Source organism: Nonomuraea sp. NPDC059007 (genome assembly GCF_042740555.1).
Taxonomy (GTDB): domain Bacteria; phylum Actinomycetota; class Actinomycetes; order Streptosporangiales; family Streptosporangiaceae; genus Nonomuraea.
The window spans coordinates 1-55,019 of the sequence record NZ_JBHYJD010000043.1; the positions used below are offsets into that span (position 1 = coordinate 1).

Annotated in this window: 55 protein-coding genes (1 of these 55 running past the window's edge); 28 read left to right on the forward strand and 27 right to left on the reverse strand. The window is 70.5% G+C overall.

The genetic code is table 11. The features are described 5' to 3' along the window. Positions 1–238: hypothetical protein (locus tag ACFWY5_RS44395; RefSeq protein WP_379638447.1), on the forward strand; the 238-nt coding region annotated here is incomplete at its 5' end. A gap of 1,460 nt (positions 239–1,698) precedes the next feature. Here the strand turns inward: ACFWY5_RS44395 and ACFWY5_RS44400 are convergent. Then, positions 1,699–2,667, reverse strand: a complete 969-nt coding sequence (locus tag ACFWY5_RS44400; protein ID WP_379638448.1) for a hypothetical protein — start codon at positions 2,665–2,667, stop codon at positions 1,699–1,701. 51 nt (positions 2,668–2,718) lie between these two features. Next, the gene (locus tag ACFWY5_RS44405; protein ID WP_379620030.1) at positions 2,719–3,507 is read right to left on the reverse strand and encodes a hypothetical protein; all 789 of its coding nucleotides are present in this window, start codon (positions 3,505–3,507) and stop codon (positions 2,719–2,721) included. Positions 3,508–4,641: 1,134 nt separating this feature from the next. Here ACFWY5_RS44405 and ACFWY5_RS44410 point away from each other — a divergent pair. From ACFWY5_RS44410 to ACFWY5_RS44425, 4 genes are all read left to right on the forward strand, one after another. Continuing rightward, on the forward strand, positions 4,642–5,418 hold the full coding sequence (locus ACFWY5_RS44410; RefSeq protein ID WP_379638504.1) for a transposase family protein: 777 nt from the start codon (positions 4,642–4,644) through the stop codon (positions 5,416–5,418). Positions 5,419–5,801: 383 nt separating this feature from the next. Next, positions 5,802–6,197: a hypothetical protein gene (locus ACFWY5_RS44415; RefSeq protein ID WP_379620032.1), complete on the forward strand. Its 396-nt coding sequence runs from the start codon at positions 5,802–5,804 to the stop codon at positions 6,195–6,197. A 442-nt stretch (positions 6,198–6,639) separates the two neighbouring features. Next, positions 6,640–8,064: an aldehyde dehydrogenase gene (locus tag ACFWY5_RS44420; protein WP_379638449.1), complete on the forward strand. Its 1,425-nt coding sequence runs from the start codon at positions 6,640–6,642 to the stop codon at positions 8,062–8,064. Positions 8,065–8,112: 48 nt separating this feature from the next. Continuing rightward, positions 8,113–10,416, forward strand: a complete 2,304-nt coding sequence (locus ACFWY5_RS44425) for a sensor histidine kinase (protein ID WP_379638450.1) — start codon at positions 8,113–8,115, stop codon at positions 10,414–10,416. On the opposite strand, the gene ACFWY5_RS44430 is transcribed toward ACFWY5_RS44425, so the two are convergent. The 5 genes from ACFWY5_RS44430 to ACFWY5_RS44450 form a co-directional block, all read right to left on the reverse strand. Beyond that, positions 10,365–11,402 carry a hypothetical protein gene (locus tag ACFWY5_RS44430; protein ID WP_379638451.1) on the reverse strand — a complete coding sequence of 346 codons (1,038 nt, stop codon included), beginning with the start codon at positions 11,400–11,402 and terminating at the stop codon, positions 10,365–10,367. The two genes, ACFWY5_RS44425 and ACFWY5_RS44430, sit on opposite strands and share 52 nt — an antisense overlap. 13 nt (positions 11,403–11,415) lie before the next feature. Continuing rightward, positions 11,416–11,829, reverse strand: coding sequence for a hypothetical protein (locus tag ACFWY5_RS44435; RefSeq protein ID WP_379638452.1), 414 nt, complete (start codon positions 11,827–11,829; stop codon positions 11,416–11,418). Then, positions 11,732–12,724, reverse strand: a complete 993-nt coding sequence (locus tag ACFWY5_RS44440; RefSeq protein ID WP_379638453.1) for a class I SAM-dependent methyltransferase — start codon at positions 12,722–12,724, stop codon at positions 11,732–11,734. Before ACFWY5_RS44440 ends, ACFWY5_RS44435 begins: the two co-directional genes overlap by 98 nt. 199 nt (positions 12,725–12,923) lie before the next feature. Further along, positions 12,924–13,634, reverse strand: a complete 711-nt coding sequence (locus ACFWY5_RS44445) for an RDD family protein (protein ID WP_379638454.1) — start codon at positions 13,632–13,634, stop codon at positions 12,924–12,926. Continuing rightward, positions 13,631–14,017 carry a PadR family transcriptional regulator gene (locus ACFWY5_RS44450; protein WP_379620046.1) on the reverse strand — a complete coding sequence of 129 codons (387 nt, stop codon included), beginning with the start codon at positions 14,015–14,017 and terminating at the stop codon, positions 13,631–13,633. The genes ACFWY5_RS44445 and ACFWY5_RS44450 overlap by 4 nt, the downstream gene beginning before the upstream one ends. A gap of 112 nt (positions 14,018–14,129) precedes the next feature. Here ACFWY5_RS44450 and ACFWY5_RS44455 point away from each other — a divergent pair, with 112 nt between their 5' ends. The 3 genes from ACFWY5_RS44455 to ACFWY5_RS44465 all read left to right on the forward strand — a co-directional run bounded on the left by ACFWY5_RS44455 (position 14,130) and on the right by ACFWY5_RS44465 (position 16,540). Beyond that, complete coding sequence (locus ACFWY5_RS44455; RefSeq protein ID WP_379638455.1) at positions 14,130–15,356, forward strand: serine hydrolase domain-containing protein; 1,227 nt, start codon at positions 14,130–14,132, stop codon at positions 15,354–15,356. A 125-nt stretch (positions 15,357–15,481) separates the two neighbouring features. Further along, positions 15,482–15,895 carry a hypothetical protein gene (locus ACFWY5_RS44460; RefSeq protein ID WP_379620050.1) on the forward strand — a complete coding sequence of 138 codons (414 nt, stop codon included), beginning with the start codon at positions 15,482–15,484 and terminating at the stop codon, positions 15,893–15,895. Between the two features lie 153 nt (positions 15,896–16,048). After that, positions 16,049–16,540 (forward strand): GNAT family N-acetyltransferase, encoded by a 492-nt coding sequence (locus ACFWY5_RS44465; RefSeq protein ID WP_379620052.1) that lies wholly within the window; start codon positions 16,049–16,051, stop codon positions 16,538–16,540. On the opposite strand, the gene ACFWY5_RS44470 is transcribed toward ACFWY5_RS44465, so the two are convergent. The 3 genes from ACFWY5_RS44470 to ACFWY5_RS44480 are packed head-to-tail and all read right to left on the reverse strand — an operon-like array spanning position 16,534 to position 21,063. After that, the gene (locus tag ACFWY5_RS44470; protein WP_379638456.1) at positions 16,534–17,724 is read right to left on the reverse strand and encodes a winged helix DNA-binding domain-containing protein; all 1,191 of its coding nucleotides are present in this window, start codon (positions 17,722–17,724) and stop codon (positions 16,534–16,536) included. The two genes, ACFWY5_RS44465 and ACFWY5_RS44470, sit on opposite strands and share 7 nt — an antisense overlap. A 22-nt stretch (positions 17,725–17,746) precedes the next feature. Then, positions 17,747–18,871, reverse strand: a complete 1,125-nt coding sequence (locus tag ACFWY5_RS44475; RefSeq protein ID WP_379638457.1) for a serine hydrolase domain-containing protein — start codon at positions 18,869–18,871, stop codon at positions 17,747–17,749. Continuing rightward, the gene (locus ACFWY5_RS44480) at positions 18,868–21,063 is read right to left on the reverse strand and encodes an MMPL family transporter (protein ID WP_379638458.1); all 2,196 of its coding nucleotides are present in this window, start codon (positions 21,061–21,063) and stop codon (positions 18,868–18,870) included. The genes ACFWY5_RS44475 and ACFWY5_RS44480 overlap by 4 nt, the downstream gene beginning before the upstream one ends. 208 nt (positions 21,064–21,271) lie before the next feature. Between ACFWY5_RS44480 and ACFWY5_RS44485 the strand changes: the two genes are divergently transcribed. From ACFWY5_RS44485 to ACFWY5_RS44495, 3 genes are all read left to right on the forward strand, one after another. Next, positions 21,272–22,456, forward strand: a complete 1,185-nt coding sequence (locus ACFWY5_RS44485; RefSeq protein ID WP_379638459.1) for a sensor histidine kinase — start codon at positions 21,272–21,274, stop codon at positions 22,454–22,456. 8 nt (positions 22,457–22,464) lie between these two features. Continuing rightward, positions 22,465–23,121 (forward strand): response regulator, encoded by a 657-nt coding sequence (locus ACFWY5_RS44490; protein ID WP_379638460.1) that lies wholly within the window; start codon positions 22,465–22,467, stop codon positions 23,119–23,121. A gap of 111 nt (positions 23,122–23,232) precedes the next feature. Beyond that, positions 23,233–24,195 (forward strand): cupin-like domain-containing protein, encoded by a 963-nt coding sequence (locus ACFWY5_RS44495; RefSeq protein ID WP_379620064.1) that lies wholly within the window; start codon positions 23,233–23,235, stop codon positions 24,193–24,195. A gap of 7 nt (positions 24,196–24,202) precedes the next feature. Here ACFWY5_RS44495 and ACFWY5_RS44500 read toward each other — a convergent pair whose 3' ends face one another. After that, positions 24,203–24,886 (reverse strand): helix-turn-helix domain-containing protein, encoded by a 684-nt coding sequence (locus tag ACFWY5_RS44500; RefSeq protein ID WP_379620066.1) that lies wholly within the window; start codon positions 24,884–24,886, stop codon positions 24,203–24,205. 198 nt (positions 24,887–25,084) lie between these two features. On the opposite strand from ACFWY5_RS44500, the gene ACFWY5_RS44505 reads away from it, so the two are divergent. The 3 genes from ACFWY5_RS44505 to ACFWY5_RS44515 all read left to right on the forward strand — a co-directional run bounded on the left by ACFWY5_RS44505 (position 25,085) and on the right by ACFWY5_RS44515 (position 27,948). Beyond that, positions 25,085–26,290, forward strand: coding sequence for a cytochrome P450 (locus tag ACFWY5_RS44505; RefSeq protein ID WP_379638461.1), 1,206 nt, complete (start codon positions 25,085–25,087; stop codon positions 26,288–26,290). Positions 26,291–26,371: 81 nt separating this feature from the next. Next, the gene (locus tag ACFWY5_RS44510) at positions 26,372–26,956 is read left to right on the forward strand and encodes an RNA polymerase sigma factor (protein ID WP_379638462.1); all 585 of its coding nucleotides are present in this window, start codon (positions 26,372–26,374) and stop codon (positions 26,954–26,956) included. Continuing rightward, positions 26,953–27,948, forward strand: coding sequence for a CU044_5270 family protein (locus ACFWY5_RS44515; RefSeq protein ID WP_379620072.1), 996 nt, complete (start codon positions 26,953–26,955; stop codon positions 27,946–27,948). The genes ACFWY5_RS44510 and ACFWY5_RS44515 overlap by 4 nt, the downstream gene beginning before the upstream one ends. A 9-nt stretch (positions 27,949–27,957) precedes the next feature. On the opposite strand, the gene ACFWY5_RS44520 is transcribed toward ACFWY5_RS44515, so the two are convergent. Further along, entirely contained in the window at positions 27,958–28,878 is a 921-nt protein-coding gene (locus ACFWY5_RS44520; protein WP_379620074.1) for a LysR family transcriptional regulator, read from the reverse strand. Between the two features lie 74 nt (positions 28,879–28,952). Between ACFWY5_RS44520 and ACFWY5_RS44525 the strand changes: the two genes are divergently transcribed. The 3 genes from ACFWY5_RS44525 to ACFWY5_RS44535 are packed head-to-tail and all read left to right on the forward strand — an operon-like array spanning position 28,953 to position 32,278. Next, the gene (locus ACFWY5_RS44525; RefSeq protein ID WP_379638463.1) at positions 28,953–30,518 is read left to right on the forward strand and encodes an APC family permease; all 1,566 of its coding nucleotides are present in this window, start codon (positions 28,953–28,955) and stop codon (positions 30,516–30,518) included. Beyond that, complete coding sequence (locus tag ACFWY5_RS44530) at positions 30,515–31,642, forward strand: MalY/PatB family protein (RefSeq protein ID WP_379638464.1); 1,128 nt, start codon at positions 30,515–30,517, stop codon at positions 31,640–31,642. Before ACFWY5_RS44525 ends, ACFWY5_RS44530 begins: the two co-directional genes overlap by 4 nt. Positions 31,643–31,690: 48 nt before the next feature. Next, positions 31,691–32,278 (forward strand): histidine phosphatase family protein, encoded by a 588-nt coding sequence (locus ACFWY5_RS44535; protein WP_379620080.1) that lies wholly within the window; start codon positions 31,691–31,693, stop codon positions 32,276–32,278. A 3-nt stretch (positions 32,279–32,281) separates the two neighbouring features. Here ACFWY5_RS44535 and ACFWY5_RS44540 read toward each other — a convergent pair whose 3' ends face one another. Genes ACFWY5_RS44540 through ACFWY5_RS44550 form a run of 3 tightly spaced genes read right to left on the reverse strand, consistent with a single transcriptional unit; the run spans position 32,282 to position 35,444 of the window. Continuing rightward, on the reverse strand, positions 32,282–33,775 hold the full coding sequence (locus tag ACFWY5_RS44540; protein ID WP_379638465.1) for a pyruvate, phosphate dikinase: 1,494 nt from the start codon (positions 33,773–33,775) through the stop codon (positions 32,282–32,284). Further along, complete coding sequence (locus ACFWY5_RS44545; RefSeq protein ID WP_379638466.1) at positions 33,772–34,371, reverse strand: transcriptional regulator; 600 nt, start codon at positions 34,369–34,371, stop codon at positions 33,772–33,774. Before ACFWY5_RS44545 ends, ACFWY5_RS44540 begins: the two co-directional genes overlap by 4 nt. Next, the gene (locus ACFWY5_RS44550; protein ID WP_379638467.1) at positions 34,368–35,444 is read right to left on the reverse strand and encodes a TetR/AcrR family transcriptional regulator; all 1,077 of its coding nucleotides are present in this window, start codon (positions 35,442–35,444) and stop codon (positions 34,368–34,370) included. Before ACFWY5_RS44550 ends, ACFWY5_RS44545 begins: the two co-directional genes overlap by 4 nt. Before the next feature lie 89 nt (positions 35,445–35,533). On the opposite strand from ACFWY5_RS44550, the gene ACFWY5_RS44555 reads away from it, so the two are divergent. Beyond that, entirely contained in the window at positions 35,534–36,079 is a 546-nt protein-coding gene (locus tag ACFWY5_RS44555) for a YciI family protein (RefSeq protein ID WP_379620088.1), read from the forward strand. Positions 36,080–36,082: 3 nt separating this feature from the next. On the opposite strand, the gene ACFWY5_RS44560 is transcribed toward ACFWY5_RS44555, so the two are convergent. Next, positions 36,083–37,405: an FAD-binding oxidoreductase gene (locus ACFWY5_RS44560; protein WP_379638468.1), complete on the reverse strand. Its 1,323-nt coding sequence runs from the start codon at positions 37,403–37,405 to the stop codon at positions 36,083–36,085. Positions 37,406–37,507: 102 nt separating this feature from the next. Continuing rightward, positions 37,508–38,386 (reverse strand): RNA polymerase sigma-70 factor, encoded by an 879-nt coding sequence (locus tag ACFWY5_RS44565; RefSeq protein ID WP_379638469.1) that lies wholly within the window; start codon positions 38,384–38,386, stop codon positions 37,508–37,510. A 157-nt stretch (positions 38,387–38,543) separates the two neighbouring features. Between ACFWY5_RS44565 and ACFWY5_RS44570 the strand changes: the two genes are divergently transcribed. Continuing rightward, the gene (locus ACFWY5_RS44570) at positions 38,544–39,029 is read left to right on the forward strand and encodes a carboxymuconolactone decarboxylase family protein (protein ID WP_379620094.1); all 486 of its coding nucleotides are present in this window, start codon (positions 38,544–38,546) and stop codon (positions 39,027–39,029) included. A 10-nt stretch (positions 39,030–39,039) separates the two neighbouring features. Next, positions 39,040–39,789, forward strand: a complete 750-nt coding sequence (locus ACFWY5_RS44575) for a glycosyltransferase family 2 protein (protein ID WP_379620096.1) — start codon at positions 39,040–39,042, stop codon at positions 39,787–39,789. A gap of 178 nt (positions 39,790–39,967) precedes the next feature. Here the strand turns inward: ACFWY5_RS44575 and ACFWY5_RS44580 are convergent, their stop codons facing one another. The 8 genes from ACFWY5_RS44580 to ACFWY5_RS44615 all read right to left on the reverse strand — a co-directional run bounded on the left by ACFWY5_RS44580 (position 39,968) and on the right by ACFWY5_RS44615 (position 44,675). Next, positions 39,968–40,450 carry a MerR family transcriptional regulator gene (locus ACFWY5_RS44580; protein WP_379638470.1) on the reverse strand — a complete coding sequence of 161 codons (483 nt, stop codon included), beginning with the start codon at positions 40,448–40,450 and terminating at the stop codon, positions 39,968–39,970. 10 nt (positions 40,451–40,460) lie between these two features. Further along, complete coding sequence (locus ACFWY5_RS44585; RefSeq protein WP_379620100.1) at positions 40,461–41,321, reverse strand: SDR family NAD(P)-dependent oxidoreductase; 861 nt, start codon at positions 41,319–41,321, stop codon at positions 40,461–40,463. A gap of 53 nt (positions 41,322–41,374) precedes the next feature. Then, a complete protein-coding gene (locus ACFWY5_RS44590) occupies positions 41,375–41,704 on the reverse strand; it encodes a DMT family transporter (RefSeq protein WP_379620102.1) in 330 nt (109 codons plus the stop codon). Continuing rightward, positions 41,701–42,066, reverse strand: coding sequence for a DMT family transporter (locus ACFWY5_RS44595; protein ID WP_379620104.1), 366 nt, complete (start codon positions 42,064–42,066; stop codon positions 41,701–41,703). The genes ACFWY5_RS44590 and ACFWY5_RS44595 overlap by 4 nt, the downstream gene beginning before the upstream one ends. After that, entirely contained in the window at positions 42,063–42,605 is a 543-nt protein-coding gene (locus tag ACFWY5_RS44600) for a TetR/AcrR family transcriptional regulator (protein ID WP_379620106.1), read from the reverse strand. The genes ACFWY5_RS44595 and ACFWY5_RS44600 overlap by 4 nt, the downstream gene beginning before the upstream one ends. Before the next feature lie 41 nt (positions 42,606–42,646). Further along, positions 42,647–42,820, reverse strand: a complete 174-nt coding sequence (locus ACFWY5_RS44605; protein ID WP_379620108.1) for a hypothetical protein — start codon at positions 42,818–42,820, stop codon at positions 42,647–42,649. Positions 42,821–43,041: 221 nt separating this feature from the next. Further along, positions 43,042–43,698 carry a response regulator gene (locus ACFWY5_RS44610; protein WP_379620110.1) on the reverse strand — a complete coding sequence of 219 codons (657 nt, stop codon included), beginning with the start codon at positions 43,696–43,698 and terminating at the stop codon, positions 43,042–43,044. Beyond that, positions 43,695–44,675 carry a HAMP domain-containing sensor histidine kinase gene (locus ACFWY5_RS44615; RefSeq protein WP_379638471.1) on the reverse strand — a complete coding sequence of 327 codons (981 nt, stop codon included), beginning with the start codon at positions 44,673–44,675 and terminating at the stop codon, positions 43,695–43,697. The genes ACFWY5_RS44610 and ACFWY5_RS44615 overlap by 4 nt, the downstream gene beginning before the upstream one ends. 175 nt (positions 44,676–44,850) lie before the next feature. On the opposite strand from ACFWY5_RS44615, the gene ACFWY5_RS44620 reads away from it, so the two are divergent. The 3 genes from ACFWY5_RS44620 to ACFWY5_RS44630 all read left to right on the forward strand — a co-directional run bounded on the left by ACFWY5_RS44620 (position 44,851) and on the right by ACFWY5_RS44630 (position 47,580). Next, complete coding sequence (locus ACFWY5_RS44620; protein WP_379638472.1) at positions 44,851–45,690, forward strand: SPFH domain-containing protein; 840 nt, start codon at positions 44,851–44,853, stop codon at positions 45,688–45,690. A 47-nt stretch (positions 45,691–45,737) separates the two neighbouring features. After that, complete coding sequence (locus ACFWY5_RS44625; protein WP_379620116.1) at positions 45,738–46,205, forward strand: CBS domain-containing protein; 468 nt, start codon at positions 45,738–45,740, stop codon at positions 46,203–46,205. A gap of 88 nt (positions 46,206–46,293) precedes the next feature. Continuing rightward, positions 46,294–47,580 carry an SLC13 family permease gene (locus tag ACFWY5_RS44630; RefSeq protein WP_379620118.1) on the forward strand — a complete coding sequence of 429 codons (1,287 nt, stop codon included), beginning with the start codon at positions 46,294–46,296 and terminating at the stop codon, positions 47,578–47,580. Here ACFWY5_RS44630 and ACFWY5_RS44635 read toward each other — a convergent pair. Continuing rightward, positions 47,577–48,509, reverse strand: a complete 933-nt coding sequence (locus tag ACFWY5_RS44635) for an AraC family transcriptional regulator (protein WP_379638473.1) — start codon at positions 48,507–48,509, stop codon at positions 47,577–47,579. The two genes, ACFWY5_RS44630 and ACFWY5_RS44635, sit on opposite strands and share 4 nt — an antisense overlap. A gap of 112 nt (positions 48,510–48,621) precedes the next feature. Between ACFWY5_RS44635 and ACFWY5_RS44640 the strand changes: the two genes are divergently transcribed. Then, positions 48,622–49,476, forward strand: a complete 855-nt coding sequence (locus ACFWY5_RS44640) for an NAD(P)H-binding protein (RefSeq protein WP_379638474.1) — start codon at positions 48,622–48,624, stop codon at positions 49,474–49,476. Between the two features lie 18 nt (positions 49,477–49,494). Beyond that, on the forward strand, positions 49,495–50,397 hold the full coding sequence (locus ACFWY5_RS44645; protein ID WP_379638505.1) for an SDR family NAD(P)-dependent oxidoreductase: 903 nt from the start codon (positions 49,495–49,497) through the stop codon (positions 50,395–50,397). A 3-nt stretch (positions 50,398–50,400) separates the two neighbouring features. On the opposite strand, the gene ACFWY5_RS44650 is transcribed toward ACFWY5_RS44645, so the two are convergent. Beyond that, positions 50,401–51,525 (reverse strand): SRPBCC family protein, encoded by a 1,125-nt coding sequence (locus ACFWY5_RS44650; protein WP_379620123.1) that lies wholly within the window; start codon positions 51,523–51,525, stop codon positions 50,401–50,403. A 125-nt stretch (positions 51,526–51,650) separates the two neighbouring features. Here ACFWY5_RS44650 and ACFWY5_RS44655 point away from each other — a divergent pair, with 125 nt between their 5' ends. From ACFWY5_RS44655 to ACFWY5_RS44665, 3 genes are all read left to right on the forward strand, one after another. Then, positions 51,651–53,069: a hypothetical protein gene (locus tag ACFWY5_RS44655; RefSeq protein WP_379638475.1), complete on the forward strand. Its 1,419-nt coding sequence runs from the start codon at positions 51,651–51,653 to the stop codon at positions 53,067–53,069. A 64-nt stretch (positions 53,070–53,133) separates the two neighbouring features. Then, a complete protein-coding gene (locus ACFWY5_RS44660; RefSeq protein ID WP_379638476.1) occupies positions 53,134–54,393 on the forward strand; it encodes a carotenoid oxygenase family protein in 1,260 nt (419 codons plus the stop codon). A gap of 19 nt (positions 54,394–54,412) precedes the next feature. Beyond that, positions 54,413–55,019, forward strand: partial view of a GntR family transcriptional regulator gene (locus ACFWY5_RS44665; protein WP_379638477.1) — the 5' portion only. It continues 266 nt past the right edge of the window; 607 of the gene's 873 nt are visible here — the first part of the coding sequence; its start codon is at positions 54,413–54,415; its stop codon lies beyond the right edge, outside the window.

The following is a 55,019-nucleotide window of genomic DNA, read 5'->3' on the forward strand; positions in this document are numbered from 1 at the left end:
TGCAAACACCACACCCCGTAAGATCGCCGATCTTCAGCACGGCTCAGACTGGCAGGTGATCACTTGGCGCCACCACCGATTACGGGCCAGAGCCGAAAACCGTACAGTCCCGTTGGCGGCGCTTTCGCATGCCCTGATGCATGCCACCGACGGAGCCGGTGGGCGGGAGTTGCCTTGGTTGACGACGAAAGGAGTTGATCTTGTACTGTTGCGGGTCTTCTCGGGAGGTGGTGTGTGATGTCGGATCAGGTGTGCCTGGGACCGTGCAACGACGGGGCTCGCGAGCTGTGGTCGGGGTTCTTGTCGGCGCGGGATGCGCATGCGAACGCGGTGGATCGCTGGGTGCGGGACGATGCCGAGAGGGAGCCGCCCGAGGAGCCGGTGATGCCGGAGGTTCGGTGGCGGCCGGGCGAGCCGCTGGTGTGCGGTCGGTGTCGGGCGACGGCGCGGCGGGCGCTGCTGGAGCTGGATGCGCTGGCTTCGGTGATCTCGGCGAGGTCAGATGGGTTCCGACCGCCGTCGAAGTGGTCGAGGGTGTCGGGGTCGAGGCCGAAGCTGGAGATGTCGCCGGACGCGATGCTGCTGGATGAGCTGCTCGGGGATCTGCTGTGGTTCGAGGATCAGGCGCGGACCGTGCTGGGTGCAGCGCCGCGGCCAGAAGGTGCGCGGGGTGCGCTGGCGCGGTCGCGGTCGGTGGCGTGGTTTGGTCGACCATCTGGAGCCGGTGCTTGCTGCGGCGCCGGCGGGGCCGCGCGAGCTGGTGACGGGCGTGCTCGGTTGGGAGCGGCGCCTGCGGTCGATGGTGGGTGATGAGCCGCCGGGGTGGACGCCGGCGCGCTGCCGGTGCGGGGACCGGAATCTTCATTGGGATCGGGCGGTGGGCTAATTCATTTGCGGGGCGTGCGGAAATCACGTGTCGGGGGCGGAGCAGCGTGGTCTGGTCGCCGAGGAAGCCGGGTGAGCTGCGGACTGTTCTGGCCGTTCGAGTTCAACCGTGATGTGTCGGCGCGGCCATGCGACGCTGCTGTCGTGCAGAAGTGGCCGGCTGTTCTCCGAAGAGTGCCCCAAGGCCTGTAAACATCAAGATGAGCTCGTCCGATGCTTTGAGAGACTGCGACGGCTACGCCGGGCAGCCCAGCAAGGGAAGCAAGCGCGTCAGGAACGCATCTGTGCTTTTGAATCTGGCCGGTACGGTTCCGCTCACGGTGTAGATGGTTTGCCCGCAGGTGAACCGGTCGAATGTGTTACCTGTGGAGTACTTCATCCTGCGGACAGCGATTCCGTGGATGCGACGCATATTTCCCGCTCGGACGCCCGGTAGCCGGATGTCGGCAGGATATGCGCTAACTTTCAGCACGGCACCGCTACCCAGTTCGGCATAGATATCGGCGTTCCTTGCGGGAAGTTGGGCGCGTTGAGCTCGTATATTCAGACCCGCCAACGCGGCAACAACCTTGCGTTCCAAGGCATTGAGCGGTGGCGGGCCTGTTGGTTGGGTCTCATTGGGAGTGCCTGATGCCCGGCTTGGCTGGGCAGTGGACGGTGAGCCCGGGGGGCGTGTTTCTGCGGAGGTGTTCGGTACCTGGCTTGGCTGGGCGGAGGGCGGTGGGCCTGCCGAGCAGGCGGCACCCAGGACCAGCACGCTGATCAGCCAAGCTTTTGTCACCGGTCTCTCCACCCTCACGCGGTCGGATGGTCTCAGTCTCCTGGCCGTCGATCGGCGCCTGAGGCCCGGATGATAGCTGCCTGTTCTCCCAGGAACTGAAGGAATGTTCGGTCCTGAGATATTTTGGCGATGACGCCATCGTAGCGCTGCTGCGCGGAGGTGAGCACGGCCGCGTTTCTGTCGATGAACCGTTGAGCAGCGACCGGCTCAGCGGCACGATACCCACGGGCCCATATCTCGTTGCAGGCTCCAAAGACTCGTGCTCCGGTCTGCTGTTGTGCCGCGCCCTGAACGGCATGTGCATCAACCTCGGCCGGGCTTTGCGCCGTGATGCCTCCGACGCGCTGAGCGCAGGCGGCGTAGTCGCTCTTCACCGCGTTGAGCGCCGAGGCTGAGATCTCCTTCCGCATAACCTGACGTTCGTCTTCGAGCTGACGTTTTGTGTCCCAGATACTCGGCACGGCTGCCTTGGCCTGGCCGACGCATCCCCGGGCAGCGAAGTCTGGACCTCGTCCTTTGGGAAAGGCCCCGGTGCGCCTGTAGTCGGATATCTCCGCTGCGCTCTCTCCGTAGCGAGAACGGGTGTATCGATCTCGCTCTTGAGGGGCGAGCTGCTCCTCGTAGGTGCTGTTTCGCTCTGTCGCCGGCACTTGCTGTTCCTTCGTCACCGTTCGTGGCTGCGGAGCATTGAGGCCGCTGGCGATCTTCACTGTCTCTGCCTCCGGGAAGGAGGTATCACGCCAGTAGGTGAATCCCGCGCGGCTCATGCACGCGGCGATGATCGCCTCTTGTTGGTAAGCTTCCCAGTAGGCGATGGTGTCGTCGCGAAGCTCCGCCTCGGGTGATTTTCCGAAGCCCGGGAAGCTGTCGAGCGGACTTTCCGAGCGGTCAGTGGCGAAGCTGGGAAGCGCCAGCAAGGTGATGCCAGTCGCCAGGACTCCCAGGCCGGCTATCAGAACGGCGACTGCGGCGCGACGTAACTGGTTTCCTGATCCGTCCATCGTGATTCTCCCGAGTAGGACTTGCGTACGGTGCGCTTGGACGAGTCCTCATCATGGCCGGGGATAGTCCAGAACATTGTCGATTGCCAGGCGGTATCGCCAGGCTTCAGTCCACGCTACCCCGTGGCCGAGACCACCCCTTTGATACCAGTTCACCGCTTGCTGGTTCGTGTGGAAGAACAGCTCCACGTAGACGCGGTGCGGCGCTTGCGCGTGGCACTCGGCAAGTCCATCACAGTCCCACTTGTTGCTGCCGCCAGGTACTACTGGATTGAGGTCCTCGATGAGCTCGTTCGTCAAGGCGGTGCTCTTGGGGCTGCCCGACGGGAACATGACCAGCAAGTATTGAGTGGAGTTGGGGCAGCCGCCAATGGCGTTGCTGTGTGTGACGATGTGGACGTCCGCGCCCCATCGGTTGGACCTGTCGACGCTCTCCTCGTACTTATCGTCGCGAGCGTTGGGGCTCACGGCCACCTCGTACGTGTTTCCCCAGAGAGATAGGTTGTTGCTTGACCCATCGGCAGCTGCGTAGCGGTTCCAGTTCCGCCCGTTGATGTTCTCCTCCCAGCCGCACTCACCGCGGTCGCGGCTGTCCGGGTGCCGGGGAGAAGAGAGGAAGACCTGGACATCGTTCGAGGGGATTGGCGACCAGTAGTTGTAGGCATCAGTGACTTCGTTGTGATCGGCGCTAGCCGGTGCTGCCCACATCACTGCCAGCAACAGGCATACTGCGGTCGCGATTCGTCCGGCAGAGCTGCTCGACCTCTTGTTACGTAATTTCAGTAATACAATTCCGGATGCCAGAAAGGCACATCCGGAAGCGATCAGGATCCATGCCATGCCGCTCCTCTTGAACGTCTCGGTGGATACCTTCCGGGGTACCGTGCTAATTACGTTGAACAGAAGTGCTCGACTTCTGCGGGAGCTCCGAAGCTGAGAACGGCGGTCGCGAGCCGCTGGGCTTGCCATTTTAGTTTTCCATCTTTGCGCGACAAGTCAACATTAGACACCTCTGAATGTAGACGAAATATAGATATGCGGAGAGTATAGGACCGCATACGGCATGAATCTTTCTAGATTAAAAGGCTTTCCCCTGACTATTGCGGAGACTCGCACCCAAAGTGACACGAAAGCCGCAAATCTCGCGCTCGCTGTCGACGCTAGCGGCTGCCAGGCTCCCGATCGAGATTCTGCGCAAGCGGTACGCCAGGCCGCTGCGGCCATAGGGCTGCTGACCTTGTGAGGTGCCGTGCTTGGCCACGTGCCATCCAAAGTGGCCAGGCTGATGGCCAGCGGGCGAGCTGTGCCAATCAAATCTGGCCAAGCTGCTTAATGATCAATGGCCAGATTCAATATCACCCGACAAGCCTGACAGCGTTGAGTCGGGCGTGCTGCCGCGGAAGCGGCGCGTCAGGATGCAGAAGCGATAGCGACTCCGCTTACGTTGCGCGCGAGGGTGAGGATGTGTAACACGCCGTGTCGGCGGGCGTTCTATGCCCTCACCCGCGCTGGCGGTCCTGAGCTGCACGAATACGCGCGAAGCGCTGAGAGCCCTTGTAGCAAGATCGCCTACGTGCCTAATGCGACCAAGCGAGATCGTCTGTCAGCGTTGATCGTGCCGCGTCAATCTTGCATTGATCGCGCGTCCGGAATCGTCCAGTACGTCCTCTAACGCGAGCCTTGCGGAGGTGAGACGTGCACCCAGCGACCGCGCGCCAAGCCGCCGAGCGCCTCGACCGCTCCCCGATCACCATCCGGCAATGGGCACGCCGCTACTCAGCGCGACTCCTCGGCCGCGTCGGCCGCCAAGGGGTCTACGACTACGACGACCTCGCCACGATCGAAGGCTGCATCTGGCGAGGCGACGACATCCCTCCAACCCCCGAAGTCCGCGACGAGCTCCCTGACGTAGAAGAGCCCCTGGTAGACGGGTTGATCACCACAATCAAGACTCGCCACAACCAGGAGCTCTGGGTGCTGTTCTATCGCGCTGCGGTCGATTTGTCGCGTTCAACGCTGAACTACGTCGCCGGGATCATCCGGCGGCATCGCAAGGCGATGGGATCGCGCTGGCGGCGCCTCAACCCCGGCCAGCAGGCCCTGCTGGTGCTGGTCTATCTGCGCAAGGACGAGACATTCGCCGAGATCAGCGCGGGCTTCGGGGTGTCGGCCACCACCGCGTGGCGGTATGTGGAGGAGACCGTGATGCTGCTATCGGCTCGCTCACCCAAGCTCGCGCAGGCGTTACGGAAAGCGGCTCGGGACGGGCTGACCCATGTGATCCTCGATGGCACTCTCATCCACACCGACCGGGTGCGTGCCGACCGGCCTTTCTTCTCTGGCAAACATCGCGTGCACGGCATGAATATCCAGGTCATCGCCGGTCCGGACGGGACCATCCTGTGGACCTCCGGAGCGCTGCCGGGCAAGACTCACGACCTGACCGCCGCCCGCGTCTGGGGCATCCTGCGAGAGTTGGAGAAGGCGGGGATCCTCACCCTGGCCGACAAGGGCTACCAAGGCGCCGAGGCCACCGTCGTCATCACACCGTACAAGGGCAAGAACAAGCCCGACTCCCAGAAGCGGGCCAACCGCTCCCACGCCAAGCTGCGCGGACCCGGAGAACGCGCGAACGCCCAGCTCAAGGCCTGGCGCATCCTGCGGAAGCTCCGCTGCTGCCCGCATAAGGCCGGCCATCTGGCCAAAGCCATCGCCGTCCTGCAGAACCACCGAGCGACTCAGCCCGCCTGAGGATGAAATAGGTTCATTGCACGGCTATCTGGGACCGGTATCGGCGTACATGTTCACCTCCGCCTTGACCGCGCTGGTTCGCCGCGTTGGGCTTTGCCTCCGCTGCGGTGATCGCGGTGGGGGTGCTGGTGCCTCTCGGGTTTGCCGGCGCCGGCCTGGCCAACTTTGTCGGCTACCTTGCCTGGAGCCTTTGGGCGCTGTGCCTGGCCGTGCGCTACCGAGGAAGGCTCCAGACTTCGGACGAGCGTGCGACGGAGACCAGCGAGGTCAGCTGACCACTACCCTCTGGCGTGCTCGTGACGCCGTGGCGAAGGTGGTCGCGGGGTGCGACCCTGAAACCTTAGAGGTGGCTCCGGTCGGGGAGGCGGGATGGACTGTCGGGCATGAACCTGCATTGGAAGTCCATCCTCGGCGCCGCGGCCGTGGTCGCGGCCGTAGTGACCATTCCCGCGACAGGAGCCCAGGCCGCCGGCTGCGGTGTCAACGGCAAGGGCGTGCTGTGGTGCGGCAACGAGGGCAACGCCCCGCTGTACGACAAGCCGTCCACCACCATCCCCGCCAGCAACCTCATCGACAACCTGTGGACCACGAACAGCTGGTTCACCTGCTGGTCGGAAGGCCAGTACCACAAGGGCGGCAACACCACCTGGTACAAGACCCAGGGCGATAGGAAGGGCAAGTGGGGCTGGGTGCCCGCCGGCTACGTGTTCACCTCCGACGGCTTCGACGCCAACCCCAGCAGGCACGGCCTGCCCAAGTGCCAATACGACTGGGACTAGAGGACGTGGTTGACCCCGCCTGATCGGGCCTCATCGCGCCGGCGCGCACGTCACCAGGGCGATACCCGCCGACGAAGAAGGGGATCCGGGGCACTCCGGTGCGGCCGCCCCCGGCCAGGCCGTGGAGCTGGTAGGAGCGCCTCCGGACGCGAGGCGGTGACGTACGCCCGATGGCGTTGTCGCGGCGGTAGCCCGGGGCGGGGGCGGGTGGCGAGTGAGTCTTGGTCCTGGGGGCTGCACGACGCGTTGTGTGCCCAGGCCGGGAACGAACACCGTGCATGCGCGGAAGGGCCGGCGGTGTTCGATCTGGAGAGATGGGCTGTCTGTCTGATCGTGCGCGTGTTCTATCCAATTCACGCACCTCCCCTCCCGCTACTCCGGCATGCCGATATCCAAAAGCTTGACAGGGCGGTGACAAAGCACCCACGAAATGAGATACGACATGACCTTCTACTACGAGCTCTTCATCGGCGGTCACTGGACCGCACCCGCCACTTCGGAGATCATCGAGGTCCGCTCTCCGCACGACGGGTCGCTGGTGGGCCAGACTCCGCACGCCGGCACCGCGGACGTGGACGCCGCGGTGGCCGCGGCCCGGGACGCGTTCGACCGCGGGCCCTGGCCACGAACCGATCCCGGGGAGCGCCAGAAGACGGTGGCGCGCTTCCAGGAGCTCTACGCGGCCCGCGCCGCCGAGATGGCCGCGCTGATCACGTCGGAGAACGGCACGCCGATCTCGATGACGACCGGCCTCAACGTCTACGGCCTGCCGGAGCAGACCGGCGCCTACCTGCGGGCCGCGGAGAGTCTGCCGTGGGAGGAGGAACTGCCCTCCGGTTCTCTGTTGCGCAGGGAGGCGGTGGGCGTCGTGGCCGCCGTCATCCCCTGGAACGCTCCGCACCAGTCGGCCCTGGTCAAGATGGTGCCCGCCTTGCTAGCCGGCTGCGCCGTCATCCTCAAGGCCGCCCCGGAGACCGCGATCGACGCCCTGGCACTCGCGGAGATCTTCGCCCAGGCCGGCTTCCCCGAGGGCGTGGTCTCGGTCCTGCCCGCCGGTCGCGAGACCAGTGAATACCTGGTCGCCCATCCCGGCGTCGACAAGATCGCCTTCACCGGATCGACCGGCGCCGGCCGGCGTATCGCCTCGATCGCGGGTGAGCGGTTGAAGCGGGTCAGCCTGGAGCTGGGCGGCAAGTCAGCCGTGGTCATCCTCGAAGACGCCGACCTCGGCGCCGTCGTGGAGGGCCTGAAATTCCACTCGCTGAGCAACAACGCCGAGAACTGCCAGGCCCACACCCGCATCCTCGCTCCGAGGAGCCGGTACGACGAGGTCGTCGAGGCGATCAGGACCATGATGGAGTCGCTGATCGTCGACGATCCGTCCGATCCGGCCACGTTCATCGGCCCCATGGTCCACGCTGACCAGCGGCAGCGGGTGATCTCCTACATCGAGATCGGCGTCGCCGAGGGCGCCCGCCTGGTCACCGGCGGCCCCGGGGTGCCCGAAGGGCTGGAGGGCGGCCACTACGTCAAGCCCACCCTGTTCGCGGACGTCGACAACTCCATGCGTATCGCCCGCGAGGAGATCTTCGGTCCCGTCCTGGTCGTGATCCCCTTCGACGACGAGGACGACGCCGTCCGCATCGCCAACGACTCCGACTACGGGCTTGGCGGCGGCGTCTGGTCCGCCGACCCCGGCCGCGCCGTCGACGTCGCCCGCCGCATCCGCACCGGCCTCGTGCTCGTCAACGGCGCCATGCCCGCCTGGGATGGATCGTTCGGCGGTTTCAAGGCGAGCGGCATCGGTCGCGAGTTCGGGCTCGCTGGCCTGAACCAGTACATCGAGTACAAGACCATCGGCCGCTGACGTTAGGCTGCGGGGCGGCAAGGGTGTAGGTGATCGAGAGGCGGGCGGTTGGCAGGGGAGGCCGCGGCGCTGCTGGTGCGTTTCGGCCGCAGGTACGCCGCCGCGGTGCGCCTGGCGACGCTCGTGCCGATCTGCGCCATCGCCCCGTTCCGGGCCCCGGCCGAGCAGCTCGCGAGCACCTTGGTCGTGGTCGGCGTCGCGGCGGTCTGGACCTGCGGGTTCGCGTGGTGGCTGCGGGCGGGGCGGGGGAACGCGCTGGTCGCCGTTGACGTGGCCGTCCTGCTGGGGCTGTTCGGCAGCGTCTTCTGGACCGACGCCGTGGCGGACAAGAACACGGGGTGGTTACGCCTGCTGGTCACCTTCGCCTGCGCGACCTACCAGTGGCACACCTCGCCGGTGGCGGGCGGGGTGGCCGCGGTCGCCGCCGGGGGCGGGGCGGTGGGGCTGCTCGTGGCGGCGGGGGCGTTGGAGGTGGACGCGAGCCTGGCCACGGGGACGTTGTGGGCGCTGTCGGCCGCCGTGCAGGCCAGAGCGGCCTGGATCCTCGTCAGCCGCGCGGCGAAACAGGCCGACCTGATGGCGGCCGAGGCCCTGCGGGCGCGCGGGGAGGCGCTGCTGGCCGCGGCCGTGCGCGCCGAGGAACGCGAGCAGGTCAACTCGCTGCACGACACGGCGGCGACGACGCTGCTGATGGTGGGCTTGGGCCAGGTGCGTTCGGACGCCGCCTGGCTGGGCCCGCAGGCGCGGCGCGACCTGGGCAGGCTGCGCTCGGTCAGCGGGCGGGCGCCGGAGGAAGCCGACCTGGTCGAGCTGCTGCGTACCGATCTCGCGGCCACACAGCTGACCGTGGACTTCGACGGCCCCGGGCGGCTCCGCCTGCCGTTCCATGTCGCCAGGGCGATCACCGACGCGGCGGGCGAGGCTTTCACCAACGTGCGCCGTCACTCGGGCACCAAGCACGTGACCGTCCGGCTCAGCGGCGACGCGCGGGCGCTGCGCCTCGACGTCGCCGACCGGGGGAAGGGGTTCTCGGCGCGGGACGTGCCCGGGACCCGGCGCGGCGTGCGCGAGTCCATCCGCGGCAGGATGGAGCGCGTCGGCGGCACGGCCACGATCACCTCCGCCGCGGGCGAGGGGACTCAGGTTCTGCTCGAATGGCGGGACGTGGGTGCGGCCCCCGTCGGTGACACCGTTGTGAAGGATGTCGTCGAGGAGTCGGCGCGGGCGCGGCTGGGGCGCGGTCTGCGGGTGGCGACGCTGGTCGTCGCCATGATCGGCGTCTTCGGGATCGCGCTGCCCACTCTCGTGAGCAACGTTCACACCTATGACACGCCGCTCGCGCAGTTCGGGGCCTTCGCGGTGCTCGGGGTCGTGCTGATCGCGGAGGCCGTGCTGGTCGTCCGCGGGCGCTCGTGGGACCGGTGGCGCGGCCCGGTCATCGCCGCCGTGCTCGCCGCGTCCATGCTGTCGTACGTGAGCCTGCCGGACGGTCGCACGTCGACCGGCGAGGACTGGATGTTCGCCGCGGCCACCTGGGCGGGCCTCGTCGTGGTGCTGGAGCGTCCCCTGCGCGCCGCGGCGCTGTTCCTGCTGGGCCACGAGCTCATCGCGCTGCTCCACCTGCTCCTGTTCGAGGGTGCCACGCCTGAGTCGCTGGCCCGGTTCGCGACCGGGTCCGTCACGGTGATCGGCTTCCCGTTGTGCGTGGCGGTGGTGGCGACCGTACTGCGCAGCCTCGGCACGGCGGCGGTGGCCGCGCGCAGAGAGATCGAGCGGGTACGCGTCGCGGAAGCCGTAGCCGCCGAGACCCACAACCGCAGGCAGGAGCGCTTCGCCGAGTTGTCGGCCACCACGGTGCCGCTGCTGGAGGGGCTCGCCGACGGCTCACTCAGCCCCGAGAGCCCGGCGGTCCAGCGGAGCTGCGCCATCGAGGCGGCCCGCATGCGCAGGTTGTTCGCCGAGTCCGACGAGGCCGCCAACCCCCTGCTGCACGAGTTGCGCCACTGCGTCGACGTGGCCGACCGCAAGGGCGTCGTGGTGGAGCTGGACTCACGCGGCCAGTGGCCGACGCCGCCCGTGGCGGTCAGGCGGGACCTCACCGAAGCGGTCCTCGTCGTTCTCGCCGGCGCGGCCTCCCGGGCCCGCGTCACGGTGGTGGGCAGCGCCGCGCTGGTGTCGGTCAGCGTGGTCGCCGACTGCGGCGAGCTCGGCGTTACGGCTCCAGCCGCTCCGGGGGTCCGCGTCGAAGCGCTGACCAGCGACGACACGGTCTGGATGGAGGCCCAGTGGCAGCCTGCCGATCAGGGCGCGGACCAGCTCACCTCGCCCTTCGCGGTCACGGTGACCAGCTGACCGGTCTCGGTGAACCTCGCCGCCGTGACGCCGGCGCGTTGCCCGCTGACCTTCCCGTCGCGGTCGAGCAGTTCCAGCCGGCCGTCGCTCACCACCGCGATCGCCGCGCTGGTGGGGTCGGCGGTGACGCCCGCCTCGGCTTGAAGGTCACGGGACCAGATCTGCCGCCCGAGCGCGTCGACTCCCCGGATCGAGGTGTGCGGTTGGCCCCGGCCATCCATCCAGCGGGAGATCAGCGCACCGCCGTCCTTCCCGGCCACACACTCGCCCACCTGAGGAAGGTCGCTGCGCAAGGGCACCGGCCCCAGCCCGCTCAGCATGCCCCCCTTGGCTCCGGTCAGGAACACCGGGCCGCCCCGCGCACCCACGCAACCGCCCCAGTAACCGTTGGCGGGCCACCCGCTGCTCGCCGCCCGCCAGCCGCCGGGGTCCCGGGTGAAGCGGAGCATGGTCGCGCCCGCCAGGTCGGGATCGGCGAAAAGCAGCAACGCCGCCGACCGGTCGGGGCTCTCCACCCAGACCGCGTCATCGGCACTGGCGATCGCGTGCGTCTTCACGGAGCCGTCGGTACGGGAAACGACCAGCCGCCCGCCCTTGCCCGAGGCTTCCACGACCACCGCGTCGGCGTCCGAACGCAGGCTGACGACCCGGTGACGGTCCGCCGCCGAGACCGCGACCTTCTCCACCTTCGCGCCGGCGCGTGACCACGGTGGCACGTGGGCGCCGGAGAAGATCGCGTCCGGGCACTGGACGCCGCAGCGGGCTTCGACGCCGGTACGCGACTCCGTCCACACGCGGCGGCCGTCACGCGCGTACCCGGAAAACATCTCGGTGTTCGGGTCGTAGAGGAGTGCCCCCGTGCCGGAGGCGGCGAGAACGACCGGAGGGAGCCGCGAGGTGTCCGCGGCAGGCGTTTCCGGTCCGTTCGCCGAACAGGCGGTGGCCATGATCATGACCATGGCCACCACCGGCAGGCGCGATTTCAAGGATTTCGCCCGCCTAGACCCGGCTGGTCTGACCGTCGCAGTAGGGGTCGACGGCGCTCGCCTTGTGGAACTGCATGCCGAAGCCGAGGTACATCTTGCTGCCGAGCGAGGTGCGACCGCTCACGATCTTGTCCCCGAACCCCTTCTTCACCGTGAGGTTGTAGCCGTTGGTGATGTCCGGGTCCGGCGCGTTGTTCTTGTCGACGTACACGCGGAAGGCGAGGTAGTTCGTGTTCCCGGCGTTCCCGCCCACGTGCCACGAGACCTTGGTGACGACGTGTTGCGTCGAGGTGTTGTAGTAGTGCACGCCGATGCCGAGCCGGTAGCCGTCATCTGAGCAGCTGCTGCTGAGGTACTTGGGAGCGGCCGCCGCGGCCGGGTGCGCGGCGACCATGATCCCGGCGGCGGCCACGGGGATCACGGCCATGGCGGCGAACCGCCTGTAGGTGCTTCGCATCTGCGAGTGTTCCCTCTCTCACGGTGAGTAGATCGGGAAGGACTCTAGGGATGCTCGGTATGTTCCGGGTATGGCGCTCAGAACCGGTAATGGAGGATCCGGGCACCCTGCCGGACAGGCCGTCGCTCAGGGCGGTCAACCGGGTGAGGGCGCGGAGTGGCTGGGGGAAGGAGGCGACCTCGGGCGCTCGGGTCAGGAAGATCTCTTCGACCAGCCGGAGGCCCGCGTTCCAGCGCTCGGGCTCCCGGGGATCATCGAAGCCCTCGCCGCCTCTGATGCCGAGTGCCTTCATGGCCGGGTGGAAGCGCATGGACCAGCCGGCGAACCGGGTGTACGCGTTCAGGACCAGCCCACCGGAAGCGACGTGCCGGGTGAGCCGGCGGACGAGCCGCCGGAACGTGTCGCCGGGCATGAAGGGCAGGACCCCCTCCGCCACGATCATCGCCGGGCGGTCGGCCGGGATCGCGTCCAGCCAGCCCTCCGTGGTGAGGTCCGCGGCGATGGGATGCCCGCCGGGAAGCAGCCCGGTACGCAGGTCGATGACCTCGGCGTGGTCGACGTCGTACCAGTCCACGCCCGGTGGAGGGGTACAGCGCAGCATGCGGGTGTCCAGGCCGCACCCCAGGTCGAGCACAATACCGCCGGGGTGTCGCGCGCAGAACGCCCGGACCCTGTCGTCGATCTTCTTGGCCCGCAGCGCCGTTCCCGATACGACGCTGGGGGAGGCCTTGAACCTGGTGAAGTCGTAGTCCAGCCGCTGGACCAGATCGGCGGACGCCTTGTCGTTGAGGATCGAGTTCGGCAGCCTGCTGTCACAGCCGCGGGCGTACAGCGTGAGGAACAGGGTTTCCTGGATCGGATCCATCCAGTCCTCCTTGTTGCTAGTCGTTTCAGTTGTGGCTGAAATAACTATACAGCGAGAGTGCTGGAGCACCTGGCCGATCACCGCTGGGCTTCTCCCGGCGCGACGGTGACCGCGCCCATGCTGGTGTACGCGACACGGTCACGCCCGTCGAGCAAGCCCTCCTCCTGAAGAGCGCACCACTCTGGAGCTCGCCACGGAACTAGGACGGTGACGTCACCCGTACGACCTTGGTCCCGGTCAGGAGGTCGAGCAACCGGCGCCGGTCCCCCCACACGAAGGGCAGCCAGTCCAGCCAGGCGGCCGGTCCCAGGATCAGGCTGAGGCGCTGGGCGACGCCCCTGGCCGGGTGGACGCGCAGCCCGGTCTCGGTCGCGACGCGCAGTTTCAGCAGGCGCTTGCCGGGGGTGGTGCCGGTCCAGGCCTCCACCAGGCCCAGGCCGGCGATCGACCAGAGCAGGGCGAGCGGGACGCCCAGGGTGTAGAGGAGCCCGGCGTAGCCGTAGGGGTCGGCGTCGCAGAGTACGGGGCCCACGGCCACGCACCCGTCGCCGATCTTGAAGTACAGGAACGGCGGGAACGCCAGCGCGAAGCCGTTCCCCACGTCGTTGATGCGGACGATCCCCTTCACCAGCAGCGCGAGCGTGACGCCGGCGAGCGGCAGGTTGTCGATCACGATCGCGGCCAGTCGCGCGTTCAGGGGAGCGGGCGGCGCGGATCGTAAGTCGGCGAAGGTGGCCGCCGCCTCCCTCGGGGTGCCGAGCCGCTCCAGGGCGTGGTCCAGCTCTCCCGTCTCGGCCGCGTCGGACAGGTGCGCGCCGAGCTCCGCCCTGGCCTTGTCCCGGGCCGGTCCCGTCAGGTGGCGTCCGACCCGTTGCGCGTAATCGTCGATGATCTCTTGCTCGTTGCTCATTCCCGCACCTCACCAAGCGTGTCGAGGAGCTGTCGCATCCCGCCGACCAGGCCGCTCCACTCGGCGCGCAGCATGGCGAGGTACGTGCGACCCTCCGGAGTGATGACGTAGTACTTGCGCGGCCTGGCCCGCCCCTCGGCTTCCCAGGTCGCCAGAATGTGGCCGGAATCCTCCAGCCTGTGCAACAGCGGATAAAGCGTGCCCTCCTTGACCTCCAGGACCCCCTCGGCCGTTTCCCGCAGCACCTTCAGCAGCTCATAGCCGTATCGGCGGCGAACGCCGAGAACGGACAGCACGGCCAGCTCGGTCGTGCCGCGGGCGAGCTCGCGACGCAAACGAGCGAGGGCGGCCGATCCCGGCGGCGCCTCGGAGTCCTCAGCCATAAGACGACGGTACGACCCGATACCTTACGTGGCAAGGTATCGGGTTGAACTGGGCCGGGCGTGTCAGGGCGATGGCGGTCCGGTGTCAGGACGGTCGGTGATCGTGGCTGCCATGAACGACACAGGGATCGCGGCCTCGGGTCCGCGGAAGGCGTACAGGAAGAAGACCGCGCGGGTCTTCTCACGGATGGCGGTCACGGCGCTGGCGGCCACGCTGCTGGCCGGGGTGGCCACAACGGAGGCCACCGCCGCCGGGCAGGATCGCCCGGAGCTGCAGAAAGCGATGCAGGCGCTGGTCGACATCGGGTTCGCCGGTGTGCAGATGCGGGTGAACGACCCGCGGGGCGAGTGGGTCGGCAACGCCGGGGTGCGCGAGCTGGGCAGCGCGGAGAAGCCGTCGACGGACGGGTCGTTCTATGCGGGCAGCGTCGTCAAGCCCTTCACCGCGACCATGGTGCTGCAACTGGTGGCCGAGGGAAAGGTCGGGCTGGACACGCCGGTGGCCACCTATCTGCCCAAGCTCGGGATGGACCGGCGGATCACCGTGCGGATGATCCTGCAGCACAGCAGCGGCCTGTTCAACTACACCGGCGAGTACTACCCCGACGGCACGTTCAAGCCGGGCATCCCGGCCACGGGCCGGGAGTGGGTGGAAAACCGGTTCAAGAGCTACAAGCCGCATGAGCTGGTACGGCTGGCGCTGTCCAAGGAGCCGAGGTTCGAGCCGGGGGAGGACTGGAGCTACTCCAACACCAACTACACGGTCGCACAACTGCTGATCGAGAAGGTCACAGGCCACTCCTACATGACGGAGATGAAGCGGCGGATCCTGCGGCCGCTCAAGATGCGGCACACCATGGTGGGCGAGGACCGGACGCGGCTTCCCGGGCCGCACGCCCGCGGCTACTACCGCTACCAGGACGCCGACGGCCAGTGGAAGGTGGCCGACGTCACCCGCCAGAACGTCTCCCTGCTCCCCGCCGCCGGCGACCTGATCTCGACCACCGAGGACCTCCACACGTTCTCCTCCGCGCTGATGGGCGGCAAGCTCCTGCCGCCGGAGCTGATGGCCGAGATGCGCAAGCCGCACCCGAAGAGCGCCGGAATCTTCGGCAGCTACGGCCTCGGCTTGTACGTGCAGGAGCTGGGCCCGGACTGCGGCGGCACCGTCGTCAACCACAACGGCAGCCCTCCCGGGGGCTACAGCGCGCTGATGATCAGCTCGTCCGACGGCAAGAAGACCCTGACCGCCTCCATCAACTGGGGGGACACCGCCTTCGACGCGGCCCAGGTACCGAAGACGTTGGACAACCTGGTCAAGGCGGCGATCTGCGGCTGACCAAGATCACCGCCTGCGGTGTGACCAACCTCGACCTTCTGACGTGCGGTGACATCGGATCGACGTCCGGATGAAGACGGCGCGCGGTTCGCTTGCGGCTTCAGCAACCGGCAGAAGGAGCCAGCATGCGAAGGCTGTTCAAGCTCGCGACCGTGGCCATCGGCGTCGGGGTCCTCGCGTTCACCGGGACCTCGGCCGCCGCCGAGGTTTCGGCGCGGGAGAAACTCACCTGCGGGGGCGGTGTGTTCCTCGACGGTATCCGGGCTCTCACGATCAGCGAGAACGGCCGCGACGAGGTGTACCTCACGAGCAACGGCGGGAAGATCTGGCCGGCCGGCCGCTACGTGTCGATGGCCGCGGGTCAGCGGGTCGAGGTCGACAAGTGCGTCCCGTCCAACGCGGTGATCCGCCTGATCGAGGTGGACGACCTCGATCCCAACGACCAGCTCGGCCAGGTCACCCTGCAGGGCGACGTCACCAAGGACTACAGGCTCTGCTGTGGTGGTGGCGCCGAGTACCGGCTGGGGGCGGTCAGGTAGTCCGCGCGGAACGAAGCAGCCCCGCCGTCCAGGAGGACGGCGGGGCGCCACGTTCACCATGGCGCCCGGGATCCGGTTCTGTTTCAACACCTCGCCGGAGACGACCATCGACGCGATCCGCCGCTGGACATGAGCCCGCGATAGCCTCCGCTCATGCCGATCCGGTACGCGCTCCCGCCCGACGCTGATGCCATGGCAGAGGTCACCTGCGCCGCGTTCGCCACATTTCCCGACTTCGACGTCACCCCCCGGCAATCGGCCGCCAACTGGCTCCGGAACCTCCGCACGGAGGCGGCCGAACGGCCTCGGCCGCATCACACCAGGGTCGCCGAACTGCCGGACGGGACGGTCGTCGGCCTGATCATGGGCGGTCCGGCGGATCCCGAGCTCGGATGCGACGCCGAGATCTACGCCCTCGCGGTCCGCCCCGGGCACGAGCGACAGGGCCACGGCCGCGCCCTGCTCCTGGCCTCGGCCGCCGATCTGGCCGGTGCCGGGTTCGGCTCGCTGGCGATCCGCGTACGGGCCGGCAACGAACGCGCCCGCCGCTTCTACGCCTCCCTCGGCGGAGTGGAAGCGGGCGAGGCGTCATCCGGCGAGGTCGTCTACTCCTGGCCGGACATCAGGGCGGCCGGCCGTCAGTAGGTCTCGAACTCGACGTTCACCGACGCCGCGCCCCGCAACGGCGCGACCCGCTCGGCCTCATCCTGGATCGCCTTCTTGTCCCGCGCCCGCAGCGAGCCGAACGTTCTGACGGTGACGGTCAGCTTCCTGCCGCTCTTGCGTGGCCGCCAGATGCCGGTGATCTGGCCGTCGGCGAGGACCGTGCCCGGTTCGCCGACGGTCTTCCACACCTCCCGGTGGTACTTCCGGTCGACGATCGTCTCCCGGTCACGCATCTGGGTGTACGGATCGCGCGGCGGGAGCAGGCGTACCCCCTGAGGCTTCGGTGCCGACCGCAGCGCGTCGAGGTCCTCGGCGAGGATCCACGACCTGCCGTTGAACCCCACCTGGATCAGCTCGTCCTCGACCAGGCTCCACCAGGGGCCGGTGTCACCGGCCTTGATTCCTGCCCACGCGGCGAAGTCCGCGCGGGTCGACGGTCCGTGGCAGCGCAGGTAGCGGCGGAGCAGTTCGGCCCGCGCGACCTCGGGGCCGATGTCGGGGATCGTCCGGCCGAGCCACTCCTCGACCAGGACGAACGGTGCCTTGTTCCCGTCGCGCGGCGCGAAGCAGACCGTGCGCAGCAACGTGAGGATACGGATGCAAAAGTGCACGACACCTTCACCGAGCGGCTGGCCCGGGGCGTAGGGGCCCTTCCCTTCCCAGATGCCGCGTTGCCGCTCCGGCAGTTCGGCGGCGATCCGGACGGCGAGTTCCGCGCCCAGCTCGTTGATCGCGAGCCGGCGCCCGGACAGCACGGCGTCGATCTCGGCGCCGGTCAGCTCGACCGCCTCGGTCAGGCTCATGCCGAGCTCGTCCAGCGCCTGCTGCACGCCGGGAATGAGATGCAGCCGCCCCTCCTCGCCCGGCGGAAGCACGCCGGTGGTGAACACCGGCGCGTCCGCGGTCGGGAAGTAGAACGGCGAGCCGCGCATGCACCAGCTCTGCAGCAGGCTCTTGTCCTCGGCGACCGCCTGCTCCACCCGTTCCGGCGTGAGGTTCTCCACCCTGGCGTGCAGGGCCGGCAGCGCCGAACCGGGCGGGCTGTTCTGGATCCCGCACCGGCCGGCCGCGTCGAGCAGCCCGCCTTCGCCCAGCCGTGCGGTGAGGTGGTGGGCGTTGAGGCGAAACGCGATGACGTCGCCCTTCGAGACCTTGTCAGCCACGGGCGCACACTATCGCGGCGACTCAGCAGAGCGCGTTGTCGATCAGGCGGGCGGTGGCCTTGCCCTGCTCCGGTGTGCCCGGGTAGCTGGTGCGGGAGACGACCACGCTGGTGCGGCCGTCCTCGGTGACGGCGTTGTCGGTGATGAACCCGGGCGTGCCGCCGGGGTGCGACCAGACCGAGATCCCGCAGCTCAGCTTCTGCTTGGCCATGCCCAGACCGAACTCCCTGCCCGGCGCGCCGACCGGGACCGTGGTGGTCATCTTCTTCAACTGCCCGGGCGACAGCAGCCGGCCGCCGAGCAGCCCGCGCCAGAACCTGCTCAGGTCGGCGGTGGTGGTGACGGCCTCGCCCGCCGGGCCGGCCCAGCCGAGGCTGAGCCGGGTGGCGCGGAACGGTCGGGCGGTCTTGGCGTCGTCGGTGTAGCTCTCCGCGTGCGGCTTGGGCAGGCGCGGGGAGTCGCCGGGCAGGGTGGTGTGCCGCAGCCCCAGCGGGGTGATGATCCGGCGCGTCACCTCCTCGCGCCAGGAGTTCCCGGTGGCCCGCTCGATGATCATCCCGGCCAGCAGGTAGTTGATGTTGGAGTAGCTCCAGCGGGCGCCGGGGGCGAAGAGCGGGCGCCGGCCGACGCTGAGCGCCACCAGCTTCTTCGGGCTCATACGCAGGAACCGGTACGCGCGGTAGCCCCGCTCGGTGCGCATCTTCATCTCGATGTCGCCCACGGAGTCATGCAGGCCGCTCGTGTGCTGGAGCAGGTGCCTGACGGTGATCTTGCGCCCGTCGTTGCCGTTGCCGCGCACCAGCCCGGGAAGCCATCGTTCGACGTGGTCGCCGAGGGACAGGCGGCCCTCCGCCTCCAGTTGCAGGATCACGGTGGCGACGAAGGTCTTGGTGTTGCTGCCCATCCGGAAATGCCCGTCGACGGGGACCGGCACCTTACGGCCGCGCACCGCCGTACCGCTGGCCGCGGCCAGGTCGTCGCGGGGTGAGACCACCCGGGCCTGCACGCCCAGCGTGCCGGCGTCGCGGATCGTGTCCAGATCGGCCCGCAAGGCCGTCCGGTCGTATCGGGGGGTCGCGTCGGCCTGACCCGCCGCCGAAGCGACCAAGGCCACCAGCGCCAGCATCGCACTCTTCATCATCATCATCGGTTGCCTCCCGGCAGATGGTTTCGGGCCGACCGGTTGCCGGCCCGGGATTCGGTAAGGAGCGGCCACCAGACCGCCCGGCCGAGGAGCGCGGCCAGGGCGGGGACCAGCACCAGCGACACGACGAGCGCGGAGAGCATGATGCCGAGCGTCATCGCGAACGCGATCTGCTCGTTGCCCGGTGACGTGACGAGACTGGCGAAGGAGGCGGCCAGGACCAGGCCGGCCGTCGCGATGGCCGGGGTGGTGTGCCGTACGGCGCGGGCCACGGCGGCGCGAGCCGTACCGGATCGCCGCATCTCCTCGCGGATGCGGTCGGCGATCAGGATGTTGTAGTCGGTCCCCAGGGCCACGACGAACAGGAACAGCACAAGCGGCAGCGTGAAGCTGACGCCCGGCTCGCCCAGGACGTGCTGGAACAGCAGGGTCGCGGCGCCGAGGGTGGCGGCGAAGCCGAGCCCGACGGAGAGCATCAGGATCAACGGCGCGAGCAGGCTGCGCAGGAGCAGCAGGAGGATCAGCGCGATCAGCGCGGCCGCGACCGGGAAGACGATCGTGAGGTCGTGGTCGACGGCGGTCGAGATGTCGGCGACGATGGCCGGGGTGCCGCCCACGTGCGCCGTCGTCCCGGCGGGCGTGTGCTCGGCGACCGCGGCCCGGATCGGTCCGGAAGCCAGGTCGCGGGCCTGCCGGCTCCGCGGGTCGGCGGTCGGGTAGAGGTCGATCCTGGCGGCGCTGTGGTCCTTGTTCAGGACGGTCGGCGCGGGCCGGCCCACGCCCCTGACCTCGGAGAGCGCGCGGGACAGGCCGTCGAGCCGATCGGTGGTGAGGGCGCGGCCGTCCGTGGAGGCGACGTAGACGCTCGTCGGGTCGGACACGCCGGCGGGCAGCGTGCGGGAGATCTCGGCGGCGGTGGCCGCGGCGGGGGTCTGGGCGGCGGAACCGGCTTGGCCGTAGTCCATGTGGATGCCGATCAGCCCGGCGGCCGGCGCGGCCAGCAGGGCGACGGAGGCGGCCAGCATCGCCAGCGGCCGTCGCGTGACCAGCGCGCCCAGGCGGGCGGCCCGGCCTTCTCCCGGTTCTGCGCGCAGGGCCGTACGGGAGGGCCAGAACATCTTGCGCCCGGCGGCGGCGAGCAGGGCCGGCAGCAGGGTGAGGCTGCCGATCATCATCACCAGGACCGCGACGGCGATCGCGGGGCCCATCGAGCGGAACTGCCCGAAGGTCGCCAGGCCCAGCGTGGCGAACGCGGCCACGATGGTCAGCGCCGCCGAGGTGATCGCGGCGCCCACCCGGGCGGAGACCTGCGCGGCCACCTCGCGGGCGGGCTGCTCCGGCCTGGCCCGCAGGTGCTCGCGGAAGCGGAACAACAAGAACAGCAGGTAGTCGATGCCGATGCCGAGCAGGACCACGTTGATCAGGCCGGGGGTGCTCGCGTCGAGCTTGAGCCCGGTGAGCATCGCGGCCCCCGCGACCGCCCCCGCCGCCACGAAGCCGATCAGGGCGACCGCGAGCAGCGGCAGCAGGGCCGCCAGTACGCTGCGGAACACCAGCACGTTGAGCAGGATGATCAGCCCCATGATGATGCCGCTGCCGACCGTGGTGACGATCTCGCGCGAGTCGACGGTGTCGACGGTGTCGGCGAGCGCCCCGGTGAACCCGGTACGCATGCCCGCCTCGGCGAAGTGCGTCCTGGCGGCGTCCCGGAACGTCCGGTAGACGCCCTGGACGCCCTTGTCCGAGCGATTGCCGACCAGCTCGACGGAGAGCAGCTGGAAGCTCCCGCCGGGCGCGGTCATCGCCGGGGCGATCCGCGGGGTCTGGGAGCGGTCGGGGATCAGGAACTGCTGCGGGCCGTCGTCCTCCCTGGGCATGATCACCCGGCGCTTGGCCAGCTTCGCCGCCTCGGCCTCGACCCGCTGTCGGTCGGCGCCGGTGAGCGCCTTGCCGTCGGACCGGGCGACCAGCACCGTCACCGTGGTGGCGTCGGGGTTCACCCCGAACCGCTCCTTGGCGATGCGCAGCGCGGCGGCCGAGTCGTAACCGCTGGGCAGGAAGTCTCCGGCCTGGTTCTGCGTGACGCGGTCGAACAGCGTCGGAGTCAGGGCGCTCAGCGCGACACCCAGCACCGCCCAGAGGGCGATGACCTTCCATGGATGTCTGGTGGAGTACCCGGTCAGGGCGCGGATCACGATGTCCTCCGGCGGACGGAATGCGGATGTCTGCCGGGGGCTCCCGGCCTGCATCCAGACCATCAGCCGCAGGGGCGCGGAACCTCGTGGCAGCGGATGATCCTGATCGGGGCCCTGGGTCCTTCCCTCCGCCCGTGACCAGGAGCGTGGTCCTGGTCATCGCCGTCGCTGTGTAACCCTGGTCCGGGGACGGGACACAGGGGGAAACATGCTCAGGAGCCGGCAGGCAGACGACGCCGAGCCGCCGTGGACGCGTAACGACGCGCTCGTGGCCGGCGGCGCCTGCGTGATGAACCTGCTCAGCTACGCGTTCTTCAACGCCCCCGACGGCCGGCACGCGGTGAGCGTGGCCGGGTTTCTCTTCGTCGCCCTGGCGGCCCTGCCGCTGCTCGCCCGGCGCCGCCACCCGGTGGCGGCGCTCACCGCCATCCTGGTACTCGACTCGGCGGCCACCCTGATCGTGCCGCTGCCCAGGCACTTCGGCGCTGTCCTGGTGGTCGCCCTGTACTCCGTCGCCAGGGCCCGCCCCGGCCGGGTGACGGCGGTCGCGGCCGTCGCGACGGTGGCGCTGACGCTGGTGAGCCAGAGCGCCGGCCACCTTCCGTCCTGGCAGGACGCCGTCATCCCGCCCCTCACCACCTTGATCGTCGTCGGCACCGCCATGGCGGTCAACCGCTGGCAGGCGGAAGTGGCGGCCAACCGCAGGCTCCTCGCCGACCGCGCGGTGGCCGACGAACGCCGCCGCATCGCCCGGGAGCTGCACGACATCGTGGCCCACCACATCACGACGATGCAGCTGATGTCCGGCGGGGCCCGCGCCAACCTCGGCGAACCGGAGGTGGTCCGGGACGCGCTGGTCACCCTGGAGGCCTCAGGGCGGCTGGCGCTGCGCGAGATGCGTCAGCTCCTCGCCGTGCTGCGCGACGGCGACGAACCGGAGGCCACGCCGGCGCAGCCCCAGCCGGGCGCCGACGACCTGGGCCGCCTGGTGGAGGAGTCATGCCTGGCCGGGCTGCCGACCGAGCTCAGCGTCCACGGGCCGCGGCGCCCGTTGCCGCCGACCGTCGGCCTCACGGTGTTCAGGATCACCCAGGAGGCCCTCACCAACGCCCGCAAGCACGCGGGGCCCGCCCGCGCGTCCGTCCGGCTGACCTATGCCCGGGACCAGGTCACCGTCGAGGTGCGGGACGACGGCGGGGGAGCACCGCCGCTGGAGGGCGCGCCGGCCGGGGGTTACGGCCTGATCGGCATGCGTGAGCGCGTCGCCCTGCACGGCGGCGCCCTCAGCGCGGGCCCGCAGGCGGACGGCGGGTTCGCCGTGGTGGCCCGCCTGCCGCTGACCACGGACGAGTCCGACGAGGCGGCCGTCCAGCACGAGGGGGCACGCCGATGATCAGGGTCATGATCGTGGACGATCAGTTGCTGGTACGGCGCGGCCTGTCGCTCATCCTCTCCCCGGACCCGTCGTTCGAGGTGGTGGGCGAGGCCGAGGACGGCGCGCAGGCCGTCACCCTCGCCCGGCGGCTGCGCCCCGACGTCGTCGTGATGGACATCCGGATGCCCGTCCTGGACGGGGTGGCCGCGACCAAGGAACTCGCCGCCACCGTGCCCGGCAGCCGGGTCCTGGCCCTCAGCACCTTCGACATGGACGAGTACCTCGTGGGCGCCCTGCGCGCCGGAGCCTACGGGTTCCTGCCCAAGGACAGCTCCCCGGAGGAGCTGAGCGCGGCGATCCGCACCGTCCACGCCGGCGAGGCCGCCGTCGCGCCCCGCCTGCTCACCCGGCTGATCGCCACCTACGTACGGGCGCCCCACGGTACGCGGCCGGCCACCAAGGGCCTGGGCGAGCTCACGCCCCGCGAGGTCGAGGTGTGGCGCCTGATGGCCACCGGCCTCGACAACACCGAGATCTCCCGGGTCCTCGACATCAGCCTCTCGACCGTCAAGAACTACATCACCAGCATCTTCGACAAGCTCTCCGTCCGCGACCGCGCGCAGGCGGTCATCGTGGCCTACGAATCGGGCTTGGTGACCGCGGGTGAGGAACACAAGCCATAAAGTCTCCAGACCCTATTTATCAATAGAAGCGCCACTTGACCCTTAATTACGGGCTCCGCAGACTAGGGGCCGAACTGTCCATCTCACCGTGCGACAGAAAAGGTGTAAAGAATGGCGCAGCTGAGGACGAGGCCGATTCCATCCGTCAAGGACACGCGGCCCGACACCCTGCACGCGGCGATAAAAGCACGGCACCCCATCAAGGTCAACGGTCTCATCGACGGCTGGACGGCGGCCGGCTGGACGTTCGACAGCCTGCGGGCCCTCGGGGGTGACACCCCTGTCACCGTCCTGGACGAGCTGCCGAAGTCAGGGGGCCTGCTCCCCGGCGGACAGGAGTCGTACGAGCGCGAGATGCCCTTCGCCGACTTCCTCGACCACGCCGAGCGTCCCGACCTGAAGGCGGCCTGCTACCTGGGCTACTGCCGTCCCGACGAGCTGATCCCCGGGTACGGCTCGGCCTTCGACTTCACCTCGCTCACCCCGCCGAGCACCCACTCCACCGACACGAGACTGTGGGTCGGCTCGGGCGGCACCTGCTCAGGGCTGCACAGCGACGCCAACGACAACGTCTTCACCCAGATCCGCGGCCACAAGCGGGTCGTTCTCGTGTCGGTACGGCAGACGCACCTCGTCCACCCCTTCGTCGACAACATCGTCAACAGCCCGGTGGACCCCGAGCACTACGACTCGCGGCAGTTTCCCCGCCTCGCCCGCGCCAGGGTCTACACCACCACGGTCGGCCCCGGCGACCTGCTCTACATCCCCCGGGGCTGGTGGCACTACCTGCGCTCGGAGTCCCCCTCGATCTCCATCAACCACTGGTTCGGCCCGATGATGTCCGCGAGCGCGTTTCTCGGCATTCTGCTGCGCCTGGGCCCCCGCTACATCGCGCGGACCGCCGTCGACATGGTCCGATACGGCGTGCTCGGCAAGCACTATCAAAAGAACTTCTTCTTCACTCCGCCCTCCACCGGCGAATGCCTCTACAACCTGATTCGATACGGCCGTTTCGAGCCGGAGGATTACCACAAGTCGGGGCCGGAAAAGCGGGCCGCGGTCGGCGAAGAGTGACCGATCGTCACTCGCCGAGCTCCAGGAGACCACGCCAGCGGTTGGCCGACTCGATCGTGTCCTTGCTGACCTGTTCCAGGAACGCGCCCGTCCTGGCCAGCCGCCGCCCCACGGTGCTGTCGAGCCCGTGCGCCTCGGCCAGGGCCATCGTGGCGCGCATCGTCTCCAGGGTCTGCCGCCCGCTGGTCACGACCGCGTGGTACCAGGCGTCGTCGTCGAGCACGTAGATGTCGCGCCGGCGCTGCGGATCGCGCTCGCGCCGGACGAACCCGCTGTCGACCAGGGAGTTCACGGCCACGGAGACCGAGGCCGGGCTGATCCGCAACCTGCGGGACAGCTCGGCCGCGGTGCGCCTGCCGTTCTCGGACAGCGCCAGGTCGAGGTGCACGCGCGCGGTCATCCGCGGCAGCCCCGTCCTGACCGCCATCTCGATGATCTCCTGTTCGCCGATCTCCTGTTCCAACGCGCCGGCCGGCGTTCCGGTCGCGCGCGGGGGCGCCGGTGTGCCGCGCCTGGCGCGCTGAACCGACGCCTGGTGCGCCTGCTGGGCCCGGTAGCCGGCGGGGCCGCCGTTGCGTGCGACCTCCCGGCTGATCGTCGAGGTCGGGCGGCTCAGCCGTTGGGCGATCTGGGCGTAGGAGAGCCCGTCGGCGAGTCCGGCCGCGATGCGCTCGCGGTCCTGCTGGGTCAACCGTCCTCCTGGCATGCCGCCAGTATTGCTTTCGCCTCCAGCCATTGCAACGTTCATTGCGTTTGGGTGCAGCGTCATTGCACTGAAATATCTGTATTTGTCTGTGTATATGGTCGCGGGTGGATTGACAGATTGTCCGAATGCAACGTAGCTTTCGAGTCATGTCAAACACGTACTATCGCGAAATGGGGGCGGGTCATGGGTGAATCTGTCTACACCCTTCCGGCGATGCCGACGGCGCGTCAGGCCGGCTGTCCCTTCGATCCGCCGAAGGAACTGGTCGAGGCGCGCGAGCACGGCCCCATCAGCCGGTTCGTCTTCCCCGACGGGCACGAGGGCTGGGTGGTCACCGGCTATGACCTGCTCCGATCCGTCCTCGCCGACTCGCGGTTCAGCTCGCGCAAGGAGTTCATGCGCCATCATCCGCTGATCGACTTCGGTGAGATCGAGGTGCCTCCGGCGCTGCCGGGTGAGTTTCTGCTGATGGACGATCCGCAGCACAGCCGGTATCGCAAGCCGCTGGCGGGCAAGTTCACGGTACGGCGGATGCGGCAGCTCACCGAGCGGATCGAGCAGGTCACCGCCGAGCACCTGGACGCGATGGAGAAGGCCGGGCCGCCCACCGATCTGGTGACCGCGTTCGCGAAGCCGATCCCGGCCATCATGATCTGCGAACTGCTCGGCGTGCCGTACGCGGATCGAGACTCCTTCCAGGGGGACGTCGAGAAGTTCATGGACGGGGAGACCCCTGACGAGGAGCTGATCGCGGCCTACGCCTCGGTGCGGACGTATCTGGCCGAGCTGGTCGCCGCCAAGCGGGCCGACCCGACCGACGACGTGCTCAGCGACCTCATCGAGGGCGATCTGACCGATGAGGAACTCCGGGGAGTCAGCCTGATCCTGCTGGCGGCGGGGCTGGACACCACCGCGAACATGCTCGCGCTGGGTACGTTCGCGCTGCTGCGGAACCCGGCGCAGCTCGCCGCGCTGCGGGCGGACCCTTCTCTCACCGAGAAGGCCGTGGAGGAGCTGCTGCGGTATCTGACCGTGGGCAAGACGTTCATGCGGACGGCGCTGGAGGACGTCGAGCTGGGCGGCCAGAGGGTCGCGGCAGGTTCCATGGTGATCCTGTCGTACAACACCGCCAACCGTGACCCGGAGCGGTTCTCCGATCCGCACGTTCTGGATCTGCGCCGGCAGGATGGCGGGCATCTGGCCTTCGGGCACGGCATCCATCAGTGCCTGGGGCAGCAGCTGGCCAGGATCGAGATGCGGGTGGCCTTCGCCGCGCTGGTCAAGCGGTTCCCGACGTTGCGGCTGGCCGTACCGGCCGAAGAGGTTGTCGTGCGGCCGGAGACCGCCGACGTCTTCGGGGTCAAGAGCCTCCCGGTCGCCTGGGACTGACCCCCGGCGCGCCAGGGCGTGAATACGAAACGGGGGTACGGCGAAGTAGGCGTGTCCACGGAGATTGTCCGAAAGGCAGGCATGCCACCACCCCTTCCGTCGTCGGCTCCGCCAACCACCGAGACCGACGCACAGCTCATCGAGGCGTCGCTGAGCCGCCCCGAGCGGTTCGGCGCGCTGTTCGATCGCTATCACCAGGCCATCCACCGCTACGTGCGGTTCCGTCTCGGCGAATCGGCGGCCGACGACCTCGCCGCGGAGACGTTCCTGCGGGCCTTCCACGGGCGAACGCGCTACGACCTCTCCCACCCCGACGCACGAGCCTGGCTGTACGGCATCGCCTCCAACCTGATCGCCGGCCATCGCAGGGCCGAGGCGCGCAGGTATCGCGCCCTGGCCAGGAGCGCCGAGGTCACCGACGTGGTGAACCACGACGAGCATGTGGTCCAGCGGGTGTCGGCCGCCGTCATGCGGCCGAGCCTGGCCGCCGGGCTGGCGGCGCTCTCGCCCGGTGACCGGACCGTGCTTCTGCTGGTCGCCGGTGCCCAGCTCAGCTACGAGGAGATCGCCGAGGCGCTCGGCATCCCGCGGGGCACCGTCGGCTCGCGGCTCAACCGGGCACGCAGAAAGCTCCGCTCGTACGTCGGCATCGAGGAGTTGGCATGACGCAGGACCTGCAGGAGATCAAGTCGTCGTACGACGCGCTGCCCGGCCCCTCCGCGACGGCCACCGCCAGGGCGAGGGACCTGCTCACGGCGGGGCGTAAGCCCCGTATCGGCTACGCCAAGCACGCGCTCAGGGCGGGCACGTTCGGGCTGGCGGCGGCCGTCGCCGCGGTCGCCTTCATGGTCGGCCCCAACGGCGGCGCCACCCCGGCCAACGCGGCGGAACTGCTCCAGCACGCGGCCAGCGTGGCCGCCCGGCAGCCCGCGCCGCAGACCGGCCAGTTCGTCTACGTCAAGCGCCTGGAGCAGAACTGGATGCTCACGCTGAGCGAGACCGAGGGCACGGGCGAGCACACCCAGGAGGTCACCCGTGAGGCCTGGGTCTCCGCCACCGACCCCGGGAACGCGCTGATCCGCTCCACCTACGGCAGGCGGAGCATCCACAAGGGCCAGGTCCCCACCCTGATGGCGACTCCGGGCACGGTCGACCACGAGACCGGGCGCTGCGCGGCTGACGTGCTCCCGGAGGAGAACCTGCCCACCGACCCCGACAAACTCCTCGCCCAGATACGCGCGGACGCCGAGGCCTCCGTCAGGAACGAACGGCCCAGGCCCAGCCAGGACCAGGTCGGCCCACGAGTCGAGGTCACCGTGGCCTTCCGCCTGGTCACCCTGGCCCAGAATCCCTTCCCGGGCGTCGGCATGCGCGAGGCGGTGTTCGGTGCGATGTCCAAGCTGCCGACCGCCACCATGCGCACCGACCTCACCGATCCGGCCGGACGCCAGGGCATCGGCGCCTCGATCGAGTACAAGGGACCGGACGGCCGGGGACGCACCGAATTGATCTTCGAGCCCGCCACCTATCGTTTCCTCGGCTGGCGAAACCTGTCCGAGGGGCCGGACGGCGCGGAGGTGCTGCGCGGCGCCGTCGCGATGCTGGAGGCCAAGATCGTCGACACGATGCCATCTGCCCCGGAGGCGAGGGCCTGCTGACGACCGAGGTCAGTCCTGGTCGAACGTGGCCCGGATGGCGGGCAGGTGGTCCAGCAGGGTCCGCACACCCAGCCGGTCGGCCGTGGCCGAGGCGTACACGAACTGCACGTCGACCCGCCACCCGCCGAACCCCAGCGGCAGGAGCGCCGTGCCACCGTCGCGCACCGATCGCGCCGCGACGAACCGGGGCACCACCGCGACGAACCCCGCGTCGAGCGCCATCCGGAGCGCGGCCGACGGCAGCCCGGTCGTGTGGATGGGGGCGTCGAGGCCGCGCTCGGGATGTTCGAGTGAGGCGGCGAGTTCCTGGGCGTCGCGGCCCCAGCGGTAGACGATGACGCCGGTCCTGGCGAGGTCGTCGATCCGCAGGCGCCGGCGACCGGCGAGCGGGTGGCCGGGCCGGCAGACCGCGACCAGAGGGGAGCGGCAGATCGGCTCGGACCGCAGCGCGCGCAGCGGCACCTTCGGCATCACGAATCCGGCGTGCACGCTGCCGTCGGCCAGGCGGCCGACGACCTCGCCGCTGTGCGCGACCCGGCAGTGCACGGTGATCGGCTTGCCGGCGACCGCCCCGAGCGCGGCGGGGAAGACGAGGTCGCCGAGGCTCGCGGGCGCGGCGAGCACGAGCCGCTGGGTCTCGTGTGCCGTCACCGCGATGGCGGCCTCGTCGAGGAGGTCGAGGCAGCGCTGGGCGTAGTCGTTCAGGCGCTCGCCGGCCGGGGTGGTCGTGCTTCCACGGGCGCCGCGCACGAGCAGCGGGGCGCCGAGCTTACGCTCCAGGGCGGCGATCCGGACGCTGACCGACGGCATCGACAGCCGGAGTTCGGTGGCGGCGGCGCCGAGGCTTCCGGTGCGGACCACCGTGGTGAACACGACGAGATCCATCGTCTCGACCTTGTGTCCTGTGCCGTCGAAGCCGGGGAGGGACATAGGCACAGACTAACCCTGGACCTCGACATTTCCGGTCTACCTATGCAATTGGGTCATCGTCAATAGTTCAGGACATGTCTGAGACGCTGTCGGCCGTTTCGCCGGACGAGGATCTGCGCCTGCGGCGCGGCCTCGGAACCACGTCCCTCGCCCTGATCACCTTCTCCAGCGTCATCGGTTCCGGCTGGCTGCTCGCGCCGTACACGGCGGCCAAGGCGGCCGGACCCGCCGCCTTCCTGTCCTGGACGATCGCCTCGGTCGCCACCGCGCTCGTGTCGCTGGCCTTCATCGACCTCGCCTTCCGCCATCCGATGTCCGGCGGCAACGTCCGGTGGCCGCAACTGGCCTCGGGCCCACTGGTCGGCGCCGTGGTCGGCTGGGCGGTGTTCCTGCAGGCCGTCAGCGCCGGGCCGAGCGAGTCGACGGCGGTCGTGCAGTACGCCGCCAAGTGGCTGCCGTGGGTGATGTCCGGCGAGTCGCTGAGCTGGCCGGGACGGCTGATCGCCGCCGGGCTGCTCGTGTTCTTCTGCGCGCTCAACCTGTTCGGCATCAAAATGCTAGCCCGGGTCAACAACGTCGTCGCCACCATCAAAGTGGTGATCCCCGCGCTGACCGTGATCCTCTTACTGGCCAGCGGCTTCGACACCACCAACGTGGCGACCGGCGGCGGGGTCGCGCCCTACGGCGTCTCCGCGGCGCTCACCGCCGTGGTCGGCGGCGGCCTGGTCTACTCCTTCACCGGCATCAACGCCGCCGCGGTCATGTCCGGCGAGGCGAAGGACCCGCGCCGCACCGTGCCGAGGGCCACGCTGATCGTGCTGTTCGGGACGATCGTGCTCTACATGGGCCTGCAGGCCGTGATGATCTTCTCGCTGCCCAACGGCCTGCTCGGCAGCGGCTGGCACGGGATCAACCTCAACTCGCCGCTCGCCTCGCTCGCGACCCTGCTCGGCCTGTCGTGGTTCGCCACCGTCCTGCTCGCCGACGCGATCTTCTCGCCCTCGGGCAGCTTGCTGATCGGCATCGGCGTCAAGGGCCGCTACACCTACGGCGCCGCGCAGAACGGGCTGCTGCCCGCCGCGCTGGCCAAGGTGGACGCGCGGTTCGGCATCCCCCGGCGCGCGCTCATGCTCAACGTCGGCATCGGCTCTGTCATCGTGCTCACATTCGGGAACTGGAAGTCCATCGCCAGTTCGCTCAGCTTCTACTACGGGCTCAGCTACGCGGCCGTCTCGGTCGCGGTGACCGTCCTGGCCGCGTCGACTCCGCTGGAGAAGGGCTGGCTGCGCAGGTGGGCGATCCCGGTGGGCTTCGCCTCGTTCGTGCTGTCCGGGCTCATCCTCTACTGGTCGACCTGGGAGAAGATCCGGGTGGCGGTGCCGTTGCTGCTGATCGGGTTCCTCATCTACCTGGTGCGGACCGCCAAGCTGCGGGCGGTGGGCGGCTGGCTGGTGGGCTTCCTGGTCATGCTCGGCCTCCTGTCCGCGCTCGGCTCCTTCGGCGGGGCCGGCGTCGTCGCCGCGCCGTACGACTCGGTGCTCGTGGGGGTGCTCAGCGCGGGAATCTGGTGGCTCGCGCACCGATCGGGCCTGCGCCACCAGCGATCCCTGACCCCGCAAGACGCTAGGAGCATGGCGTGACCGACCTCGACTGGGACCTTGAGCGATCCCGCGCGCGACGGAACAAGCGCTGGTCGCAGTACGACCGGGACGTCATCGATCTCACCGTCGCGGAGATGGACCTGCCGGTCGCCGCGCCCATCCTCGCCGCCGTCCAGGACGACGTGCGGCGGCAGGCCTTCGGCTACCCGCTCGCCGACGAGCTGAGCGACGTTCCCCAGGCGGCCAGTGAGTGGCTCGCCGAGGAGCACGGGCTCACCGCCGCTCCCGGCCGGGTACGGCTGCTGCCGGAGCTGATGCGCGGCATCATCATGTCGATCACGCATCTGACCAGGGCGGATTCGCCGGTGGTCGTGCCGACGCCGGTCTACGGCCGGTTCTTCGACGCCATCCGGGTCGCCGGGCGCGCGGCCGTACAGGTGCCGATGTCCGTCGGAGAGCGCGGCTACGAGCTCGACCTCGACGGCATCGAGCGGGCCCTGCGCGCGGGCGCGGGCAGCGTGCTGCTCTGCCACCCCGGCAACCCGACCGGCCGCGTCCTCGACGGCGGGCCGTTGCGCGCGCTGGCCGCGCTCGCCGCGCGGTACGGCGCGAAGGTGATCAGCGACGAGATCCACGCGCCGTTGCGCTATGAACCCGGTTTCATCCCGTACGGCTCGCTCGACGACAACGCCATCACCCTGATCAGCGCCACCAAGGCGTGGAACTTCCCCGGCCTGCGCTGCGGGCTGATCGTTTTCGGCGATCCGGCCGACGCGCGCGTCTGGGCCGGGCTGCCGAGGGCGGCGGTCGGCGGCATGAGCCCGCTCGGCATGACGGCCACCGTCGCCGCGTTCCGCGAAGGGCGGCCGTGGCTGCGCGAGGCCGTCCGGTTCCTGGACGGCAACCGCAAGCTGGTCACCGACGCGCTCGCCGCTCTCGACGTCGGATACGTCCAGCCGCAGGCGGGCTACCTCGCCTGGATCGACCTGCGCCGATTCGGCCTCGCCGACCCCGCCGACCACCTGCTGCGGTGGACCGGCGTCGCCACCGCCTCCGGCGCCGACCACGGATCGGCGGGGAACGGTTTCGTCCGCCTCAACTTCGCCACCCCGCCCGACGTGCTCGCCGACGCCCTCGCCCGCATCATCGCCTGCCTGCTTTAGGATGCCTATAGCATCGGGATTTTATGAACATCCGAGAAGGGAACCGAGATGGCGACGCGGCACATCTACGCGGTACGGCACGGCGCGGCCGACCCCTTCGGCGCCCTGACCGACGTCGGCAGGCGGCAGACGGAACTGCTGGCCGACCGGCTGGCCCGCCTGCCCATCGACGCCGTCTGGCATTCGCCCCTGTCCAGGGCGGTGAGCTCGGCGGAGATCATCGGTGCGCGCCTGCCGGGGGTCGCGGTGGGGGAGGCGGCGGAACTGGTGGACCACGTCCCCCACGTCCCGGCCGAGATGCCGCCCGCGTGGAGGGGGTTCTTCGACGGATACGACGCCAAGGAGGCGGCCGAGGGCGCGCGGCTCGCCGACGCCCTGACCGGCCGGTTCGCCCGCCCCACCGCGGCCGAGACCCATGAGGTCCTGGTCACCCACGCCTACCAGGTGGCCTGGCTGGTGCGGGACGCCCTCGGCGCGCCGCCCGTGCGGTGGCTGGGCCTGACCTGCGGGAACACGGCGCTCACCGCGATCGAGTATCGCGACGGCGTGGGCCCGTCGGTGCTGTTGTACAACGACATGGGCCACCTCCCGGACGACCTTCGCTGGACAGGGTTCGGGCCCGGCGTCCGCCCCTGAGATCTAGGAGTCACGCAGAGCGGTGTGGGCGGCGATGAGGCGCTGGGCCTCATCGCGCTCGGAACGCTCGCCCGTGACGTCGTCCGCCCACGCCAGCAGCCGCCGCAGGTGGGCGTCGGCCGTGTCCGTGGCGATGCGCGGGCTGCCGAGGGCCACCTCGCCGCTGGTCCCGTCGATGGTGACCAGCGCGCCTTCGTCCACGGTGCGCCCACCGGCGGTCAGGGAGCGGCCGTCGACGACCAGGTCGGCGATGCCGACGACGGCGGGCTTGCCCATCGCCCGCGCGACGACCGCGGCATGGCTGGCCGGACCGCCGCGCGCGGTGACGATGCCCGCGGCGGCGGCCAGGCCGCGCATGTCGTTCGGGGACGTCTCCGGACGGACCAGGATGACCGGGCCGTCGGCGGCCATGCGTACCGCCGCGTCGGTCGTGGTCGCCACCTTGCCGGCCGCGACTCCGGGGCAGGCTCCCACGCCCCGGGCCAGGATGTCGGCCTGCGCCGGTGCGGCGATGCGCGGGGTGCGTACGTGCCGGAGATGCTGGGGCGAGACCCGCAGCAGAGCCTCGCGGCGCGTGATCAGCCGCGCGTCGGCCAGCTCCGTCGCGACCCGAACGGCGGCGCCGCCCACGAACCGGCCCGGCCGGACCTGCAACAACCAGAGCTCACCGGCCTGGAAGGTGAACTCGACGTAGCACGCGTCGCGGTAGTGCCCCTCCACCCGGCGCAGAGCCTCGGCCAGCGCCGCCCAGACGGCCGGTTCGCGGTCGGCGAGCTCGCGCAGCGGCCGGGTCAGCGACCGGCCGGAGACGACGTCCTCGCCCTGGTGCCCGAACAGGACATCGCCGAACGGGACGTTCTCCCCGGTGTTGGGGTCGCGGCTGAAGGCGACTCCGGTGCCGCTGCGGGCGTCGCGGTTGCCGTACACCATCGCCTGGACGATCACGGCCGTCCCGAGATCATGGGGGATGTCGTGCAGTTCACGGTATGTGCGTGCGCGCGGCGTCTCCCACGAGGAGAAGACGGTCTCGACCGCCAGCCCCAGCTGCCGCGCCGCGTCGTCGGGGACGTCCCGCGCGGCGGCGAAGCCGGACAGGAACCGCTCCCGTGAGTCCCGCGCGAACCGGGCGTCGCCGGTCTCGGCCGCCAGGCCCGCCGTGGCCTCGGTCGTGAGGCCGAGGTTCAGGATCGTGGTCATCATGCCGGGCATCGACACGCTCGCCCCTGAGCGCACCGACACGGCCAGCGGCGCCCGCGCTCCGCCGAAGCGGCGCCCCGTCACGGCCTCCAGCCCGGTCATGGCGAGCTTGAGCTCCCCGGCCAGCCCGTCAGGAAGGCGGCCTTCGCGAAGATAGGCCCGGCAGGCCTCGGTGGTGACGACGAACCCGGCGGGCACCGGCAGGCCCAGGCGGTGCAGCACCACGAGACCGCTCGCCTTGGCCCCCACGGCCTGCGCGCTCTCCTCGGACCGCGCGGACAGCGGTCTGACCCACCTCACCACCGGGTGATCCCGAGCGTCGCGAGCAGGTCCTCGTGCAGCTCGGCCCAGACGGTGTGGTACGACGTGGTGTGGTCGGCGAGGTACTCCAGCTCGCCCGCCCTGGCCCGGCCGAGGGTCTCCCTGAGCCGCACGCGGTAGCGGCCGAAGCGCGGCAGCGCAGCGGACAGCTCGGCGCAGACGGCCGCGGCGCGCTGGTCCAGGTCGGAGAACCGGTCCAGGACGCGATCGTCGTAGGACCGGTCGCGGTGGTCGTTGACGGTCAGGACGCCGTCGACGGGGCGCATCTGCCAGGCCGTACAGAGGTCGAGCAGCTCCGGATTGAGCACCAGAAAGCGCTCGAAGGCGGCGGTGATCGCGGGGCGGGCGCCGCCGGACTCCAGTTCCTCGGTGATCCACTCGGCGTCGGTGGCCCGGCCGGCCTCCGTCAGGCCCCACGCGCCCATCTGGTGCGTGACGAGACCGGCGACCGCGAGGTCGATCAGCTCGGACTCGACCGCGGACTCGTCCAGGCCGGTGGCCGCGGACACCCGGGCGAGCCCGGAATGTCCGCCGCAGCGCAGGGTGTGCAGCACCAGCAGGTCGGTGCGGGTCATGTCGTGGCCTTTCGCGACTTGGGGTGGTCCGCGGCCGCGTGGGCGGCGCCCCGCCCACCGGCGCGGGCGACGATCATGCCGTCCCGGACGCGGACGGCGGCTTCGGTCTCATGGCCGGCCTCGGTCAGGCCGGCGGCGGCCGCGACCGTTCCGTCGTCGACGACCACCCGCAGGCGCGCCCAGGCGTCGGACGGGAAGACGCGCCGCAGGCAACCGGCGAGGTCGCTGATCCTGAGCCGCACGAGAGCGCCGGTCTCGGCGAGGTCGCCGGGGACGACGACCACCGTGACCCGCTCGCCCGGCCCCGCCGCCCGGACGGCCTCCTCGGCCGCGGACACGCGGTGCGTCCCCAGCACCGCCACCACACCGTCGGCGCCGAGGTCGACGCGCTCACCGGTGATCAGATCCGGCAGGCCCGCGAGCGGGATCCAGGCGTCCTGACACGGTACGGCCGGCGTCACGAAGGACAGATGCGGAGGCGCCCAGGTGTCGTTCAGGTCGAGCCCGGCCAGATGCTCGCAGGCCCGCGCCCGGTCGAAGGGGTCGCCGAAGCCCGGGGCCATCTCGGCCAGGAAGCCGGCGCCGCCCAGCAACGTCAGCACGAGCTCGGCCAGCCGTACCTGCCGGTGAGAGGAGCAGGTCTCCAGCCCCATGGCCAGCAGCAACGCCTCCAGCTGGGCGACCTGCGCCAGCAGGGTACGGCCCTGCTGGTCCTCGACGATGCCCGCCAGCGAGCGCAGTTGCAGCCGCCCGCCCGACGCGGTGTCGTCGACCAGCGGCAGCCGTTCCAGCCAGGTCCTGGCGAACGTGCCCAGCGCCTCGGCGGGCGACCCCGGCGGTCCGGCGGGCTCCGCCGTCTCGGTCTTGTCCACCATCTCGACGAGCACGGCCAGATACAGGGCTCGTTTGCTGGGGAAGTTCGAGTACACCGCGCCCCGGGTCAGCTCCGCCCGCTCGGCGATCCGGTCGACGTTGGCCAGGACGTAGCCCTGCTCGATGAACTCCTGCCTCGCCGCCGCCAGCACCGAAGCCCGCGTACGCGCCTGCTGCTGGACCCGCGTCAGCCGTACCATCACCGCTCCCTCTTTCGTGATGCAGTCAGGATACTCACAAAATCCGGATGATGTCGCCATCTGAATTTGGTGTGATAGGTACTGTCGGCATGGAGTTCTTCTGCTATCACCGGGATCGGTCAGACTCTGACGCGCTGCGCGACGAACTGCTGGAAGCGCACTGGTCCTACATGGACGGGTACGCGAAGGAACTGATCGCCCGTGGCCCGACCTTCGTCCGCGGCACCGAGACGGCCAGCGGCAGCGTCCACATCGTCGACCTGCCCGACGCCGCGGCCGTGCGGGCGTTCGCCTTCGACGAGCCCAACTACCAGGCCGGCGTGTACCGGGACGTGATGGTGCGCCGATGGCGCAACGTGCTGGGGCGCACCATGTGGGACTTCCCCGGCGGCCGGGAGGGCGGCAACCGGTACCTGGTGCTGGGGCTCGGCTCCGGGGAGCCCGCCGACCTGGACCCCTCGGGCCGGGACGAGCTGATCGCGTACGGGCCGCTGCTGTCCGACGACGGCGGCGCCTGGGTGGGTACGGCGCTGCTGATCCGGGCATCGGACCCGGATGCGGCACGCGCCGTACTGACCCAGGATCGCTACACCGACATCGAGGTCCACGACTGGGAGTTCGGCGGCCGGCGGTAGCGGTTACGGGCGCACGTTGTGGTTGCCCGCGAACAGGTTGCCCGGGTCGTAGTCCCGCTTGACCGCCGCCAGCCGCTCGTACGTCTCCTTCGGGTAGATCGCGGCCACGTCCTCCTCGGCGGCGGAGGCGAGGAAGTTGGCGTACGCGCCGTTGACGTGCGGTGCGAGCCGCTCCCAGATCGCCTCCCAGGCGGGACGGCCGGCGTCGAGGACCGGCTTGGGACCGCCGGTGACCGTCACGACCATCAGCTCCGCCCGGCGGTGCGCGTAGGCGGTGGCGTCGCCGGCCACGCGCGCCACCGCGCCGCCGACGCTTCGCACGACGATGAGCGGCGAGCCCTGCGACGTCCCGACCTCGGCGAGGATCCGCAGGGCCGCGGGCACCGACTCCTTCCCGACGAACGCGCTGCGGGTGACGAGCTGGATGCCGGGCGGCGGGGTCCCGCCGTCCACCAGGACGTCCGCGTACGGCATCAGCGCGACGGTGTCGCCGATCACCGTGCCGAGCCGCCGGATCGGGTCGATCGCCGCCGCGGCGAGGTCCGGGTCGTCGCCGTCGAAGGCGACGAAGACCTCGACCGGCGCCTCGTGGCCCCCGGCGCCCGGATTGGCGACCATCACGAGGGAGGTGAGCTCCTCGGGCGCGTCACGGACATGGTCCGCCCAGCCCTGCAGCACGGCGGCGGTCTCCGCGGCGGGGAAGGTGATCGCGCCGAAGAACACCTCCGTCGTCCGGTGCGCCGCGAACTCGAAGGCGGTCACGATCCCGAAGTTGCCGCCGCCGCCGCGCAACGCCCAGAACAGCTCCGGGTTCTCCCGCTCGCTGGCCCGGACGATCTCGCCGCCGGCCGTGACCAGCTCGGCGGCGACCAGGTTGTCCAGGGCCAGGCCGTACTTCCTGACCTTCCAGCCGATGCCGCCGGTCAGCGTCAGCCCGCCGACGCCGACGCTCTTGGTGTCGCCCGACGAGATCGCCAGGTGGTGCGGGGCCAGCGCGGCCGCGGCCTGGCCCCAGGTGGCGCCGCCGCCGATCCGCACGAGGTGGCGGGCCGGGTCGATGATCTCCACGTTCGCCAGCAGGCTGAGGTCGATCACGACGCCGCCGTCGTTGGTGCCGAAGCCCGCGAAGCTGTGGCCGCCGCCGCGTACGGACAGGGACAGGCCCTGCGCGGCGGCGAACCGCACACCCGCCTGTACGTCCGCGACGCTCTTGGGCCGCAGCACGTACGCCGGACTGCCCGCGGCCAGCAGCGAGCGGCTCGCCGATTCGTACTCCGGTGCGCCCGGCTCGATGATGTCGCCGCCGAAATCCAGCACTGAACTCATGACTTTCTCCAGGGTTTGGGTGGGTTACGCACTGTATGACCAAAAGATGCCGCTGCTTCGGATTCTGTGACGGCATGGCCGTGTGACATACGCCATACGGGCTTAGCGACGCAGGCTGGTCTCCTGGTCCAGGTGGGAGAGTTTCTCCGGGTTGCGCACGGCGTACAGGCCGGTGATGAGGCCGTCGTCGATGCGGAGCGCCAGGACGGTGTCGATCTCGCCGTTGAGCCGGAAGATGAGCGCCGGGTGGCCGTTGACCTGCGACGGCCGCAACGCCGCGACATCGCCGAACCGGCTCGCCCCGGCGAGCAGAGCAGCCACGTTCTCGGCGCCCACGACCGGTTCGAGCACGGCCTGGACGACTCCGCCGCCGTCGCCCAGCAGCACGACGTCCGGCGCGAGGATGTCGAGCAGGCGCTGCAGATCGCCGGTCGCGACCGCCCGCTGGAACGCCTTGAGCGCGTCCTGGGTCTCGGCCGGGGAAACCCGTCCCCGCGGCCGGCGGGCCGCCACGTGGGCCCGCGCCCGGTGGGCGATCTGGCGGACCGCCACCTGCGTCTTGTCGACGGCCTCGGCGATCTCGTCGTAGTCCAGGTCGAACACCTCGCGCAGCACGAACACCGCGCGCTCGGTCGGCGTGAGCGTCTCCAGTACCAGCAGCATCGCCATCGACACGCTGTCGGCCAGCTCGACGTCCTCGGCCACGTCGGGCGCGGTCAGCAGCGGCTCCGGCAGCCACTGCCCGACGTAGGACTCCTTGCGCCGGCCGAGCGCGCGCAGCCGGGTGAGCGCCTGCCGCGTGGTGATCCGCACCAGGTACGCCCGCCGGTCCCGGACCTCCTCAAGGTCGACCCCCGCCCACTTGAGCCAGGTCTCCTGCAGCACGTCCTCGGCGTCGGCGGCGGAGCCGAGCATCTCGTAGGCGACGGTGAACAACAGATTGCGGTGTGTCACGAACGCCTCGGTCGCCGCCTCGTTCATCGCTGCCCCCACCTGTTCCTTTCCGGCCATGCGTACGTGCACAAGACGCCGGCCCCCACCGCCTTGTGACGTGGCGTACGTCACATCACCGCGCTGTCACAGGAACTACCCCACCGGCATCTCTTGGGCATCAGACCACCACAGGTAAGGACAAATCATGGAATCCCGTTTCGACCTGATGGCCAGTGCACTCGGCGCCAAGCTCAGCAAGCGCGTCTACAACGTCGCTCTGGGCGTCCAGCAGTCGACGCTGTCCCGGGCCGTTCAGGACCTGGTGATGTTGCGCGCCAGCCAGATCAACGGCTGCGGCTTCTGTGTCGACTACCACACCAAGGACGCCACGGCCGCGGGGGAGAGCGCGGTCCGGCTCCACCTGGTCGCCGCCTGGCGTGAGTCGACGGTGTTCACCGCGGCCGAGCGGGCCGCGCTGGCGCTCACCGAGGAGGGCACCCGCCTCGCCGACGCGCACCCGGGCGTCTCCGACGAGACCTGGGCCCGGGTACGCGAGCACTACGACGACGACCAGATCGTCGCGCTCGTCTACACGATCGCCATGATCAACGCCACCAACCGGCTCAACGTGATCGTCCGCAACCCTGGCGGCTCCTACGAGCCCGGCATGTTCGCCAACCTGGCCCACTAGGGTCGGCCACGTGCCCCTCATCTCCATCGTCACGCCGAGTCACCACCCGGTACCCGACCACCTCCTCGCGGCCTACGAGTCCGTCCGCTCGCAACGCCTGCCGGACGGCTGGGAGGTCGAGTGGGTCATCCAGGAGGACGGCGCCACGGGCGCGGCCATGGAGATCCTTCCGCGTGACCCCATCGTCACGTTCGCGATGGGGCGCCGGGGCGGGGTCGCGCTGACCCGGAATCTCGCGCTCGCGCGGTCCAGGGGCGAGCTGATCAAGAATCTCGACGATGACGACGTGCTCATGCCGGATGTGCTGATGCGGGACATCGGCGTGCTGGCGGCCGATCCGCTCGTGCAGTGGACGACGTCCCGGGTTCTGGACCTGCTGCCCGACGGTTCCACGGTCGCGTTCGACAGCGATCCGCCCGGCGGGCGGCTGGAACCCGGGTTCGTCTACGAGTACTGGCGCGGCAACGGCTACCGGCTCCCCGTGCACCCCACGACGATCTGCGTCCGGCGCGAACTGGCGGTCGCCCTGGGCGGGTGGATGGGCATCCCCGGCTCCGACGACACCGGTCTGCTGGTCCCGGCCAGCGTGATCAGCCACGGCTGGTTCCACAGCGAGGTCGGCCTGCTCTACCGCAAGTGGCCGGGGCAGGAGACCGCGCGGACGGAGCACTACGCGGAGCTCGAACGGGACCTGCGCATGCGGCTGGTCGAAGAGCGCGCCGAGGCGGTACGCGCCATGTGGCCCCAGGTCACCGCCTGAATCCCAGCCTCTGCTGATCGTCCGTGGCCGTGGCTATCGGGGATACGTGGTGGCGAGCATCGTCGAGACGGACGAGCACGGGCGGCGGCTGCGGGAGCGGGACAAATGGGGGATCATCCCGCCGGAGTCCGGGCGGCGATCCGGTCCGGAGCCTTGAGACCGGGCATGAAGAGGTCGTTCAGGCCTTGGTGTGGACGTCGGGGCCGGTCTCGCCGCCGTAGGTGGCGATCTTGTATTCGACGGCCGTGAGCGAGAGGGTCAGCTCCCGGATCCGGCGGCGGATGGTGTCGCGGTGTTCGAGCAGCATGTCGAGCCGCTCGGGCACCGTCCCGGCCCCGTCGTCGACGAGCGCGACGTAGTGCTGAAGGTCGCGCATCGGCATTCCGGACAGCCGCATCCGGGTGAGGAACACCAGCCGCCGCACCGCCCGGTCGTCGTACACCCGATGGCCGTTGCCGTCGCGGGCCACCTCGACCAGCCCGGCGCGCTCGTAGTAGCGCAGGGTGTGCGGCGAGATGTCGAGCAGATCGGCGACCTCCACGATCGTCATCGACGTGGGTACCTCGGCCAGGTCGGCGAGGCGGTGGATCGCCTCGACCGACGGCGGGCCGTCGTCCCCGATCATCTCGAGTGCCCTGGTCATCAGGTCGTCGGTGGCCATGACAACCAGCCTAAATCGGCCGGACCGATGCCGGGACGTCCTCGAAGTCGGCGCTGCGCGCGGTCTGCGCCCACCGCTCGACCTCCGCCAGCCCGCGCCGGTGGACGCCGGAGATGCGCTCGACCGCCTCGCGTCCGAGCGGCAGCCGTAGCGGCACGTCGTCACCGTGCACCAGGGAGACGATGATCTCGGCCGCGCGCGCGGGGTCGCCCTCCTGGCGGCCGTCGGTCCCGGCCATGTCCGCGCGCACCCCCGCGAGCACCTCACGGTACGTCGGCGACGTCTCGGCGAACTCCAGCACGTCCGCGGCGTTGAAGTCGGTCCTGAACCGGCTCGGCTCGACGATCATCACCCGGATCCCGAACGGCGCGACCTCCCCGGCCAGCGCCTCCGACCAGCCTTCGAGGGCGAACTTCGACGCCGAGTACGTGGACACGCCGGGGAACGACATCCGCCCGCCCTGGCTGCTCATCTGCACGATGGTCCCGGCGCCCCGCGCGCGCATCGCGGGCAGCGCCGCCCGGATCAGCGCGGCGGGGCCGAACAGGTGCAGATCCATGAGCTCACGCAGCTGCGCGTCGGCGACCTCCTCGACCGCGCCGACCACGGCCCTGCCCGCGTTGTTCACGAGCACGTCGATCCGGCCGAAGCGGTCGAGGGTGACACGTACCAGGCCGGGGGCCGCGTTCACGTCACGGACGTCGAACTCGGCCACCAGGAAGTCGTCCGGGTAGGCGGCCGCGAGATCGGCGACGCTCTCGGGCCGCCGTACCGCCGCCACCACGTGGTCGCCTCCGGCGAGCGCCGACTCCGCCAGCGCGCGGCCGAAACCGCGGGAGGCGCCGGTAATGATCCAGGTCTGTGTTGTCATGCCGGGGACGCTATGCCTTCGAGCGCGCTCGAACGCAAATGGATGACCGGCGCTCAGTGCGCCGCCTGCGCGCCCAGTTCGACCACCAGCACTCCGCCGACGATGAGCGCGATCCCGGCCGCCATGATCCAGGTGAGCGGGTCGCGGAAGATCACGCGCCCCAGGACCGCGGTCAGCGCGACGCCGGACGCGGCCCAGATCCCGTAGGCGACGCCGACGGACATGCCCTGCGCGAGCACGGCGCCGAGCAGCGTGAACGCGATGAGGTAGCCGATCACGACCGGCGCGATCCAGACCTTCTTCGTGAAACCCTCCGACGCCTTCATCGACAGCGTCGCCACGGTCTCGGTCGCGATGGCGCCGATGAGCAGCAGCCATGTCATGGTCGTTCGCCTCCCTCGGCGGCAGCCGTACGGTGGGCGCGTTGCGAGCCGAGCTCGACCAGCAGCACCCCGCCGATGATCAGAACGATGCCCAGCCCGATCAGCCAGGTCAGCGCGTCACCGAAGACGATCGAACCGATGACGGCGGTGAGCGCCACGCCGCTGGCGGCCCAGATCCCGTAGGCGACGCCGACCGGCATGCCGATCTTGAGCACCTGCGCCACCAGGACGAACGCCCCCAGATAGCCGAGAACCACCAACGCCAGCCACCCGGGGTTCTCCAGCCCGTTCATCGCCCGTAGCGAAAGCGTCGCGACGACCTCGAAGGCGATCGCGACCGAGAGCATCACCCATCTGTTCATGAGTCGCCCTCGGCCAGCCGGTCGATCCTGGCGGCTATCGCGGCGCGCATCTCCGCGCCGTAGCCGCCGCTGTCGCTCGCGTCGGCCAGCCACAGCCCGTCCGCGGCGAGCCGGGCGACCGCCCTGTCAACCGCCCCGGCATCCGGTACGGCGGGCGGCGCCCCCAGCCACCGCTCCAGCAGGGCCCGCCACGGCTGCAGCAGGGCGTCGTCGTGCAAGGAGTCGACGAAGATCGCCAGGTCGGCGCTGCTCGTGGTGGTCCCCGTGATCACGCGGCTGTAGGCCCGCACCCGCTCGGCCGCGCTCGCCCCGTCGAACGGCCCGCCGAGCTGGGCCTCCATCGCCTGATCCCAGCCCGCGATCACGTGCTCGACGACGGCGAGCATCAACTGTTCCTTGTTCGCGAAGTGGTAGATCAGGCCGCCCTTGCTGACGCCCGCCTCCTGTGCGGCGGCGTCGAGGGTGAGGCTGCCGATCCCGCGCTGCCCGGCGACACGGAGCGCGGCCTCCAGGATCAAGGTTCTGGAACTTGGTCGCATGCCCGTAACTGTACCGACTGGTTGGTACAGTTACAACCTCGTCAGGCCTCGTCCTTCTTGGGCGCCAGCGCGTACGACAGGGCCACTCCGAAGCACAGCGCGAGCGCGATTCCCAGGACGATGTCGTTCAGGGCGGCGGCGAGGCCCATGCCGATGGCGAGTCCGGAGGAGAGGCCGAGCGTCCAGTTAGGGGAGGAAGTGTCCTTGTTCGTCATGGTTCGATCATCGGCCAGAGGGGTGCCGCCGGCGTAGAGGCCGCTGTCACCGGCCGCAGGTGACAGGAGTCATCTCGCTTCGGGCCGGAAAGTCACGGCCACGGCTATCCGGTGGCGAGGATCTCGGCGACCGCCGCAGTGGACTCGGCCGTGCCGACGACGATGACGTCGTCGGCCAGCGCGCCGAGGGGCCGCACCATACCCGACGTCGCCGGCCGGGGTCAGGGCTCGACCAGGCCGGCTCGGATGGCGTAGCGGGTCAGGTCGAGGCGGTCGTTCAGGCCGAGCTTGGCCAGGATGTTCGTGCGGTGGCGGTCCACGGTCTTGGGGCTGATGACCAGGGTGTCGGCGATGGCCTTGGTGGAGTGCCCCTCGGCGATGAGCTTGACGATCTCCTCCTCGCGGGCGGTCAGCAGGCTGTCGGGCAGGGGATCGCCGTGCTCGTGCCGGTGCAGATAGTCGCGGATCAGGGCGGTGACCGCGCCCGGGTACAGGAAGGGCTCGCCGCGCATCGCCGCCCGGCAGGCCTCGATGAGGTCGCGGTCGGCGACCGACTTCAGGACGTAGCCGCTGGCCCCGGCCTTCAGCGAGGCGAAGAAGTACTGCTCGTTGTCGTACATCGACAACATCAGCAGCCGTACGGCGGGCCAGCGCCGCGAGATCTCCCTGGCCGCCTGCAGCCCGGTCATGCGCGGCATCGCGATGTCCAGGATGACCAGGTCGGCCTCGTGCTCGCGCAGGACGTTGAGCACCTCGGCGCCGTCGGCCGCCTCGGCGACGACGGTCAGGTCGGGTTCGGCGTCCAGGATGAGGCGTACGCCCTGGCGGACCAGCGCGTGGTCGTCGGCCAGCACGATCCTGGCGGGTGTCGCGGTCATGCGGTCGGCTCCTTGGCGGCTGCGGGGACGGTGAGCGTGATCCGCGTGCCCCCGCCGGGTGGTGAGTGGATGCTCAGGCGGGCGCCGATGAGCAGGGCGCGCTCGTGCATGCCGCGGATGCCGGCGCCGTGCTCGCGGACGCCGCCCCGGCCGTCGTCGGTGACGCGCAGGACCACCTCGCCGTCCTCGACGGCCAGCGTCAGGCTCGCGGTGGTCGCGCCGGCGTGGCGGGCGACGTTGGTGAGGCTCTCCTGGGCGATGCGGTACAGGACGAGTTCGACGTCGGCGGCCAGCGCCGGCACGCTCGCCAGCGAACGGGTGACGTGAACGCTGCCGGTCTGGGACAGGTCGGTGGCCAGCGCGGTCAGCGCGCTGTGCAGGCCGAGATCCTCCAGGACACCGGGGCGCAGCCGCCTGGCGACCTGGCGGACCTCGTCCAGGCTGGCCCTGATCGCCTCCTGCGTGTGCTCAAGCTCGGCGGTCAGCTCGGCCGGTGCGCGGTCGCGGGTGCGTTTGAGCCCCAGCAGCGCGACGGTGAGGCTCTGCCCGATCTCGTCGTGCAGCTCCCGGGCGATGCGACCGCGCTCGGCCTCCTGCGCGGCGAGCGCGTGGGCGCTGGCCGAGGCGCGTTCCTCCTCCAGCCGGTCCAGCATCTGGTTGAAGGTGGTGACCACGCTGGCCAGGTCGCCGTTGCCGTCCTCGCGCAGCCGGTCGCGGTTGTGCAGCAGATCCACGCGCTGCATCAGCGACGTCAGCGCGGTCAGCGGCGCCAGGCTGGCGCGGACCAGCAGGGCGTTGGCGGCCAGGATCAGCGCCAGGCCGATCGCCAGCACCGGGATCTCGGCCAGCAGCACCGGCGAGGACACCGTCGCCGGTGACAGCGCCAGCACGAGCGTGCCGGCCGCGAACACCAGGGCGTTGATGACGAACAGGCGGCGAAAAAGCGCCTGCGCCGGAGTGTGGGCGTGCTCCTTCATGTCCTCAGCCTGGTCGGGCGCGCCCCGCGATGTCCAACGACCGGCCCGGCCACGGCGGAAGATACGGGCCACGACCCCGCCGATGTGCGGGTCAGCCCCGATAGCCGCAGGTGGGGGCCGCTGGCGAGACTGATCACCTCCCCGGAGAAAAGGGGCGGACCGTAAGGAGGTGACGATGCGCGGCACGGACACGTCCTGGATCGTCGCGGCCGCGGCGCTCATCCTTCTGCTGGCCGCTGCGTTGCGGTCCGTCCCCCGGGGCCATCACCTGGTCGTGCTGCGTTACGGCCGGGCGGTCGCGGTGCGGCGGCGAGGACCGGTGGTCGTCATCCCGTTCCTCGACCGCACCCGCCCGGTGCCCGCGGGCACCGAACTCGTCGAGGCGTTCGCGCTGCCGGCCCGCACCCGCGACGGCCTGCCGGTGCGGGTGAGCGCCGTCGCCCACGTCGGCGTCACCGATCGCGCCGCCTACGCGCTGGCCGCCCGCCCGCCGCTCGCCTACGCCGCGGAGGAGCTGGAACGCCAGGTCGTCGCCCGCGTGGCCGCCGCCACCCTGGACGAGCTGGCCCGATCGCCCGAGAACGTGAGCCGCCTGCTGCACCGCGGGCTTCAGGCCCGGGTCGCCCGCCTGGGCCTGGGCGTGGGCCGGGTCGAGCCGGCCCGCCTGGAGCTGCGGGCCGGGCCCGCCCTCCTGCGGTGGGCGCGCGACCGGCACACCGTCCCGACTGACGAAGGTGCACCCATGGAGATCCATCACACGACCGTGCCCGGCACCGGCGACCTTCACCACCTGCGCACCCGTGCCGGGGAACGCCTCAGCGTGCTCGTCGACCACGCGCAGCGCCGCCACCTGCACGTGTACGGCACCGGCGAGGCCGACCAGCCGCTCGTGGCCGTCACGCTCGACGGCGACGAAGCCGACCAGCTCGCCGAGCTGCTGAACAGCCGCAAGACCGCCGACCGCCTGGCCGCCCTGGAACGTCGCCTGGAACGTATGGAGGTGCGCGCCTCATGACCGCCAGACCTTCGACCAGCCTTCACCCCGCCAGCGTGGATGGTGCCATGCAAGCGCGCGACATCGCCGTCCGACTGCCCACCGTGACCGTCCGCGACCCCGTCGTACGGGCCGTGCGGCTCATGGTCGTCAACCGGCTGCCCGGCCTCATCGTCGTCGACGACCACACCAGGCCGGCGACCGTGCTGCCCGGCACCCAGGTGCTGCGCCTGGCCATCCCCGCCTCGATCCGCGAGGACCACGCCCTGGCCGGAACGCTCGACGAGGCGGAGGCCGACGTGTTCTGGCAGGAGCTCGGGAGCCTGACCGTCGGCGACTGCCTGCCCACGCCCATCGGGCGGCCGGCCACCGTCGCCAAAGACGCCACTCTGCTGGAGGTGGCCGCGCTCATGGCGCGCACCCGCAGCCCGCTGGTCGCCGTCGTCGCCCACGACGGCACGCTGACCGGCGCGATCACCCTCGAACGCCTGCTGACGAGCCTGGCCATCATCGGCCCGTCCGACTCGTCCGACTGACCGCGCGCCCGCCCCCCACCACCTCACCGCCGCCAGGAGGTCTGCCCGTCATGCCCGGCCACGCCCCGCGAGCCTCCGCCCGGCCAGGATGAGCGCCATCGTGGCCCTGGCCATCTTCGTCGTGGCGTTCTTCTTCATCGCCACGGAGAAGGCCGACAAGGTCAAGGTCGTCCTCATCGCCGCCGGGCTCATGACCGTGCTCGGGCTGGCGCCGGGGTCCGACGTCTTCTTCAACGAGCACGCCGGCGTCGACTGGAACGTCATCTTCCTCCTGCTCGGCATGATGATCATCGTTGGGGTGATCAAGCAGACCGGGCTGTTCGACTACCTGGCGATCTGGGCGGCCAAACGGTCGAAGGGCCGGCCGTACCGGCTGATGGTGATGCTCATGGCGATCACCGCCATCGCCTCGCCGTTCCTGGACAACGTCACCACGATCATGCTGGTCGCGCCGGTGACCGTGATGGTGTGCGGGCGGTTGCGGATTCCGGCGCAGCCGTACCTGATCGCGGAGGTTCTGGCCTCCAACATCGGCGGGGCGGCCACGCTCATCGGGGATCCGCCCAACATCATCATCGGCAGCCGGGCCGGGCTGACGTTCAACGACTTCCTCGTGCACATGGCGCCCGCGGTCGTGATCATCTTCGCGGTCTTCGTGCTGTTCACCTATCCCTTGTTCCGGAAGTCGTTCCAGTACAACCCCGACCATGTCGCCAAGGTCATGGCCATGCAGGAGAAGCGGGCCATCACCGATCCCGTTCTGCTCGTGCGCTCGCTGGCGGTGCTGGCGGGGGTGGTGGTCGCCTTCGGGCTGCACTCGGTCTTCCATCTCGCGCCCTCGATCATCGCGCTCGTCGGCGCGGGGGTCATGCTGCTGGTGTGCCGGGTCGAGCTCGGCGACGTGCTGCGCGAGGTCGAATGGCCCACGCTGGTGTTCTTCGCCGGGTTGTTCGTCATGGTCGCCGGGCTCGTGCACACGGGCACGATCGAAACCATCGGCCGGGCCAGCATCGAGCTGTTCGGCGACAACCATTTCGCCGCGGCCACCTCGCTGCTGTTCGGCTCCAGCATCCTCGGCGCCTTCTTCGACAACATCCCCTATGTCGCCACCATGGCGCCCGTCGTCGAGGAACTCGCCGCCGCCGCGCCCGACGCCGCCACCGGCCAGGCCCTGTGGTGGGCCTTCGCGCTCGGTGCTGACTTCGGCGGGAACGGCACCGCCGTCGCCGCCAGCGCCAACGTCGTGGCCATCGGCATCGCCGCCCGCACCGGCCACCCCATCAGCTTCTGGCAGTTCACCCGCTACGGCATCGTCGTCACCCTCGCCAGCACCGCCCTGGCCTGGGTCTACGTCTGGGTGCGCTACTTCCTCTAGGGACCGGTGCGGTGGCGGCTCGGCGACAGGCCGCGTACCCGCTTGAAGGCCACGCTCAGCGCGAACGCGTTGGCGTAGCCGACGTGCCTGGCGACCGAGTCGATGGTGATGTCGGAGGAACGCAGCAGGTCGGCGGCGAGCGCGAGCCGCCAGCCGGTGACGTAGGCCATCGGCGGCTCGCCCACGAGGCTGGCGAAGCGGCGGGCGAACGCCGCCCGCGACGCGCCGACCTTCTCGGCCAGGAGCGCCACCGTCCACGGCCGGGCCGGGTCGCCGTGGATCAGCTTCAGCGCCGGGCCGATCAGCGGGTCGCTCTGCGCCTGGTACCAGCCGGGCGCCTGGGCCTCGGGACGGGCGAACCAGGCGCGCAGGGTCGCGATCAGCGCCAGGTCGAGGAGCCGGTCGAGGACGACCTGCTGGCCGGGGCCCTCGCCGTTGACCTCCTGGGCCAGCAGTTCCATGACCGGGGAGGGCGTGCTCGCCCGCGGCACGAGCACGACCGCGGGCAGCGCGTTGAGCAGCCGGTCGCCCAGCTCGCCGCTGACCTGGTAGGTGCCGCTGGCCACGATCGCCGAGCCGTCGGGGGTGAGCCCGCTGGTGCGGGGGCCGAGCCGCAGCTCGTCGGTGATGTCGACGCCGTCCATGGTGGTCAGGCGGTTGCCCGGGTGGACGATGGTGTCGGGGGCGGTGGCCGGGTCGTCGCCGATCGTGTACGGCGCGGGCCCCTTGACGATCGCCACGTCACCGGTGCGCATCAGCACGGGCTCGCCCCCGTCGGGCACGATCCAGGCGTGCCCGCGCAGCGCGGTGGCAAGGGCGAGCATGGCGCCGTCGGCGATCCGCAGCGACCACGGTGGTTCCAGGATCGCCTGGCAGAAAGCCGCGCTGCGGGCACGGACTCCGTCGAGAAGGTCGGCGAGGGGGTCCACACCATCAGCTTAGACGGACAGAAATGGAGGCGAGCGTACCGAATATGGATCGTCTTACCCGGGGCGACTTCACTGGGAGTAACTCGATCGACGACCTTAGAGAGGCGGTCCGATGTACGCGATCACGGGTGTGACAGGCCACGTCGGCGGCGCGGCGGCCAGGGAGCTTCTGGCCATGGGAGAGGCGGTGCGGGCCGTGGTCCGCGACCCGGCGAAGGGCCGCGACTGGCCTCAGGCGGCGGTCGCCGATCTCGGCGACAGGGCGGCGCTGGCGGAGGCGTTGCGCGGCTGCCGCGGCGTGTTCGTCATGCTGCCGACCGATCCGGCGGCGGACGACCCCGACGCCTACCACCGCGGGCTGGCCGCCTCGATCGCCGGAGCGGTCGCGGACAGCGGCGTTCCGCACGTGGTGATGCTGTCCTCGGTCGGCGCGGAACTGGCCGAGGGCACGGGCCCCATCCGCTGGCTGCACCACCTCGAGAACCTGCTGCGCGAGACCGGCGCGGTGCTGACCGCGATCCGCTCGCCGCACTTCCAGGAGAAGGTCGAGACCGTGCTCGACGCCGCCACGGGGGCCGGCGTCTACCCGGTCTTCGGCGAGTCGGCCGACGTGCCCACGCCGATGGTCGCCACGCGCGACATCGGCAAGGTGGTCGCGCGGGCCCTGACGGAGCCGCCCGCGAGCAGCGAGGTCGTCGACCTGGACGCCCCCGGCTACACGGAGCGGCAGGTCGCGGAGGAACTGGCGGCGGTGCTCGGCACGACGCTGCAGGTGATCACCATCCCGCGGTCCGGCTGGGTCGGCACGATGGTCGAGGCCGGCCTCCCGGAGCCCCTCGCGCAGGAACTCGCCGGCCTGTACGAGGCCGAGCAGCGCGGCGTGCTCGAACCCCGGGGCGACCGGGCGATCGCCTGCCCGACCGAGCTGGGCGAGACCCTGCGTCACGTGGTGAAGACCATCTCCTAGGAGGGCACCGTGTCCACGATGGTGATGACCGGCGGCACGTCGGGCTTCGGCACGATCGCCGCCGCACGGCTGACGCGCGGCGGGGACCGCCTGATCCTGGGCGCCCGCCGGCCGGCGCCCGGCGGCGAGTCGATCCCGCTCGACCTGACCGACCTCGCGTCGGTCCGCGCCTTCGCGACCTCGGTGCTCGATCGACTCGGCGGCACCCCAGGCACCCCAGGCACCCCAGGCGCCCCCGTGGACGCCCTGGTGCTCAACGCCGGCCTGATCCGCCCCGACGCCGCCGGCCGGAGCGCGGACGGCTTCGAGACGACGTTCGCCGTCAACCACCTCGCCCACTACCTGCTCATCCGCCTGCTCCTGCCCACCTTGGCCGACGGCGCGATCGTCGTCCTGACCACGAGCGGCACGCACGACCCCGCCACCGGCGCCGGGCTGACGCCGCCGCGGCACGCGGACGCGGACCTGCTGGCGCACCCGGACCGCGACCCCGGCCGCGATCCACGGCCGCGCAAGGCGGGCGAGCACGCGTACACCGCGTCCAAGCTGTGCGCCGTGCTGACCGCGCGCGCGTTGGCCGGGCGCGGCGTGACGGCCGTCGCCTTCGACCCGGGTCAGGTGTTCGGCACGGGGCTGGCCAAGGACCTGGCGTTCCCCTTGCGGGTGGCGTGGTCGGTGCTGGGCACGCCGGTGCCGCGCTGGGTGGTGAGCCGGTTCAACCCGTATCTCAACAGTCGCGCCGCCGCCGGGAACGCCCTGGCCGACCTGGCCCTCGGCGTGGCGAGGCCGCCGGGCGGACGCTCGTACGCGGCGCTGCGCCGGGGCGGGCTCACCTGGCCGGACCCGTCGGAATCGGCCCGCGACGACGGGCTCGCCCAGGCGCTCTGGGACGACAGCGCCAAGCTCGCCGGCCTGGACTGAGCGTCACTTCAGGGCGTCGCGGTAGGCGTCGAGGACGAGGCCGTGGAAGTGGTGGAGCGCGTGCTCCGACAGGCCGGAGCCGGCGGGGTCGTACACGATCTTGCCCTGGGTGAAGGCGGGTGTGCGCATCCCGCGTTGGACGCTCTCCACCAGGGCGATGTCCTCCACCTGGAGAACCTCGTCGATGTAGCGGATGCTGCCCAGCTCCGCCTCGTCGGGCTCGGTGGTCTCCAGGTAGAAGTCCCAGGTCTCCAGGGTCCGTTCCGGGCCGGCGGGGATGATCTGCAGGACCATGAAGTTGCCCCGGCCGGGGTAGCGCAGCAGGCAGGTGTTGGGCCACAGCCACCAGACCGCGTGCTCGGTCACGGTCGCGCCCGACACGTCGTAGGCGGAGTTCCGCGCCGTGCCCGCCCGCGCCATGTGGCTGGACCAGATGCCGTGGGTCGTCACCTTGTACGTGCTCATGTCGACCAGCGACACGAAGTCCTTGTGCGCCACGTGGCAGTGGTAGCACTCCAGGAAGTTGTCGACGACGTTCTTCCAGTTGGAGGCGATGTCGTAGGTGAGGCGGCGGGCGAGGGTCAGTTTGCCCACGTCCGGCGCCCGCGCCTCGATCTCCGCCGCCAGGTCCCCGGCCTGCTCGGCGAGCGGGGCGGCGCCGGGGTCGAGGTTGACGTAGACCATGCCGGCGAACTCGGTGACCTGGACGGGGTCCAGGCGTACCGTCTCGGGGTCGAAGCCCGGCAGGTCGCCGGTGTTGCGGGCACGCCGTAACCGGCCGGTCAGGTCGAAGTTCCAGGCGTGGTACGGGCAGACGATGCTGCGCCGGACGCCGCACCCGGACAGCAGTTCGTGCGCCCGGTGCTTGCACACGTTGTAGAACGCGCGCAGCGTGCCGGACTCGTCCCGGACGGCGACGACGGGCAGGCCGGCCACGGTGGCGCTGACGTAGCTTCCCGGCTCGCGCAGCTTTTCCACGTGGCACAACCACTGCCACGTTCGCGCGAAGATCGCCCGCTGGTCGACGTCGAACCAGGCCGGATCGGTGTAGGCGTCGGCGTGCAGCGACATCGACAGCGCGGGGTCGGGGTGGTATCCGGCGGAGATGTGATCGAAGGTGAGGGTCATCCTGCCTCCTGCAGATTCTGCCGCGTCCATCGCGTGGGGGATCCGGTGTCCCTGGCGCCAGGGACGGGAAAGATCGCTCCACGGCGTGACGCCCGCGCGGGGTCGCGCTGCCTAACCTGCCCGCCATGGAATCCGAATGGACCAGGTTCGGCAAGACCCGCCGCTGGGTGATCGGGATGGTGGCCGCGGCGCTGATCCCGGTGATGGCCGGGCTCGCGCTCGTCGCCACCTCCCGCGCCACGTGCGGCAACCAGACCACCGAGGAGCCCTGCCCCGCGCCCATCCTGGGGCCGGCCGGGCAGGCCGTGGAGGACAAGTTCTACTTCGTCCACCAGTCGCTGCGCGGCGACGGCAGCATCACCGCCCGGGTGAACGGCATGACGGGACGGATCAAGGAGCCGCCGCCGCCCGGGACCGGCGCGGGCCCGCCGCCCGTCCCCGGGCTGGTGCCGTGGGCCAAGGCGGGGGTCATGGTCAAGGACGGCCTCCGGCGGGGGTCGCGGTACGCGGCGATCATGGTCACCGCCGGGCACGGGGTGCGCATGCAGCACGACTTCACCGAGGACGTCGCGGGCTCGGCCGGACAGTATCCGCGCTGGCTGCGGCTGACGCGTACCGGCGACACGCTCACCGGATTCGAGTCGGCCGACGGCGAGAAGTGGACCGAGGTGGGCAAGGCCGATCTCGGCGGGCTGCCCGACACGGTGGAGATCGGGCTGTTCGCCGCCTCGCCCGGCGCGCTGACGATGGCGGGCGGCGGGCCCGAGTCCAGGTTCGCCGAGGCCACCGCCGTCTTCGACCAGGTCAGCCCGCAGGCGGGCGAGTGGAAGACCGACGACATCGGCGTTCAGATGGAGCCCGACGGCGTGACGCCGCACCACGGGGGCGGGCTCTCCCGCTCCGGCGGCACCTTCACGGTCACGGGGACCGGCGACATCGCGCCCGGCATCGAGTGGCAGCCGATCGAGCGCACGCTCGTCGGCGCGTTCCTGGGCCTGATCGCGGTGATCGTCGTGGCGGTCTCGTTCGGGACGGCCGATCGCCGGCGCCTGGCCCCCAAGGCGGTGGTGATCGGCACGGTCGCCTTCGCCAGCGGGGTGATCCCCGCCGCCGTCGTGGTGCCGATCGCCCTGCGGATCCTCCCCTCCAACGGCGTCCACCCGCTCCCGGCCGGCCTGCCGACGTACCTGCAGGTGATCGTCGGCACCGGCCTGCTGTTCGCCGCCGTCGCGGTGCTGTCCCTGGGCATCGGCGCGCTGCTCGGGCGGGCCGCCGCGGGGATCGTCGCGGCCGTCGCCGCGGTCTTCCTTCCGTACGCGCTGGCGCTGGCGGGAGTGGGGGACTGGCTGCTGGCGGTCACCCCCTCGGCGGGCTTCGCGATCCAGCAGAGCGCCCGGGAGTACCCGCAGGTCGAGGGCTTCTACACCGCGCTCACCGGCTACTTCCCGCTGGCGCCGTGGGCGGGGTTCGCGGTGCTGTGCGCCTACGCCGCGCTCGGCCTCGGGCTGGCGGTCGTCATGGAGCGCCGGAGCCGTCTGCACTAGTGCACGGCACGGTCTTTTCCCTTGCCGCAAGGGTGATCGGCAGGCTCGTGCGTACGGTGTCAACATGAAGTATCTGGAAGGGCCGTTCGCGCCCGTCACCGAAGAGGTCACCGCTTACGACCTGCCCGTCACCGGGCGGATCCCGGCCGAGCTCAACGGCCGCTACCTGCGCAACGGGCCCAACCCGCTGGGCGTGGAGGATCCGGTTGTGCACATCTGGGGCATGGGCCAGGGCATGGTGCACGGGGTACGGCTGCGCGACGGCCGCGCCGAGTGGTACCGCAACCGGTTCGTCCGCACGCCGGGCATCGCGCCCATGGTGCACGTGATCGAGCACGCCCGGCGCACCTTCGCCATGCTGGAAGGCGGCATGCCGCCCACCGAGCTGGACGACGAGCTGAACACCGTGGGCACGTGCGCGCTGGGCGGGACCGAGGAGGGGTTCACGGCGGGGGCCCACTCCAAGCACGACCCGCTCACCGGCGAACTGCACTCGCTGTCGTACATGATGGGCCGTGATGTCGTCCAGTACATCGTGACCGGCGTCGGGGGCGGCGTCGTGCGGGCCACCTCGATCCCCATGACGCGCACGCCGTTCCTGCACGACTTCGCGCTCACCGAGAACCACGTGGTGCTCTGGGACACGCCGCTGGGCTTCGACGGGTTCGAGTGCCGGTGGCTGCCGGAGCACCCGACGCGGGTGGGGGTCATGCCGCGTACCGGCGGGCAGGTGCGCTGGCTGGACATCGACCCGGTCCACGTCAGCCACACGCTCAACGCCTACGACGACGGCGACTCGGTCGTGGTCGACCTGGTCACGGCCGAGGGGCCGTTCCATCCCGCCGATCCCGGGGCGATCCGCCCCGTGCTGGACCGGTGGACGATCACCGCGGACGCCGTCCGTCAGCGGCGGGTCGACGACCGGCCGCAGGACTTCCCCCGGGTGAACGAGACGCGCGCCACCCGGCCCCACCGCTACGGCTACTCGGCGGCGACGGCCCTCTACGGGATCCCGTTCGCGCCCGAGGGGATGCCGCCCGACGACGCGTTCACCAACGCCCTGGTCAAGCATGACCTGGAGCGGGGGACGGCCGAGGTGCACGGGTTCGGCGCCGACGAGGCCGTGGGGGAGGCCGTGTTCGCCGCCGCCGGGCCGGGGGAGGACGAGGGGTATCTGCTGACGTACGTCCACAATCCGCGCAGGAACGCCAGTGACCTGGTGATCCTGAGCGCCCAGGACTTCACCGGCGCGCCCGTCGCGCGGGTCCACCTTCCGGCCAGGGTGCCGCTCGGGCTGCACGGCAACTGGTTGCCCGATCGCTGAGGCGTGGCAGCATGGCGTCGTGAACGATCCGCGACCGCCGTACCTCCGGATCGTCGCCGACATCGAGCGGCGCATCGCCGACGGAGAGCTACGGCCGGGCGATCGCGTGCCCACCACCAGGGCGATCATGGCCGAATGGGGTGTGGCGATGGCGACGGCCACCAAGGCGCTGGCCGCGCTCAAGCAGGCGGGCGCCATCGAGTCCGCGGCCCGGGTCGGCGCCGTGGTCGCCGCTCGCCGGCTGCCCGCGCGCTCGGCCGGAAGCCTCGAACGCGAGCGGGTCGTCCGCGTGGCCATGGAGATCGCCGACGAGAGCGGCCTGGCGGCGCTGTCGATGCGGGCGGTGGCGGCCAAGCTCGGCGTCGCCACCATGACCCTCTACCGGCACCTCGACGCCAAGGCCGAGCTGACCCAGCTGATCGCCGACGCCGCGTTCGCCGAGATCGCGTATCCGGAGCCGCCGCCGGGATGGCGCTCCCACCTGCGGGTGGCCGCCCAGCTCCAGTGGGCCGCCTACCAGCGCCATCCCTGGCTGCCGCGCCTGGTGTCGATCACCCGGCCGGTGCCGCTGCCGGGGATGCTGGCGTACGGGCTGTGGACGCTGCGCGCGCTCGACGGCCTCGACC

Bases quoted from the DNA above. Each gene is read 5' to 3' on its own strand.
- ACFWY5_RS44460 (WP_379620050.1), top strand. From the start codon at position 15,482: ATGCGAAGGCTGTTCAAGCTCGCGACCGTGGCCATCGGCGTCGGGGTC.
- ACFWY5_RS44590 (WP_379620102.1), bottom strand. From the start codon at position 41,704: ATGACATGGCTGCTGCTCATCGGCGCCATCGCGACCGAGACCGTGGCG.
- ACFWY5_RS44485 (WP_379638459.1), top strand. From the start codon at position 21,272: ATGCTCAGGAGCCGGCAGGCAGACGACGCCGAGCCGCCGTGGACGCGT.
- ACFWY5_RS44650 (WP_379620123.1), bottom strand. From the start codon at position 51,525: ATGACCCTCACCTTCGATCACATCTCCGCCGGATACCACCCCGACCCC.
- ACFWY5_RS44450 (WP_379620046.1), bottom strand. From the start codon at position 14,017: ATGGCTGAGGACTCCGAGGCGCCGCCGGGATCGGCCGCCCTCGCTCGT.
- ACFWY5_RS44435 (WP_379638452.1), bottom strand. From the start codon at position 11,829: ATGGCCGTGATCCCCGTGGCCGCCGCCGGGATCATGGTCGCCGCGCAC.
- ACFWY5_RS44550 (WP_379638467.1), bottom strand. From the start codon at position 35,444: ATGGTACGGCTGACGCGGGTCCAGCAGCAGGCGCGTACGCGGGCTTCG.
- ACFWY5_RS44630 (WP_379620118.1), top strand. From the start codon at position 46,294: ATGAGCGCCATCGTGGCCCTGGCCATCTTCGTCGTGGCGTTCTTCTTC.
- ACFWY5_RS44570 (WP_379620094.1), top strand. From the start codon at position 38,544: ATGGAATCCCGTTTCGACCTGATGGCCAGTGCACTCGGCGCCAAGCTC.
- ACFWY5_RS44420 (WP_379638449.1), top strand. From the start codon at position 6,640: ATGACCTTCTACTACGAGCTCTTCATCGGCGGTCACTGGACCGCACCC.
- ACFWY5_RS44660 (WP_379638476.1), top strand. From the start codon at position 53,134: ATGAAGTATCTGGAAGGGCCGTTCGCGCCCGTCACCGAAGAGGTCACC.
- ACFWY5_RS44520 (WP_379620074.1), bottom strand. From the start codon at position 28,878: ATGTCCCTCCCCGGCTTCGACGGCACAGGACACAAGGTCGAGACGATG.
- ACFWY5_RS44490 (WP_379638460.1), top strand. From the start codon at position 22,465: ATGATCGTGGACGATCAGTTGCTGGTACGGCGCGGCCTGTCGCTCATC.
- ACFWY5_RS44595 (WP_379620104.1), bottom strand. From the start codon at position 42,066: ATGAACAGATGGGTGATGCTCTCGGTCGCGATCGCCTTCGAGGTCGTC.
- ACFWY5_RS44505 (WP_379638461.1), top strand. From the start codon at position 25,085: ATGGGTGAATCTGTCTACACCCTTCCGGCGATGCCGACGGCGCGTCAG.
- ACFWY5_RS44560 (WP_379638468.1), bottom strand. From the start codon at position 37,405: ATGAGTTCAGTGCTGGATTTCGGCGGCGACATCATCGAGCCGGGCGCA.
- ACFWY5_RS44645 (WP_379638505.1), top strand. From the start codon at position 49,495: ATGGTGATGACCGGCGGCACGTCGGGCTTCGGCACGATCGCCGCCGCA.
- ACFWY5_RS44580 (WP_379638470.1), bottom strand. From the start codon at position 40,450: ATGGCCACCGACGACCTGATGACCAGGGCACTCGAGATGATCGGGGAC.
- ACFWY5_RS44655 (WP_379638475.1), top strand. From the start codon at position 51,651: ATGGAATCCGAATGGACCAGGTTCGGCAAGACCCGCCGCTGGGTGATC.
- ACFWY5_RS44495 (WP_379620064.1), top strand. From the start codon at position 23,233: ATGGCGCAGCTGAGGACGAGGCCGATTCCATCCGTCAAGGACACGCGG.
- ACFWY5_RS44465 (WP_379620052.1), top strand. From the start codon at position 16,049: ATGCCGATCCGGTACGCGCTCCCGCCCGACGCTGATGCCATGGCAGAG.
- ACFWY5_RS44605 (WP_379620108.1), bottom strand. From the start codon at position 42,820: ATGACGAACAAGGACACTTCCTCCCCTAACTGGACGCTCGGCCTCTCC.
- ACFWY5_RS44545 (WP_379638466.1), bottom strand. From the start codon at position 34,371: ATGACCCGCACCGACCTGCTGGTGCTGCACACCCTGCGCTGCGGCGGA.
- ACFWY5_RS44585 (WP_379620100.1), bottom strand. From the start codon at position 41,321: ATGACAACACAGACCTGGATCATTACCGGCGCCTCCCGCGGTTTCGGC.
- ACFWY5_RS44620 (WP_379638472.1), top strand. From the start codon at position 44,851: ATGCGCGGCACGGACACGTCCTGGATCGTCGCGGCCGCGGCGCTCATC.
- ACFWY5_RS44565 (WP_379638469.1), bottom strand. From the start codon at position 38,386: ATGAACGAGGCGGCGACCGAGGCGTTCGTGACACACCGCAATCTGTTG.
- ACFWY5_RS44535 (WP_379620080.1), top strand. From the start codon at position 31,691: ATGGCGACGCGGCACATCTACGCGGTACGGCACGGCGCGGCCGACCCC.
- ACFWY5_RS44475 (WP_379638457.1), bottom strand. From the start codon at position 18,871: ATGATGATGATGAAGAGTGCGATGCTGGCGCTGGTGGCCTTGGTCGCT.
- ACFWY5_RS44615 (WP_379638471.1), bottom strand. From the start codon at position 44,675: ATGAAGGAGCACGCCCACACTCCGGCGCAGGCGCTTTTTCGCCGCCTG.
- ACFWY5_RS44405 (WP_379620030.1), bottom strand. From the start codon at position 3,507: ATGGCATGGATCCTGATCGCTTCCGGATGTGCCTTTCTGGCATCCGGA.
- ACFWY5_RS44610 (WP_379620110.1), bottom strand. From the start codon at position 43,698: ATGACCGCGACACCCGCCAGGATCGTGCTGGCCGACGACCACGCGCTG.
- ACFWY5_RS44515 (WP_379620072.1), top strand. From the start codon at position 26,953: ATGACGCAGGACCTGCAGGAGATCAAGTCGTCGTACGACGCGCTGCCC.
- ACFWY5_RS44510 (WP_379638462.1), top strand. From the start codon at position 26,372: ATGCCACCACCCCTTCCGTCGTCGGCTCCGCCAACCACCGAGACCGAC.
- ACFWY5_RS44525 (WP_379638463.1), top strand. From the start codon at position 28,953: ATGTCTGAGACGCTGTCGGCCGTTTCGCCGGACGAGGATCTGCGCCTG.
- ACFWY5_RS44455 (WP_379638455.1), top strand. From the start codon at position 14,130: ATGAACGACACAGGGATCGCGGCCTCGGGTCCGCGGAAGGCGTACAGG.
- ACFWY5_RS44600 (WP_379620106.1), bottom strand. From the start codon at position 42,605: ATGCGACCAAGTTCCAGAACCTTGATCCTGGAGGCCGCGCTCCGTGTC.
- ACFWY5_RS44445 (WP_379638454.1), bottom strand. From the start codon at position 13,634: ATGAGCAACGAGCAAGAGATCATCGACGATTACGCGCAACGGGTCGGA.
- ACFWY5_RS44400 (WP_379638448.1), bottom strand. From the start codon at position 2,667: ATGGACGGATCAGGAAACCAGTTACGTCGCGCCGCAGTCGCCGTTCTG.
- ACFWY5_RS44555 (WP_379620088.1), top strand. From the start codon at position 35,534: ATGGAGTTCTTCTGCTATCACCGGGATCGGTCAGACTCTGACGCGCTG.
- ACFWY5_RS44625 (WP_379620116.1), top strand. From the start codon at position 45,738: ATGCAAGCGCGCGACATCGCCGTCCGACTGCCCACCGTGACCGTCCGC.
- ACFWY5_RS44640 (WP_379638474.1), top strand. From the start codon at position 48,622: ATGTACGCGATCACGGGTGTGACAGGCCACGTCGGCGGCGCGGCGGCC.
- ACFWY5_RS44440 (WP_379638453.1), bottom strand. From the start codon at position 12,724: ATGGATCCGATCCAGGAAACCCTGTTCCTCACGCTGTACGCCCGCGGC.
- ACFWY5_RS44415 (WP_379620032.1), top strand. From the start codon at position 5,802: ATGAACCTGCATTGGAAGTCCATCCTCGGCGCCGCGGCCGTGGTCGCG.